Consider the following 55,967-nt stretch of genomic DNA (forward strand, 5'->3'; position numbering starts at 1 on the left):
CCGCGCAGGAACCGGCGGACCTGGTTCTGTGGGCAGTCCGTGAGCACCACGGACTCCGCCTGCAGGATGCCCTGTTCAGTGTGGATGACCCACTTCTGCTGCCGGTCCCGACTCAGTTTGCTGGCCATCGTGCTGGGACGGACGTCCAAGCGGTGGCTGGTGGCATAGCCACGGAGCAGCCGCAGCAGTTCCGAGCGTTCCGTCAGCGAGACCGAGTCCGTCATGACACTCCGGCGCTTGCCGGCCGTGCCCATGCCCTCCAGCACAATGGAGGCGACACCGTGCCTGCTCAATTCACTGGCCACGGCGAGGCCGGGCAGGCCGGCACCGATGACGACGGTGGTGGTGGATTCGATCGGTACGTCTGCGGGGCACACAGCACTCACCGTACAGCCTCCTCGAACGGGTAGGAGAGTGCCACGGCGGCGGGATCCGCATCGGGCACAGGTCACAGGCCGAGGGAGAGCTCGACAGCGATTTCTCGAAGCCTATCCAAATTTGCCCTCCCTGAGAAGAGGCTTCTCTGCGAGTAAGCTGGGAGTAGATGGCAACGGAGCAGTTGCCCATTCGAGGGAGGCGGGAGCAATGACAAACGCAACACCCGGTAATGCCAGCCGCGGCGGAACGCCCCGCGGAATCGTGGTTGGTGTGGACGGTTCGGACCAGAGCCACTGCGCGCTGGTATGGGCAGCCCAGGAGGCACAAAAACGCCGGACCCCGCTGCATGTCATCACCGCCTATACCGTTCCCGTCTTCGCCGCTTCGAGCATGGATGCCGGCTACGCCACTTTGGATGATGCGGTGATCCGCGAGGGCGCGGAAGCCGTACTTGAGCAGGCCGTGGAGAAGCTGGACGGCTACGGCGTCGAGGTTCATGCCACGGTCGAAACCGGGGACGCCGCCGGGGTGCTCCTGGAGCTGTCGGAAGAGGCGGAGCTGGTAGTCGTCGGTACGCGTGGACGCGGCGGCTTCATGGGCCGGCTGCTGGGTTCTGTCAGCAGCGCCGTCCCGGCGCACGCCCATTGCCCCTCGGTGACCATCCCGCTGGCGTGCGCTCCGCGGCTCGAAGGCATCGATTTCGAACTGCCCAAGGGCAAGGACGTCCCGGTCAAGCCCGACGACGTGGAAAAAGTTGTCCTGGTCGGCGTCGATGGCTCGGAGCAGGCACGCATGGCGACGCTCGTCGCTGCCGAGCAGGCCGCGCGCTGGGGTCGCCCGCTGCGCGTCATCTGCGCTCTGCCGCCCTTCACTGGTTCATTGGCCTGGGTGCCCGCGCCGCTGGACCGGGAGGCGCTGTACGCGGACCTCAGGACACAGCTGGACGCCGGCGTGGCCTGGTTGCGCAGCCACTTCCCCGGCCTGCAGATCAGCGGCGAGGTCCAGGACGGATCTCCCGTGGAGCTGCTCATCGAAGCCACGCGCACGGCGGAACTGCTGGTCATGGGTACGCGCGGACGCGGTGGGTTTGCCGGCATGCTGCTCGGTTCCACCAGCCAGGGAGTCCTCCATCACGCCAAGGGCCCCGTCATGGTGGTACCGGACGCCTATGATCCACGGCTCGAGGACCGCAAGAAGTTCGGCCCTATGCCGGAGGAATGATCGGATCCTGCCCGCAACTTCCCGTTTTAGGTCCAGCGGGCTCCATAGCCGTGCAGTTTGCCGTACATGTAGCCGATGGGTGTGACGCGCAGGCCGTCGTTCGGGTTCATGGCGTGAACCACCTGGCCGCCGCCGATGTAGAGCGCGACATGCCAGAAGTTTCCTTCGGTGCCCCAGAACACCAGATCTCCGGGCTGCAGATTGCCCAGCGAAACCTTGTGCGGTGCCTGGTCGTACTGTGCCGCGGCGGTGCGCGGAATCCACTTGCCCGCCGTGCCGAACGCCTGCTGCGTCAGGCCGGAGCAGTCGAAACCCCAAGGTCCGTTGCCGGCCCATTCGTAGTAGGACTTTTTGTTTGAGGCCTTGGCGGTCGCGTAGTTGATCGCCGTCTGTGCCATGGAGTAATTCGGTGCGGGTGCGGGAGCCGGCTCCTGCTTCGGCGGAGCGGGTTTCGGCGAAGGCTTGGGTGCCGGCGCGGGGGCCGGGGGTGGTGCAGGTGCAGGGGCCGGTGCGCGTTCGGGCTCGGGTGCAGGTTGCGGTGCCCGGTCCGGTGCGGGTGCCGGAGCGGCAGCAGGTGGGGCCGGGGGAGCCACCGGTGCGGAAGGCGCCGACGGGGTGCTGGGGGTGGCCGGAGCCGGAGAAGCCGGGGCCGGCGTGATGCCGTCCGCGGCCGGAACGACCATCGCAGATGCCCCCGCCGGGCTTCCGTTATTGCCGGAGGCAGGTTGGTTGGTGGCGCCTGCGGCCGGCTGTGCGGCTGCCTGGCGTTCGGACGCAGCCACCAGAGCCTCGAACTGGCGTTGCTGCTCGGCTTCTTCCAGTGCGGAGATCCGCTGGTTCTCCTCGGCGACGCTGGTGCCGCGGAGTTCGGCCAGATGGTCCAGCAGGACCTGGCGCTGTTCTTCCTGCTTGCTGACGAGCTGCTCGTGGGCGGCGCTGGCGGCCTTGGCGTTCGACTCCGCGGCCTTGGCCGCGGCAGCCGCGTCCTGGGCGGCTTCTTCGGCTTCCGAAACGTGGAGTTCCCAGGCTGCCCATAGCTGGGCTGCCTGCTGGGCAGAGGTCAGGGTTTGGAACCGGTTGTCGGACAGTGCGTCCAGGGTGGACGCCTTGTAGAGCACTTCGTCCGCATCGGCGCTGGCCAGCAGGGAGCTCAAACCCGGGTTGACGCCACCATTGCGGTACAGCTCACCCGCCAGCTGGCCCACCTGGTCCTGAACCGCTTCGAAGTATTCACCGGCCTTCTTCGCCTTGCCGCGAGCGTCCTCCAGCTCGGACGTGCGGTCCTGCTGGATGAGCAGGGCGGTGCTGTAGTTGTTCTGCGACTGCATCGTCTCGTAGCGGGCGCTTTCCAGCTCCCCGCTGGCCGCGCGCAGCTGCTCTTCGATCCGTTCGACGAGCGCCTTCGTCGCCTCGGCGTCCCCCTTGGCCGCGTCAATGTCCTTGTCAGACAGGGCGGGACTGGCGGGAATCTGCACTGTGGACACTGAAACCTGCGGCAGTTCGCCCGTGGGTGCCGCGACGGCCGGTGGCAGGCCGGCTGTGGTGAGCAAAGCGACAGTGGCAGCCGCGAGCGAAATGGTGCGCACCGGCGTCGTGCGTTTTGAACGGGCAGAGCGCCCTTCAGGCATCCCCATGTGTACGGTCCCCCAGCTGCAAGTGAGCAGTGAATGCGCACGTTCAGGAACGGCCGATCACGGGATCGAGGCGGTCTCAGGCCCACTAAGAAGGCCGAACGGGAGACCGGGCTGCATTCACAACTCCTTGAGAATATGCATCCCTAGTCACTTTGGCAACATTTGTCCCATTGGAAACATTAGTAACAACAGTGTAGTTCTGTCGCTATTGTGCAGGGCGTGTCGCAGAAACGGACGTGACTTTGCCAGGGCGATCCGCAGTGGATGGGGTGGGCGGAAACGTCAGTCGTGGTGACGGGTTTCGTGATCGGCGTGGGACACCGGCTCGATCTGGAAGGTGCAGTGTTCGGTATCGAAATGGCTGCCCAGGCACCCGGAAAGCCGGTCCAGCACGCGGTCGATGCCCTCGGCATTAAGGGTCTCGTCGGCCACCACTACATGCGCCGAGAACACCGGGACGCCGGACGTAATGGTCCAGATGTGGATGTCGTGGACGTCCACCACGCCGTCGGCGCTCATGATGTGTTCGCGGATGCTGGCCACGTCCACGTTCTTGGGTGTCGCCTCGAGCAGTACATTGACGACGTCGCGCAGCAGGCTCCAGGCGCGCGGCAGGATCATCACGGCAATCAGGATGGAGGCGAACGTGTCCGCCTGGACGAAGCCTGTCACGGCAATAACGACGGCGGCGACAATCACCGCCACCGAGCCCAGCAGGTCCCCGAGCACCTCCAGATAGGCGCCGCGGACGTTGAGGCTTTCCTTGTGCCCGCCGTGAAGGATCAGCAGGCAGACGAAATTTGCGACGGCGCCGAGCACGGCCGTCAGGAGCATCGCGCCGGTATGGATCTCCGGCGTCTGCCCGAACCGGCGCAGCGCCTCCAGGAAAATGATGACCGCAATGACGATCAGCACCATGGCATTGGCCAGTGCCGCCAGGACTTCGGCGCGCTGGTAGCCGTAGGTGCGTTTGTCCGAGGGTGGCCGTGTGGCAATCCACGCGGCCAGCAGGGCAATCGAGACACCTGCCGCGTCAGACAGCATGTGGCCGGCGTCGGCCAGCAGGGCAAGGGAGCCGGAGATGAAGGCGCCGATAATCTGGATGACCACCACGGCAAGCGTGATGGCGACCACCCAGATGAGCTTCTTGCGGTGTTTGGCGGCCGCGGTGCCGGAAGCGGGCAGTCCGTGGCTGTGTCCGTGGCCCATGCTCAGCCCCACCCCAATTCGTGCAACCGGTCATCGGCGATGCCGAAGTGGTGTGCCACCTCGTGGATCACGGTGACCAGGACCTCGTGGATGACCTCATCCCGGCTCTCGCACATCCGCAGGATCGGTCCGCGGAACACGGTGATCCGGTCCGGAAGCGAGCCTGCGTCCCACCATTGGTCCCGCTCCGTCAGGGGTGTCCCTTCATAGAGGCCGAGCAGTTCCGTTTCGGGATCCTCCCATGGCTGCGGGGCGTATTCCTCCTCGACAAAGATGCCCACGTTGCTCATCTCGCGGGCGATCTTGTCCGGAATTTGATCGATCGCGTCATTGACCGCGTCCTCGAAATCCGGCAGGGACATTTCCATCGGCACGTATCGACTCTACCCGGGCCAAAAACCCGTTTTGGAAAATCCGGATCTAGGCTCTATAGTTTTATGAGTCCACAGCGGGTGACAATCCGAAGTGGTCCTAAGGCCCCCATCGTCTAGCGGCCTAGGACACCGCCCTTTCACGGCGGCGGCACGGGTTCGAATCCCGTTGGGGGTACTCAGTAAGCTGATTTCCAGTCAGCCGGACGTGGTCAAGGCCGCTCCAAAAGACTGGTAAGATGAATGCTGGCAAAAAAGCAAGGCCCTGTAGCGCAGTTGGTTAGCGCGCCGCCCTGTCACGGCGGAGGTCGCGGGTTCGAGTCCCGTCAGGGTCGCTCTGGTTTTCTAGAGTGATTTAGAAAGTCAAACGGTGATCATCGTCAGATGTTCCCAGGCTCTGTAGCTCAGTTGGTAGAGCGTTCGACTGAAAATCGAAAGGTCACCGGATCGACGCCGGTCGGAGCCACCACTAGATCCCCGCCTTCATGGAAGCGCGGGGTTCTTTCATTTAACGCAGCCCTCGCCGAATCCGGCACCTGGATTAGCGGGCATTGTCCGCCCGGCACGGCTGAAACGTTCCCATGGTCTTCACAGAGTGGCCCGATACCCTGCTTGCGTGGGTACGGCGCTATTTTCATTCGGGAGGACAGGACTGTTCCTGGCGAAGCTCGCGGTCATTTTCACGGCCGCGATAGTGGGACTGACTTCCTGCACACCCTTCCCGCAGTCCACGTCCGAGGCTTCGGCCAAATTGACGTCGCCCGGGGTGATCGAACCGGACCCACCGATTGAAACGGAAGCCGGACAGCCGCCGTCGTCCGCTCCCGGCTCCGGAACATTCAGCGATGGGGAAGCCGGGATCCCGGTCGACGAAATGCCCTTGGAGAGCCCGGACGGCGCCAGCAGCAGTTTCGAAGATTCGGCGGCGTCCTCGGACCCCGCCAAGTGGGGAAGTTACGGCACCAGGACCGGAGCCTGCACGGCCGTGGCGGCCAAAGTCGCCGTCCTGATGCTGGCGCCGCTGAGCTTTATTGCGGGCGTGGATGAAGCGCGGCTGGATGAGCTGCAGGCCGAGGTTGAGGATCTGCGGGATAAGGCGCCAGCTGAGCTGTACGACGAGCTGGACGAGGTTGAAGCGGAGCTGACAAAGCACGAGGACCGCACCGATTTTGACGACGAATCATTCCGGGAAGCGGTAGAGCCCATTCAGGAGTGGCTGAGGTCCAACTGCACCTTTTAACCGGGCGCTCCCGCCGCCGTCCATACGCGTTAGGCTTGCTTCAAGAGAAAGCACGGCGATGGGAGAACAGGTGGAGAACCAGAATTCGGCAGGTCAACCGCCGGCGTACCAGCCCGCCGTCCCCGACCCTGCCCTCCAGGAACCGGCTTTGCACAACGCAGGTCCGGAGGCGCCCGGCCGGACAACGATCTCGGATACCGCGGTAGCCAAGGTCGCCGCGGTGGCGGCGCGCAGCGTCAGCGGGGTTTATGCCTTGGGCTCGGGCACGGCGCGTGCACTGAGCGCGCTCCGCGATGCCGTGGGCGGCAGCGATCTCGGCCAGGGCGTCCGCGTGGAGGTGGGGCAGACCCAGGTGGCCGTGGATATTAATCTGGTGGCCCAGTACGGTGTGCCGCTGCAGCAACTCGCGCAGAAGGTCCGTGCGGCGGTCTACAGTGCCGTGGAGCAGTTCGTCGGGCTGGATGTTATCGAAGTCAATGTGGAAATCAACGACGTACACGTGCCCGGCCTCAATGACGCGAAAACAACGGCGGAGAAATCCGCCCGGCAGCCGGCACCGTGAAGGCCGGAGAACCTGGAGGCAGGCCAAAAATGAGCAACACCGTAGTCGGCATGGCCGTGGGCGCGGCCCTGGCGTGGGCGGCACTGGTATTCGAATTCTGGGGCTTCCTGCTGATGGCCGTGTTCCTGGCCGTCGGCGCCCTGATCGGCCGTGCCGCGGACGGCAAACTCGATCTGCGCGGTGTCCGCGACGCGCTGACCGGACGCCGCTCCTCTTCATGACTGCCGCTGATGCCGCGGTTCCGGCCCGCGGAGCAGAGCGCCGGCTCGCCGGGCATAACCGCGTCAGCACGCAGGCCCTGACCAGTACGGCCCAAGGCGTGGCCGGGGAGGTACTTGGCGTTTCCCCCACGCTCATCCGGGCAAGTTGGCGGGATGACCAGGGCTATCTGGCGCTCTCGCTGGCCCTGCCGATAGGCATTCCCTCGCTGACCCGGGTCCTGCAGGATCCGCAGCTGGTGGCCGGCTTCGGCGGCTCGATCTGGGAGCGGGTCCACGCGGCCAAAGGGGAAATCCTGGACCGGGTCACCCGCATCAGCGGATCCACCCTGAGCCGGGTGGACATCCGCGTGACCGGAATCCGGATCCAGGGCGGAGGCCGCGTTCGATGAGCGGCACCGACTACCAAAAGCAGTATGACGGCCAGGCCGGGGACCGCTTCAACGACCGGCTGGCCGTGCGCGAAACCCGCAGTTCCCGTGCCCCGGCAGCGATCATCGCCGCGGTCCTGGTTTCGCTTATCTGTCTCTACGTCCTGCTCGAAGCTGCGCTTAAAGCCATCGGCCAACCAGCCTGGCTGCTTGAACCCCGCGATTTCGCTGCCTGGCTGAACCAACTGCCCCAGAACGTGCCGCCGCTGATCCTGGGCACCAGCGGCGTTCTGATCCTCTTCGCCGGCCTGTTCTTCTTCCTGCAGGGTGTCCTGCCCGGCCATCTGCACCGCCACGTCCTCCCCAGCCGGCGCGGAATCGCCGTCGTGGACGACGAAGTTCTGGCCTCTTCGCTGGCGCGCCGTGCGCGGACCCGGGCGAATGTCACTGAGGACCAGGTGCTCGTGACGGTTTCACGCACGCTTGTGGAGGTCCAGCTGCGTCCTACTTCCGGCATTCCGGTGGAGGAATCCGCCATCCAGTCGGTTGTGGAGGACGAGCTCCTGCGCTCGCATATCGATCCCATGCCCGAGGTCCGGGTCAGAGTCTCGACGTCGGGAGTGGTAGGCCAATGAACGAGACTCCGCGGGCACTCAACCGCGTGCTGCTGACCCTGATCGGACTGCTGCTCGCCGCCGTCGGCGCCACGGCCGTGGCGCTCGCCGCCGCTCCGGCACTCGCCGGCACCTGGCATGCGGTGACGCGGCGGGCCGGGGCAGGTGTGGAAAACGTGCTGGCCGCGACCACCTTGCCCGGCCAGCGCGACAGCTGGCTGTGGATTGTGCTGGCGCTGGTGATGCTGGTGCTGATCGTGCTGATGATCGCGTGGGTTGCGCAGCAAGGCAAGGGCCGGGCCAGTACGTTGGCGGCCGATTACAACGACGACGGCGGCCCAGGCACCGTTGAGCTGGGCGCTGCAGTTGCGGAGCAGGCGCTGAAGGCTGCCCTGCTGGAGCACGAGGAAATCCTGCACGCCACAGTGGCCACCTACGAGTTCCGGGGCACGCCGGGCCTGCGCATCAGGGTGCTGCCGCGCAAGGGCGTGCCGCCGTACCTCGTGGCCGAGCAGGTCTCGGATCTGGTGGAAGCGCTGGACCTGGTGATCGGCCGGGAGACACCGGTGGTCATCAGCATCGGTACCAGCGCGCGCGCCCGGCTGGGGCGCACCGAACGCGTCCACTAGCTCTCCCTAGGCGGTCCTGCCTGGTTCCACGAAGGCGTGGGGTCGGCGGCTCCGTGGCTTGCATCACAATTCAGCATCAAAGGCTACCGGTCGGTAAAACGTTCTTGTCATGCGCAGCGTAAGCGTTTACGTTTCAGATACCCGATCCACACCTGGTGGCTTACTGCTGCTTTGTCCAGTTCACTCGCGGCCACCTGACAAAGGAGTCACAACATGGGATTTGTCCGCTCGAAAAAGGCAGTTCTGCCGTTGGCAACACTCAGTGCGCTGGCCCTCACCCTCTCCGCCTGCGGCCCAAGCGGCCCGGAAGAGGGAGGAGGAGGCTCGGAGGCGGCCGCGGACTGCAGCACCTACGAGACCTACGGAACGTTCGACGGCGCCGAGGTAAGCGTCTACTCAACCATCACCGACCTCGAAGGGGAGCGCCTCGAGAACTCCTGGGTGGACTTCGAAGAGTGCACCGGGATCGATGTAGTGTACGAAGGCTCCAACGAGTTCGAGACCCAGATCGGGGTGCGCGCCCAGGCCGGAAATCCGCCGGATGTTGCCATCATTCCGCAGCCCGGCCTGCTGGCCGCCCATGCCAAGGCAGGCTACCTGAAGCCGGCTCCGGCGGAAGTCGAAGCACTCGTGGATAAAAACTGGTCCGAGGACTGGAAGGGCTACGGAACCGTAGACGGCACGTTCTACGCCGCTCCAATGCTGGCCAGCGTCAAGGGCTACGTCTGGTACGTGCCGTCCACCTTCGAGGAGAAGGGCTGGGAAGTCCCGCAGACCTGGGACGAAATGATGACCCTGTCCCAGACCATCGCGGACGAGGGCACCATGAAGCCCTGGTGCGCCGGTTTCGAAGCCGGCGAGGCCACCGGCTGGCCGGGCACGGACTGGGTCGAGGACGCCGTGCTGCGCCAGGCCGGTCCGGAGGTCTACGACCAGTGGATCAGCCACGAAATCCCGTTCAACGACCCGCAGATCGCCGACGCGTTCAACGCTGTGGGCGACATCGTCAAGAACCCGGACTACGTCAACGGCGGCTTCGGCGACGTCCGCTCCATCCTTTCCACCACCGTCGAAGAGGGCGGCCAGCCGGTGCTGGACGGCAACTGCGCCATGCACCACCAGGCCACCTTCCAGGCAGCCAACTGGCCGGAGGGCACCACCGTGGCCGAAGACGGCGACGTCTGGGCCTTCATCACCCCGGGTGAGGAAGCCGGCGCCGGTGCCATCACCGGTGGCGGCGAATTCGTCGCCGCGTACACGGACCGCGAAGAAGTATCGGCGTTCCAGCAGTACATGGCCTCGGCGGAGTTTGCCAACAACCGTGTGCAGCAGGGAGCAGCCATCAGCGCCAACAAGGGCCTGGACCCGTCGCTGGCGCAGAACCCGCTGGACCGGCAGTCCATCGAGCTGCTGCAGGATGAAAACACGGTGTTCCGCTTCGATGCCTCGGACCTGATGCCCGGAGCGGTCGGAGCCAACTCCTTCTGGAGCGGCATCGTCGAGTGGATCAACGGCAAGTCCACCGAGGAAGTGCTGGATTCGATCGAATCCAGCTGGCCCAGTGAGTAACTGAGTCCACAGGCCCGGCCGGACCGCCTGAACAGTGCACCGGCCGGGCCTCAATCGCTTCATTCCCAGCATCAAGGAGGCTGCGCCATGGAAGATCTTGGCGAGAAGTTTTTCCAGGTGGTGATTGCCCTCGCCATCTTCGCCGCGATCATCGGCCTGATCATGTTGCTGGTCGACAGGGCGCCAAAGTCGTTCCGGGACAAGGCCACGATTATCGGCTTCCTTGCCCCGGCAGCCGTTCTGCTGGCCGTCGGACTGGTCGGCCCTGCCGTACTGACGGCCCTCCTGGCCTTCACGGACCGGAATGGCGACCCCAACGGACTGGACAATTTCGTCTGGATGTTCACGCAGCCCGAAGCTCTGGTCACGCTGCGCAATACGGTGCTCTGGGTCATCCTGGTGCCGCTGCTCTCGACCGGTATCGGACTCGCCTATGCGGTCTTCATCGATAAGGCCAGGGGCGAAAAAGGCCTGAAGGCGCTGGTCTTCATGCCGATGGCCATCTCGATGGTCGGTGCGGGCGTGATCTGGCGCTTCATGTACGCCTACCGCGGTGCGGAGCAGGAACAGATCGGCTTGCTCAACCAGATCCTGGTGTGGTTCGGCAGCGAGCCCAAACAGTTCCTGCTGGACGCCCCCGAAAACACGTTCTTCCTGATCGCGGTAATGATCTGGATCCAGACCGGCTTTGCCATGGTCATCCTGTCCGCGGCGATCAAAGGCATTCCGAACGAGATTGTGGAAGCGGCCCGGCTGGACGGTGCCAGCGCCTGGCAGCAGTTCCGCAACATCACCATTCCGTCCATCCGCGGCGCGCTCATCGTCGTGATCACTACCATCACGATCGGCACATTGAAAGTATTCGATATTGTCCGGACCATGACCGCCGGCAACTTCGAAACCTCGGTCATCGCCAACGAGATGTACACTCAGGCGTTCCGCGCCAACGAGCCCGGCCGCGGTGCCGCGCTTGCGCTGGTGCTGTTCCTGATGGTCCTGCCGATCGTCGTGTACAACGCACGGCAGCTGAAGATGCAGAGGGAGATCCGATGAGCGCCATACCAGCAGATGCGTCCGCGGCGACGGCGGTGGCGACCGAAGATGTCATCGAGTCCCGCCGGCCGGAACCAATGGCCCGACGGGTCCGGCAGCGGCTGACTTCCCGCGGCGCCACGGCGGCCGCGATCATCATCGCCACCATCTGGACCATCCCGACCTTCGGGCTGTTCATCTCCTCCTTCAGGCCCGAAGACAGCATCCAGAACAGCGGCTGGTGGAACTTCCTGGGCGACTTCCAGTTCACGCTGGAGAACTACGGCGACGTGCTGGCCTCCGGCAGAAGCTCTTCGCCCAATCTGGGCCAGTATTTCCTGAACTCCCTGGCCATCGTCATCCCGGGAACCATCTTCCCGCTGGTGCTCGCGTCCATGGCAGCCTATATTTTCGCGTGGGGCAGGTTCAGGGGCAAAGATACACTGTTCATCTTCGTCTTCGCCCTGCAGATCGTTCCGCTGCAGATGGCCCTGATTCCGCTGCTGTCCCTGTTCATCAACCTGAAAATCGGCGAATTCCAGCTGCTGCCCGCGGGCACTTACGCGCAGCTGTGGATAGCGCACACCATCTTCGCCCTGCCGCTGGCCATCTTCCTGCTGCATAACTTCATCTCCGAGATCCCGGGCGAGATGATCGAAGCGGCACGCGTGGACGGCGCGGGCCACGCCACCATCTTCTGGCGGATCATTCTGCCGCTCTCCGTGCCGGCGATCGCCTCCTTCGGCATCTTCCAGTTCCTGTGGGTGTGGAACGATCTCCTGGTGGCGCTCGTCTTCTCCGGCGGCACCGCGGATGTCGCCCCGATTACGCAGCGGCTGGCCGAGCTGACCGGCACCCGGGGCAACGAATGGCACCGGCTCACCGCTGGAGCCTTCGTCTCCATGATCGTTCCGCTGGCGGTGTTCTTCGGCCTGCAGCGCTACTTTGTCCGCGGCCTGCTCGCAGGTGGCCTCAAGGGGTGAGGCTGCCATGACCGGGATCGACGACGTCGCCCGGGCACTGGGCGTATCGACGGCCACGGTGTCCCGTGCGCTGCGCGGATTGCCCGGGGTGTCGGCAGCCACGCGCGGCAAGGTGCTGGCGAAGGCGGAGGAGCTGGGCTATGTGGCCTCCTCTTCGGCCGCGCACCTGGCCTCCGGACGCACCATGGCCATGGGCGTGCTGCTTCCGCTGATTGACCGCTGGTATTTTTCCTCCGCGCTGGAGGGCGTTGACCGGGCACTGCGGGCCGCCGGCTATGACATGGTGGTCTTCAGCCTCGGCGGCACCGGCCTGAACCGGGACCGGGTTTTCCACCGCTCCATGCTGCGCAAGCGGATCGATGCACTGCTGGTGATGTGCATGGAGCTCACCCCCGAGGAACTGGCGGCGCTGCAGCAACTGGACTATCCCAACGTCACCATCGGCGGATACGTGGACGGGCTACGCAACGTCAGCATCGACGACGGCGGGGCGGCCACGGATGCCATGGAGTACCTGATCGGCCTGGGCCACACCCGGATCGCCCATGTACGCGGAGGCGGTGAGTACGGCATCGAGTTCGCCGTCCCGCAGCAACGCGAGGAAGCTTACCGGGCAGCGCTGGAACGCCATGGGCTGGAGGCCAGGCCCCAGTGGCTGATCACCGGAGAATTCAGGTTCCTGGAGTCCAAGTTGGCAGCCGCCCGGCTTTTCGACCAGCCGGGGGAGCGCCCCACCGCCGTCTTCGCATCCTCAGACGAGATGGCCTTCGGCGTGCTGGTGGCCGCCCAGGAGCGCGGGATCCGCGTCCCCGAGGAACTCTCCGTGATCGGAATCGACGACCACGAGTTTGCCGAGCCCATAGGGCTGACAACGGTGCGCCAAAGCCCGGAGGACCAGGGCAGCTACGCGGCGGAACTCCTGCTCGGCGAATTGCAGGGGGCGCCGCGGCTGGCCACGCCGCCCTTCCAGCCGCATGAGCTGATCATCCGCCGCTCCACGGCACCGCCGCCGTCGTCGTAATCATAGGCAGGCCGGGGCAAAGAGACGGCGATGCAAAGAGGGAAAGAAATTTTCGGACCGGTGTCGATTCCCACGTGTCCGGTTCGACGCAATAGTAGAAGGACGCGCACGGCGCCTTCATCCAGACCAGGAGAGAACCATGAAATACATGTTCATCATGCGCAGCACCGCCGAAGCTCTTGACGCCGCCAAGGAGATCCCTTTCGAGGCGATGATCAACAAGATGGGCGCCTACAACGAATCGCTCATCAAGGCCGGAGTCATGCTCGGCGGGGACGGTCTGGCCGACGTGTCCGAGGACGCGAACTTTGTTGTCGACTTCTCGGGTGAGCCGCCCGTTGTCACGGACGGCCCCTACGGCGAGACCCATGAGCTGTTCAACGGGTTCTGGATCATCGAGGTCTCGTCCAAGGAAGAGGCCGTCGAGTGGGCGAGCCGCTGCCCGCTGGGGCCCGGTTCCAAGCTCGAAGTCCGCCGGGTCACCGAGGAGGCAGATTTCGCCGATTTTGCGGACAACGAATACATCCAGAAGGAATCCGAATGGCGCAAGCAGGAAGCGGACCTGAACAGCGAGAACGGCTAGGACCAGCCGCGCGGCGGGAACCTGTCATGACCGGGCGGAGGCAGCGGACAAGCTCCGGCGCCGGATCGATGCGCTGTGGCGGATCGAAGGCGCTCGGATCGTCGCGGTCCTGGCGCGGGCGACCGGGGATGTCGGGCGCGCGGAGGATCTGGCCCAGGAGGCGGTGGCCGATGCCCTGGCCCAGTGGCCGGAATCCGGCATTCCGCGCAACCCCGGCGCCTGGCTCACCACGGTGGCCAAACGCAAGGCCATCGACGGATGGCGCCGGGCCGAGCGGCTCGACGAGCGCTACCGCGATATCGCCCGCGGGCTGCAGGACGAAGACGCGGTGGCTTGGGAACCGCTGGACGACGACGTGCTGCGGCTGGTGTTCGTAACTAGTGTCATTTCTTATGGATTTTTATCCACAAATAATGTCTCACCTTCCTGCTAGCGTAACCGTTATGAAACTGTCGCAGTACTCGACGAAGGCCGGAATGGGCTCTATCGTGCTGCGTGGGGCCGGTACAAAGCCTGGCACATTCCCGGTGCGTGGCAGGACGGGCGCGGCACCATCCACGTGCCCGGGTTCGGGTCGCTCATGGCATCCAGGGCCGCCGTTTTGCGCCCGGGTTTCCTCCGCGCCCAAAAAGGCGGACTGGGAGGGTCAGTGCCCGGCGCATGGCCGGCTACGGCGGCGCGGGGCCTCAGGTCGTGTCAGTGACCCGAGAAGCGGCCGGTGGCGTCCACGATGAACGCCCGAAGCTGATGAAGCTGCTCCGTTCGGAGGACCGGGGCACACCCGTCGGCAAACACTGTGCCCGGCTCGCCCGCGCCGGGCACACCCGCTTCGAAGTGTTCCTCGCCCTGGAAGGGCTCCGCGTCGAGGGGGCGGACGTTGCGCAGCCTTCGGATCAGGTCGATGGCTACTTGTTGCTGATTTACTCGTTCACCGCGGGCTTGTATGGGCTGCGCGGCTCAAGACGCCGGAGCAAGAAGCTCATCGCTGCCTTTGAAGACGAAGCCGCCGGAAAATGACGGCGACCGGGGCAGCGCAGAAGCAGGCCATCAAGGTTCGGGCGTACCCGCTGCCCACTTTCGCGAACGAGGGCAAACTCGCCCGGGTCCATGCACTGCTGGGTCCGTGGCGCGACGCCCTGGGCGGAATGCAGGCCCAGCTGCACCGGCAAATCCTCGACGGCCAGCCCCTCATGAAGCGCATGCCAACCAAAATAACGGACCTGACGTTCACCACCGAATTGTCCGCCCGGCAGGTCAAGTCCGTTTACAACCAGACGTTCCAAGCACTGAACGCATGGACCGGTTCGGTCAGGAACGCCGTCCGGGAGCTTATCAGCGGCTCCAGCCTGGACGATGAGACCCGGACCGTCCTCTACCGGGTGAACGCACGGAAGGCGTGGTACGCCAAGGAACTGGTACTCCCGATAAAGGTCAATACGGCAACCGGCGAGGTCCGGCATAGCGACGGCAAACCCGGCAAGGGCTGGGCCAAGGACGAGGTACCGGTATCCGCGGAACTGTTGAAGCTCTCGCGGCGCATGGCCAAACAGGTAGGCAAGCATGCCGTTTCGCTGCCCGACCTGTCCCGGGCGAACACCATGCTCATGGACGGCACCATCGCACAGGTCGAACCCTCGAAGAACAGCTCCTTCGACTACTGGGTACGCGTCTCCACACTGACCAAGGGCGCCGTGGCATGGATCCCGCTGAAGGCACACCGGTTCTTCGCCAATGCTCCGGGCGAGGTCTCCGGCTTCGTGCAACTCAATGTGCTCAAGGATGGCAGCCTGCAGTTCGTCCTCCAGAAAAAGTCCCCAATCGCCCGACCGCGCCCCGAGGGTGATTACCTTGGCCTGGACTGGGGGATGAAGTCCCTTTTCGCGACCAGCGACGGCCGCCTCTTCGGCGTCGGCGCGATGCCGCACCTGACGGAGCTGGACCGGCAGGCGCAGGACCTCGCCAAGAGCCTGCAACGGCAGGGCATCCGCCTCAAGACCAACCGACGCTACCGCAACTTCCAGCGCCGCATGCGCGAATACATCGTTAACGAGGTCAACCGCATCCTGAACAAGCTCTCGACCGAAGACATCCAGGGCCTTGTCGTCGAGAAGGTCGATGCCAGGGGCGGCGGGATGAGCCGGGACATGCACCGTCTGGTCACCCGCTTCGGCCGAGCGGCCATCAAGAAAAAGCTGGCATCCCTGCAAGAAGACACCGGCCTCGACGTGATCGAGGTCAACGCTGCCTACACCTCCAGGGAATGCTCATCCTGCGGCCTCGTCCATGACGGGAACCGCAAGGGACTCAAGTTTTCCTGCCGCTTCTGCGGCAGGAAAACCCACGCCGACATCAACGGTGCACGGGTCGTTCTGTCAAGACGTTCTTGGCATACCCAAGGCGACTCGAAAACCAAGTCACAGCGTGGGACAGTCCGCCGACGGCTGGACGATGTGTTCAAGGCTCGCTGGGGCTGCGCACCGCCTACCCGAGGCTCGATAGGGATCCGGAAACCAGGCTCCCGACGCCGCCCAGCAGTGCGGCTAGTCACGGCCCCTCACAGGGGCTAATGCGAATACGTGAAGGCATGGTGAAACTTCCATGAATTCACAAACTGTTCACCGCCTGCCACCCCGTCCTCTCGCGCGAGGCCCAGATGGCCCTGACACTGCGGATCGTCGGGAGCCTGACCACGGAGGAGGTCGCGCGGCTGTTCCTGGTGCCCGTCGCCACTATCCAGCTGCGGATTGTGCGGGCCAAGAAGACCCTCGCGGCCGCCGGCGTGCCCTTCGAGGTCCTGGAACCGAATGAGTGGGGCGAGCGGCTCGGTGCGGTCCTCGGCGTCGTGTACCTCATGTTTACCGAGGGGTATGAGGCGACGTCGGGCGACCGCTGGATCCGGCCGCACCACGCGAACGAGGCGCTGCGGATTGGCCGGATCCTTGCCGGGCTGGTGCCGCATGAGCCCGAGGCCCATGCGCTCGTGGCGCTCATGGAGTTCCAGACCTCCCGTTTCGCCGCCTGAAACCGGCCGGACGGAACACCGGTCCTGCTGGCAGACCAGGACCGGAGCCGGTGGGACCGGGCCCCAGATCCGGCGGGGCGAAGCCGCCTTGGCGTGGGCCGACGCGTTGGGCCGGGGGAGGAACAGTTATGCGCTGCAGACCGCGATAGCCCAAAGCCACGCCCTTGCGGCGAACTGCTGGCCCGGCTCGGCCGGCGGGAGGAGGCCCGCGCGGAGTTTACCGTGGCAGAGGCACTCGCCAGGAACGACCGTGAACGGGCGGTTCTCGAAGGCAAGGCCGCCGAGGCCTGAAGACCCGGAAGGCTCAGGAGGCGCGTGCCAGCTGCCGGATCTTGATCCAGCGGGTGGCCAGGCGCCGGTAGGCGGCAGCGGCCCCGGTCATATCGCCCTCGGCCAGCGATTCGATGCCGGCCTGGACATCGGAGGGCGAATCGTCCGGGTAGACCATGTCCGCTACGCGCCCGTAATCCAGTTCCAGCATGCCCGTCAGCGTGAACGTCTCCATCCACTCGGTGATCTCCGTGAGTTCGTCGAGCAGGTCAAGCCCCGGCGCCGCCACCGCGAGGCTGGCCGCTGCGTAACGGGCGCGGTCGATGCACTGCATCAGCGGCGCGCTCAGCCGCACGGTCTCCACGCCGTGGCGGCCTTCGATCACCTCGGCATGGTCGTCTTCACGGAAGAGGACGAACCAGCCGAACGGGATGCCCCAGGTGGAACTTCTGGTGTGCAGCTTGGCCAGCGAATCCGCGAAGGTGTCCGGATCCAGCCGCTGCTGCTGTGCATCGCGGGCCGCTTCCGGCAGGAGCAGTCCCAGCAGCGGGTTGTGCAGGCTGTGCGAAATGGACTCGGCCGCCAGGGTGCTGCGGACGGCCAGCTGGTTGGGGCAGTAGTACGGCGTGGTCAGGCCCTCCGGCGACGGGTAATGCAGCACCCGCACCAGATCCTCGCTGTCGTGCGGGAACGGGTCGGAGACCGTCCGCGTGATGCGGCGCAGCGACTCCCCGCGGTCCAGCTCCTCGGTGATCCGGCGGTCCCGGCTGCGCTGTTCCATGATGAGCAGCTGCTCGTCATCGGAGAAGGCATCCAGGGGCTCGAAGACCCGAAGGTAGGAAACGTACGGGAAGCTGGTCATCATTAGTCCAGTTCCACAATCACGGGCGCGTGGTCGGAGGCGCCCTTGCCCTTGCGTTCCTCTCGGTCAATGATCGCGTCCGTCACCCGCGAAGCAAGCGCCGGCGAGGCCAGCACAAAGTCGATCCGCATGCCTTCCTTTTTGGGGAAGCGCAGCTGGGTGTAGTCCCAGTACGTATAGGTGCCCGGGCCGGGGTGGATCGGACGGACGACGTCGATATAGCCGGCTTCCTCGAAGGCGCGGAAGGCGGCGCGCTCGGGTTCGCTGACGTGCGTCAGTTCCTCGCGCTGGAACTTTTCGATGTCCCAGACGTCCTCGTCCCGCGGGGCGATGTTCCAGTCCCCGGTCAGGGCGATCTGCGCCTGCGGGTCCGCCTGCAGCCACTCGGTGGCGTGTTTCTTGAGCACGTCGAGCCACTGCAGTTTGTATGCCATGTGCGGGTCATTCCGCGCCCGGCCGTTCGGTACGTAAAGGCTCCAGATCCTAACGCCGTTGCAGGTCGCAGCGATGGCACGGGCCTCGGCGTGGACGGCGTCATCGGTCTTGCCGAAGTGCGGCTGGTCCATAAACGTGCGCTCCACGTCGTCGAGCCCCACCCGGGAGGCGATGGCGACGCCGTTCCACTGGTTCAGCCCGAAGTGGGCCACCTCGTAGCCGTTATTTTCGAACAGCTCCCACGGAAAGTTCTCATCGGTGGCTTTGGTTTCCTGGATGGCCACCACATCCACGTCGGAGCGCAGCAACCATGCCTCGATACGGTCGGCGCGGGCACGGATCGAGTTAACATTCCACGTAGCAATCTTCACGCTCACTACGTTACCGAACTGGCAGCCCGGTTGTTCATCGGGTGCCGCGACCGGCCGTGCTGAACGATTCGACCAGCAGGGCGCGGTAGCCCGCCAGCTCGGAGCCTAGTTCCGCCACCAGTCGTCCGACGGGGTCACCGGGACCGTGCGCTTGTGCCGGCTGACCAGGTACCGGTGCTCGATTGCCTCGGCCACCGCCTCCAGCACCTCGCGGCCCTCGAGGTAGTCGTCAATGTGGTCGTAGGAGAGGCCGAGCTCGTCCTCGTCCGTGCGGCCGGGCTGGTCATCGAGCAGGTCCGCCGTCGGCGCCTTCTTGTACAGCCGTTCCTCGGCGCCGAGGTGTTCCAGGAGCTGGCGGTTCTGCCGCTTGTTCAGCCCGTACAGCGGGAGGATGTCCGCCCCGCCGTCGCCGAATTTGGTGAAGAAGCCGGTGACGGATTCCGCGCCGTGGTCGGTGCCGATGACCAGGTAGTTATGCTGTCCCGCCAGGGCGTACTGGGCGATCATCCGGGTCCGGGCCTTGATGTTGCCCTTGTTGAAGTCGGTGATCTTTTCGCCGGTGGTGGTGGTGAATTCGGTTTCGAAACCGTCCACGGCCGGAGCCACATTGAAGGTCCACGACGTCTTGGGGTCGATGAACTTCAGCGCCGCCAGGGCGTCTTCCTCGTCATGCTGCACGTTGTAGGGCAGGCGGACCGCCACGAAGTTGGCCTCCACGCCTTCGGCTTCGAGCTCGTCGACGGCCAGCTGGGCCAGCTTGCCGGCCACGGTGGAATCCAGTCCGCCGCTGATGCCCAGGACAAAGCCCTTCGTGTGGCTGGCCTTCAGATAGTCCTTCAGGAAAGTGACCCGCCGGCGGGTTTCCTCAGCGGGATCAATGACGGGCCGCACGCCCATTTCTGCAATGATTTTCACCTGGAGTTCACGCATGGAGCCAGCCTACCTGCACTCTGTTTCCGGCGCGTTGCCCGCGCCGACATTCAGACCGTGCTGGTTACTGTTTGAAGGCCGAGTCGAAGGAAGCCTCGGGCCGGGTGAAGTCGAACTGCTTCAGGAACGCCAGCGCTTCCGGGGCGCCGCGCAGCCGGTCCATCCCGGCGTCCTCCCATTCCACGCTGATCGGGCCGTCGTAGCCGATGGCGTTCAGCGCCCGGAAGCTGGCTTCCCACGGCACATCGCCCCGACCGGCCGAGACGAAGTCCCAGCCGCGGCGCGGATCGCCCCACGGCAGGTGCGAGCCCAGCCGGGTGTTGCGGCCGGTGATCCGCAGCTTCGTGTCCTTGCAGTCCACATGGTAGATCCGGTCCTTGAAGTCCCAGATCAGGGACACCGGGTCGATGTCCTGCCACATCATGTGGCTGGGGTCCCAGTTGATCCCGAACGCCTCGCGGTGGCCGATCGCCTCCAGGGCCTGCACCGTGGACCAGTAGTCGTACGCGATTTCGGACGGGTGGATCTCGTGCGCGAACCGGACCCCGCACTCGTCGAACACGTCCAGGATCGGGTTCCAGCGGTCCGCGAAGTCCCGGTAGCCGGCGTCGATCACCTCGGCCGGCACCGGCGGGAACATCGCCACGTACTGCCAGATGGACGAGCCGGTGAACCCCACCACGGTCTTGACCCCCAGCCGCTGCGCCAGCCGGGCGGTGAGCTTCATTTCCTCCGCGGCGCGCTCGCGGACGCCCTGCGGATCGCCGTCGCCCCATACCCGCGGGCCGACGATGTCCCGGTGCCGGAAGTCGATCGGGTCATCGCACACCGCCTGCCCCTTCAGATGGTTGGAGATGGCCCAGACCTGCAGTCCGTTGCGCGCCAGGATGTCCAGCCGGTCCTGGATGTAATCGTCGTCGTCCCAACGCCACGCGTCCAGGTGGTCCCCGGACACCGCGATCTCCAGGCCGTCGTAACCCCAGCCGGCGGCCAGCTCGGCAACCTTTTCGAAGGGCAGGTCCGCCCACTGGCCGGTGAAGAGCGTGTAGTTGCGTGCCATTGCTGCTCGCTTTCTGTCTGGACTCATGGATCAAATAACGACGGCGGTGCTCGCCTGGGCGGCGCTGCGTTCCATCGCGTCGAGCACCCGCTGCACGGCCAGGCCGTCCTCGAAGGAGGCCGCTGGCGGGGTGCCGGTCCGGATGGCGGTCAGGAAGTCCGCCGCCTGCGAGGTGAAGGCGTGGTCCCAGCCGAGGATGTGTCCGGGCGGCCACCAGGCGTCCAGGTAGGGGTGCTCCGCGTCGGTGACCAGAATCCGTGCCGAACCCTGCAGCGTTGCCGGCGCCCCGGCGTCGTAATAATGCAGTTCGTTCAGGTTCTCCAGGTCGAAGCGCAGGTGACCGCCCGAGCCGTAGACCTCGATCTCCAATGCGTTGCGCCGGCCGGTGGCGAACCTGCTGACCTCCACGCTGGCCACGGCGCCCGAGGGCATCCGCAGCGTAGCCCAGGCGGCATCGTCCACCGTCACCGGCTCCGGCCCGTCGGGACCGGTGCGCTGCGGAACAAAGGTGTTGATGGTGGCGGAGACGCTGGCCGCGCGCTCGCCGAGCAGGAACTGCACCTGGTCCACCGCGTGCGAGGCGAGGTCCCCCATGGCGCCGGAACCGGCGGTTTCCTTGCGCAGCCGCCAGGTCATCGGCGCGGTTTCATCGGCGAGCCAGTCCTGCAGGTAAGCGATGCGCACCTGCCGGATCTGCCCCAGCTTCCCGTCCGCGATCAGCTGCCGCGCCAGCACCAGGGCCGGAATCCGCCGGTAGGTGAAACCGGTCATCGCGATGATGCCCCGGGTAGCGGCCTCGCGGGCGGCGGCGGCCATCTTTTCGGCCTCGGCCACCGAGTTGGCCAGCGGCTTTTCCACCAGCACATGCTTGCCCGCTTGCAGCGCGGCGATGGCCTGCTCCGCGTGCAGGTGACCCGGCGTGCAGATGTCCACAATCTGCACGTCGTCCCGCGCCAGCACCGCGCGCCAGTCGGTGCTGGTTTCCGCCCAGCCGTAGCGATGCGCGGCCGTACTCAGCTGGTCCTGGTCCCGTCCCACCAGCACCTGCCGGGCCACCGGGGGAGTGTCGTAGAACGCGCCCACGTTGCGCCAGGCGTTCGAGTGCGCCTTGCCCATGAACGAATACCCCAGTACGGCTACCCCCAACGGAGCCGCCGGGGTGGCCGCGGCAGGGGCGGCCGCGGCAGGGGAGCGCGCCGGAGCGGGATCCGGAACGGTTGCGGTCATCTTTTTCCTCTTCTCACGTGCGCGTCACAGCCCGCGCAGAAAGGCCAGGCCGTCCGCGGCCAGCCGGTCCTGGCTGGGCGCCAGCGGCCGCCAGATGGACGCGGCGGTGGCGATGGCGGCGTTGTCCGCGGTAAAACTCTCGATATTCAGCGGGCCGGTGTACCCGACGTCGTCCAGCGCCTTCACCAGTTCCGGCCAGTTGGTCTGGTCCCCGCCCGGTGCCCCGCGGTCATTGCCGCAGACCTGCAGGTGCACCAAGTGCCCGCCGGCCGCGTGGATGGCTGCAGCGCTGGAACGTTCCTCGATGTTCAGGTGGTAGCTGTCCAGCGCCAGCCCCACGCCGTGGCCCAGCAGCGGCTCCAGCGCGTCCAGCGCCTGCTCCACGGTATTGACCAGCGAGGTCTCGTACCGGTTGAGCGGTTCAATACCAATAACGACGCCGGCGTCCGCCGCCTGGGCGGCGAGCGGCGCCAGATTGCGGCGCAGCTCGCGGTACGCCCCGGCCCGCTCGGCCGCGGTGAGCCGCCAAACTCTCCCCGTGGCGGAGTAGAACGGTCCGCACACAGCCGGCGCCCCGACGTCGTACGCCATCTTGATGCAGGCGGCGAGGTAGTCCTGTGTTGCGGCAACGGTTGCGGCGTCGGCCGCGACGAGGTCCCGCCCCGGCGCCATCGCCCCCACAATGAAGGGCTTCAGGCCGGTCGCCGCGAGAGCCTGACGGGCCGCTGCGGCGGTGAAGTCGCCCGCGTTTTCCAGCGGCAGTTCCACCGCGTCGAAGCCCAGCGCCGCGATCTTCGCCAGCAAAGGAGGCAGGTTGGCGTCGGTCAGCGGGGACTCCCACACCCACGTGTTCACTCCGATGAGCCGGTCCGCCATGTCCTGCCTCCTTTGCTGTGCTGGATGGTGCTGGTTTGGTGCAGTGCCGGCGTGTGCCGGCGGCCTGTCCGGGGACGGTCAGGGCATCTGGCGTTCCTGCCAGACCTCCGGGTAGCCGGGCAGGTCCTCGCCGCCGAACTTGGCGTAGTGGCCGTCCGGCATGCCCTCGTTGAGCTCCAGCCACTGGTCGAGTTCATCCGCGGGGATGGGCTCCTGCGGCAGCACCCACTCGGCCGGGACTTCCTCGCCCTTGAAGATCTTCTCCAGCGCCAGCAGCGGGGTGCGCCACTGGAAGTTGGAGTAGACAGGGGCCAACGCGTCGATTCCGGTTTCCTTCCACTTGCGCAGGAAGCTCATCTCGTCCTCGCCGGTCATCACCGGCAGGTCCTTGCCCGCGTCCTCAAAGGCTTCGATCGCGGCCACGGCGCCGTCGCCGGCGTCCATCCAGATACCCTGGACGTCCCCGGTGGCCAGTTCGTCCGAGATGATCTTCTTGATTTCGGTGGGATCGGCGCCGGTGAAGTAGTCCGTGGCCTCGATCCCGTTTTCGGTGAAGATCTTCTCCGCGGCGGCCCAGCGGTGTTCCAGCACGTCCACGCCGGGCAGGATGCGCAGGGCCACTACCTTGTCGCCCTCCTGCAGCCGCTCGGAGAGGAACGTCGCGCTGTCGATGCCCCAGGCGAAGCCGCCGATCGGGTGGATGAAGGTGGTGGCGCAGTCCGTTTCCACACCGCGGTCGAAGACAACCACGGGCTTGCCGGTGTCACAGGCACGCTCCACGGCGGGCGTCAGGGCCGCGGTGGAGTTGGGCGAGATGATGAACGCGTCGCAGTTGCCTTCCTTGATGAAGTAGTCGATGTCCGCGATCTGCGTGTTGTCGTTGTCCTTCGCGTCGCGGGTCTCCATCTCGGAGATCACGCCGGAGTCCTGCAGCACCTTGAGCTGCTGGTTCATGGTGATCCAGCCGGTCTGCCGCCACGGGTTGGAGATGGAGGCGTTGGCGAAGCAGACCTTCTGCGCGCCCTCCACGGCGAGGTCCGAGGTGTCCTTCATCTCGCCGGCGATGTACTGCAGGTACGGCTTCTCCGGATCCCCCACGAAGTCCGCCGTACGCTGTTCGAACTGTTCGTCGTAGAGCGCCTGGTCAAACCACTCCTGCTCGGTGGCTTCCGGCGACGCCGCCGCACTGCCGGCCGGGTCCTCGGTCACGGATGGATCGGTAGTGCAGGCGGCCAGCGCCAGCAACGATGTTGCCGCTGCGAGCGTAACCGCGGTACGGATACTTTGATTGCGCATCAGTATCTGTTTCCTCCCTGTTCGGTGCCCTCAGCGGGCGGTGGTGCCGTTGTGATGTTCGGATTGTTCGGCCTTGTTCGGTGGCTGCACTTCCTGCGCGGGCGCTGCCGTGCCCTTGCGTTTGCGCTGCCAGGTCTTGGCGGCGGCGGCCACGGCGACGATGATGATGGCGCCCTGCACGCTGTCCCGCCACGTCGACTGCACGCCGACGAAATTCAGCAGCGTGAACAGCGACTCCAGCGCAAACGCGCCGGCCGCTGCGGAGAGTACCCAGCCGCGTCCGCCGCCGAGGACAACACCACCAAGTACGACGGCGGTGATCGCCGTAAACTCGTAACCCCGCCCTACGGACGGGTGGACGCCGGCATAGCCGACCAGCAGGATGCCGGAAACGGTAGCGGCCAGCGAGGAGAGCATGAAGGCGCGGGTCTTGATCCACCACACCGGGGCTCCAGTCAGCGCCGCCGCCGTCGGGTTGTCCCCGGCGGCAATCAGCGTGCGGCCGTAGGGCCGGCGCATCAGCCAGAAGGCCAGCGCGGCCACCGCGGCCAGGATGATCACCGGATAGGGGATGACCTCCAGCACCGGCACTCCCTCGATGCCGCCGCGGCCGATCTGCCGGAAGCTGTCCGCCGGGTTGCCCTGTGCGGCGCCGCCGGTCCAGAACAGCACCAGCCCCAGCAGGGCCAGCATCATGCCCAGGGTGACGATGAAGCTCGGCACCCGCAGCAGCGTGGTGACCAGGCCGTTGACCAGCCCGATGAAAGCCCCCAGCACGAACATGAGCAGCAGAACCGGGATGACTTTGGCGTCATCGTCGCCAATGAGGTTGCCGGCGGTGATCACCTGCATTGTCACCACGGACCCCATGGACAGATCGAACTCGCCGGAAACGATGACGAAGTACTGTCCGATCGCGGCAATGGCGATGGGCGCGGTGCGGCCGATGAAGCGGATGAAGGAATTTGGTTCCCCGAAGGACGGATTGACCGCGATGATCGCCGCGAGGAGGGCAACCAGCAGGACGAAGACGGCGCCGCCGGGGGTGCGCAGCGCCCGCAGGAAGCGTTCGCCGCGGCCGGCCCGGTTCTGCTGCAGCACGGCGCTGCGGTCGCTGGGGGTCAGGGTCCGGCTCATGCCCGCACCTCCCGGGCTTCCTCGGTGCCGGGCATTTCCTGCCGGCTGTGTCCGTCGTGCCCGAACCGCAGCGGCCGGTTCACAATCCTGCGCCGCGCATAAACCGCCACGGCCACCACGATCACGATCCCGCGGACCACGTCCTTGAGGAACGGATTGACCTGCATGACCGACATGATGTTGTCCATCATGGCGAAGATCAGGACGCCGCCAAGGGTGCCGGTGATGCTGCCCTTGCCGCCGGCCAGCAGCGTGCCGCCGAGCACTACCGCGGCGATGGACAGCAGGTCGTAGCCGCCTTGGGAGCCGACGGTGGGGCTGCCGACGCCGAGCCTGCTGGCCAGCAGCAGCCCCGCCATGCCGGCCATGACCGAGCAGATGACGTGGGCGGTGATGACCGGGGTCTGGATGCGGATGCCGGACATCCTCGCGACGTTGGGATTCCCGCCGACGGCGTAGATCTGGTGGCCTACGCGGGTGCGGTGCAGCAGCAGCATGGCCAGGCCGGCGCAGGCGAGCATAATCAGCGTGGAGATCGGCACCGGGCCCAGTCCGGTGGCACCGACCAGCCGGAACGAAAACGGTGTCTGGCCGAAACTGCCCTTGAAGTTGGTGGCCAGGTAGCCGCTGATGATCAGTCCCATACCGAGGGTGGCGATGAAGCCATGGACCTTCAGGCCGGAAACGATGAGCCCGTTGAACAGGCCGATCAGCGCCGAAACGCCCAGCGCCAGCAGTACGCCCGCGAGCACGTTGGCGCTGTTGTTCGCCATGACTCCCGCGGCGATCAGGCTCGCCAGACTGGTGACGTACGGGACGGACAGGTCAAGACTGCCGATCAGGATGACCAGGGTCTGCCCGATCGCGATGAAGCCCAGCACGCTGGTGCCGGTGAGGATGCTGGAGATGTTGCCCGGGCTGAAGAAGCTGCGTCCCGCGGTGGCCACCAGGACGGATCCGACGGCGAGGGTCAGCAGCGCGACCAGATAGACGATGTGGGTGGAGGACAGCCGGCTGAAGATGCTGCCGTCGCCGCGGGTCTTGTTCATGCGTTCTCCCCGGTTCCGTTGCTTTCCTCGGGACGGACACTTCCATTGGTCCCGCCGGCGCCGTCGTCGTTATTTGTGCTGTTGGTGGCTGGCCGCGCGCCGGTGCCGAGCTGGAGGATCTGTTCTTCGGTGGCGCCGGCGGGCAGTTCCCCGGCGATGCGGCCGTCCCGCATGACGATGATGCGGTCCGACATGCCGATGACTTCGGGCAGTTCGCTGGAGACCATGAGGACGGCCTTGTCCTCGGCCGCGAGCTGGCGCATCAGCCGGTAGACCGCGATCTTGGCGCCGACGTCGATGCCGCGGGTGGGCTCGTCCAGCAGGACCACGCGGGGGCTGATGGCGAGCCACTTGGCCAGCACGACCTTCTGCTGGTTGCCGCCGGAGAGGTACTGAACCTCCTGGTCCAGGTCCCGGGCGATGACTTCCAGCGCGGAGAAGACGCCGGGAATGTCCTGTTTGACCGCGCCGGTGCTGCGCGGGAAGACGGAGCGGATCACGCCCAGCGCGTTGTCCAGGATGGACTGGTTCAGGCTCAGGCCCTCTGCCTTGCGGTCCTCGGTGATCAGCGCGATCCGGGCCCGGATGGCCTGCCGTGGCGACTTGGGCAGCAGCTCGGTGCCGTCCAGCCGCATGGTGCCACGGGTGAACGGGGCCGCGCCGAAGATGCCCTGGACCAGCTCGGTCCGGCCCGAGCCCTGGAGCCCGGCTACGCCGACGATCTCGCCGGGCGCGATGCTCAGGCTGATGCCGTCCAGCTGCTCGTTGCCGGCGTTGTCCAGTGCCAGCAGCGGGGTCTCGGTCAGCGGCTCGTCGGCCTCGTCGCGCGGGAGTTTGTCGGGGAAGTAGGCGGAAATCGGGCGCCCCACCATCAAGCGGACGAGGGCGGCGTCGTCGAGCTCCGCCGCGGGCCGGGTATCCACAATGCGCCCGTCCTTGAGCACCGTGATGGTGTCGCACAGATCGAAAATCTCGCGCAGCCGGTGGGAGACGTAGAGGATGGCGGTTCCGCGTTCCTGCAGCCGGCGCACAATCTGGTAGAGCAGTTCCACTTCCGGTCCGGCCAGCGCGGCGGTCGGCTCATCCATGGAGATGATGCGCGCGTCGTAACTGATGGCCTTGGCGATTTCCACGATCTGCTGCTCGGCCACGGAAAGGGAACGCACCGCCGTCGTCGGTTTGATGCTGGTGATGCCCAGAGACTCGAGCAGCTCGGCGGTGGTGGCGTTCATTCTGGCCTTGTTGACCAGCAGGCCTTTGCGCGGCTCGCGGCCGAGGTAGATGTTTTCGGCCACGGTGCGGTCCGGCAGCAGGTTGAACTCCTGGAAGACCGTGGAGAGGCCGGCTTCGTGCGCCTGGGTGGGGTGGCTGAAGTGGACCTCTTTGCCGTCCAGCAGGACGGTGCCGGCGTCGCGCTGGTAGACGCCGGCGAGGACTTTCATCAGGGTGGACTTGCCGGCGCCGTTTTCGCCGACCAGCCCGTGGACTTCCCCGGCGTGGAGTTTCAGCGCGGCGTCCTCGAGCACTGGAATGCCGAAGAAGCTCTTGGTCAGTCCGCGGACTTCCAGAACGGGGCCGGCTCCCGGCCTGACGGAACCGGTTTCTGTCGGCGAAGACAGGGCCCCGAGTCCGGCATGTTTGCTGATGATTTCACCCACGCTCCAAGAGTGGCATGTCTCACACACTTCTGTCGATAGTCTGACAAAAGTTGTGCGGAAAACATTTATTAGTCGAGTAGAGACGAACGCAAGTACTGCATGCTTTACTGAAAGTGTGTCGAACTCCCAGGTGGCTTCTCCGCCGCGAAACGCAGCCCTTCCGGCGCCCGGCGCCAGCGATGTTTTCCAGTTGCTGCGCGACGGACAGCCGCGGACCCGGGCCGAGCTGGCGCAGCTGACCGGTCTGGCCCGGTCCACCGTGGCCCTGCGGGTGGACACCTTGATGAAGCTTGGCTTTATCGCGCCGTACGGCGGGGCGGTCTCCACCGGCGGCAGGCCGCCGTCGTTGTTTGCCTTGAATTCCGGCGCGCGGGTGGTGGTCGGCGCGGACCTGGGTGCCACGCATGCCTTGGTCATCCTCACCGATCTGGCGGGCACCGTTCTGGCTGAGGAACGTGCCGCGCTGAACATCGCTGCCGGGCCGGACGAGGTGCTCGGGTGGCTTGCCGCGGCGGTGGGCCGCTTGCTTGAGGCAGCCGGACGCCAGGCGCGGGAACTGGGCGCGATCGGCATCGGGCTACCCGGACCGGTGGAGCACGACACCGGCAGGCCCATCAATCCGCCGATCATGCCCGGCTGGGACCGCGTTGATGTGCCGGGGCTGATGCAGCGGCATTTCGACGTGCCCGTGCTGGTGGACAACGATGTGAACATCATGGCGCTCGGCGAGCAGGCGACCGCCTGGGCCGAGGTGCCGGAGCTGATGTTCATCAAAGTGGCCACGGGCATCGGCGCCGGGATCATCTCCAACGGGCAGTTGCAGCGCGGCGCGCAGGGAACGGCCGGGGACCTCGGGCACGTCAGGGTGCCGCGGGGTGAAGACGTGCAGTGCCGCTGCGGCAACACCGGCTGCCTCGAAGCGCTCGCCGGCGGCCCCGCGCTCGCCGCAGTGCTGTCCAAAGAGGGGCGGACGGCGGCGACCAGCCAGGATGTGATCGACCTGGTCAGGGCCGGGGACCTGCAGGCGATCCAGGTGGTGCGGCAGGCCGGGCGGGACATCGGCGACGTGCTGGCGACCTGCGTGAACCTGATCAACCCGTCCGTGATCGTGATCGGCGGTAGCCTGGCCCAGGCCGGTGAGCACCTGCTGGCCGGAATCCGCGAGGTGGTCTACCGGCGCTCGCTGCCGCTGGCTACCGAGCATCTGCGGATCGCGCCCTCCGTTGCCGGCCAGCGTGCCGGTGTGGTGGGGGCGGCCTCGCTCGCGATCAGCCACGTGCTTTCGCCGGAGGCCATCGAGGCCGCCGCCCGCTGAGCGTCGTTCACGCCGCTGGGCTTCCCGGGGCGCCTGACTTCCCTCCCGCCAGGGCGATTCCCGGCTTCGAGCCCATGTTCAGGCGTAACTGTCCATGTTTAGCTGCCGAAATCCGCGGAACCATGCGGGTGTGGAAAACGAAACATGGGCTCGAAAGCGTAGGCGCAGTGGCCCACGTCTCTCAAACCCACCCCCGCGCGCCCGCCCACTACACTGGTGCCCATGACCCAGACTTCCGCGGATGACCGCGCCCGCCTGCTCGAACTGATCAAAGAACTCGCCGTCGTCCGTGGAAAGGTGACCCTCTCCAGCGGCGCCGAGGCGGACTACTACATTGATCTGCGCCGCGTCACCCTGCACCACGAAGCCTCCCGGCTGGTCGGCAAGGTCATGCTCGGCATGCTGGATGAAGCCGGCATCGAGTTCGAAACCGCAGGCGGACTGACCATGGGCGCCGACCCTGTCGGTACCGCGGTCATGCACGCAGCGGCGGACGCGGGCCGCGCCGTCGACGCGTTTGTGGTCCGCAAGGCGCAGAAGTCCTACGGCATGGGCCGCCAGGTTGAAGGGCCGGGTGTTTCAGGCCGCGGCGTCGTCGTGCTGGAAGACACCTCGACCACCGGCGGTTCCGCGCTGACCGCGGTGGAAGGCGTACGCAACGCCGGTGGTGATGTCAGGGCGGTTGCCGTCATCGTGGACCGGGACACCGGCGCCAAGGAACGGATCGAAAAGGAAGCCGGCGTCCCGTACCTGTTCGTCTTCGGCAAGGACGAGCTGGGCCTGGACTAGGCCCGGGAGGCCCGGCACTTTGGCCGGGCCAGCGGCACGATGAACATCCATGACAGCGAGCACGCCCACCAGCTGAGACTGGCCGCCGGAATGCATCGTGTCTCCCGGCGTTCCTTCCTCATCAGCGCCGCCTTCGGTTTGGCCACCGCGGCCGATCTGACGGTCACGCGGGCGATCCAGGAGCAGCGCGAACTGCCGCAGATCCTCACGCTCCCGGACGAATACGCCGAAACGCGCTTCCCAAAGACCAGTTGGGTCCTGTTCCCTGGGTACAAGACCAGCTGGGAAGAAGGCCTGTTCATCCTGAACTCGCTGCGCCCGGCCCTGACCCAGCGCGGCCAGATGGCGATGGCGGGATATTCCAACCGCGGGTTGGATCTGCAGCATCTGGCCGAGGTGCTGGAACAGCACGTCGCAGAGCACGGGCTGGAGAAGCTCTACTTCTACGGGCACAGCTTCGGCGGGATGGTGGCGGTGGAGATGACCGCGCGCATGCTGGCCAAGGGCATCCCGGTTGAACTGATCATGATGGACTGCACCCCGTACAGCCGGTTCGATGTGCTGGACCGCGCCATGTTCGAGAGCGTGGTGTTCTTCTACGAGGCGGGTTACCGCGTGCCCAGCTACCTGCGCGGCACCTACGAACTGGGCGAGCGGATTGTGCACAAGGACGAGCGCAGCTGGCGCCAGATCATGGACCAGACCATGGAGCAGCTCTCCCCGCTGGCCGTCTCCAGCACCCTGATCCAGTCCCAGTCCTCGTACATTTACCACTTCGATGCCAAGCGTTTCCAGAACAGCATCGGGGACACCATGGTGTCCTGGATGGGCAACCCGGACGACGGCACCGTGGACTACAACACCGCCCGCCGCAGCTGGAGCGTGAACTACTCCTCGTGCCTGCTCACCGCCGATCTGGTGACCGCGGGGGCCCGGCCGGCGCATGCCTCGCCGCAGTGGAACCCGGGCGTCTACCAGCCGCTGATCCTGAAGGTGGAGAAGGAGTACTTCCCGCTGCCGGCCGGCGGCGGACGGCGGATGGTCTTCTGAGTTTCTACAGCTGGGGGAGCAGGTCCGCCACGGACTTGAGCGTCTGGTTGGGCCGGAACGGGAACGCGGAGACGTCCTCCGGCCGGGTAATGCCGGTATAGACCAGAACCGTGTGCAGGCCTGCCTCCATGCCCGCGATGATGTCGGTGTCCATCCGGTCCCCGATCATGGCGGTGGTCTCCGAGTGGGCCTCGATCTGGTTCATCGCGGAACGGAACATCATCGGATTCGGCTTGCCCACCACATACGGGGCGCGGCCGGTGGCCTTGCTGATCAGGGCAGCGACGGCGCCAGTCGCCGGCATGAGCCCTTCCCTCGACGGACCGGTGGCATCGGGGTTCGTGGCGATGAACCGCGCCCCGTCCACGATCAGCCGGATGGCCTTGGTGATGGCCTCGAACGAATACGTCCGGGTTTCGCCCAGCAGCACGTAGTCGGGGTCCTGATCGGTGAGGATGAATCCCGCGCCGTGAAGCGCCGTCGTCAACCCCGCCTCGCCGATGACATAGACGCGCGCGCCGGGCATCTGGTCCTTGACGAACTCCGCGGTGGCCAGCGCCGAGGTCCAGATGTTCTCCTCGGGCACCTCCAGGCCGGACTGGTGCAGCCGCGCCGCCAGGTCACGGGGTGTGTAGATGGAGTTGTTGGTCAGCACGAGGAAGCGCCGCGAGGTGTCCACCCAGCGCTGGATCAGCTCGGCGGCACCCGGAATGGCCGAGTTCTCGTGCACCAGCACGCCGTCCATATCCGTCAGCCAGCACTCGATGTCGGCAGGCTTCCGGCTCTCCGCTTTGGCCATAGATGCAGGACTCCTTGGTGTTCGCTGGGACTGGATAATGTTCAGTTGGTGGTCGGTAGGAGCGGTGCGTGCCCGGTGCCCGGTACGCGCTTTGCGGCTGGCCTTAGTCTGTCACCTACCCTTGAGAGGTGGAAGAGACGAACAACCAGCTCACCGTGGCCGCACCAGCCGCGGAGTCCGAGAATGACTCCGGGAATGTTGCCGCCGCGGCCGTTGAAACCGGGCCGGATGTCCCGACGGTAGGTGTCGGCCCGTGGGAAGGTCCCCTGCCGGAGGGTGAGCACTGGGATCCGGAGCTGCTGGCCCACGGGGACACCCGCAACGTGGTGGACGAGTACCGCTACTGGAAGCACGAGGCGATCGTGGCGGAGCTGGATTCCCGCCGGCACAACTTCCACGTGGCCATCGAGAACTGGCAGCATGACCTGAACATCGGATCCGTGGTGCGCTGCGCCAACGCCTTCCTCGCCAAGGAAGTGCACATCATCGGACGACGGCGGTGGAACCGCCGGGGTGCCATGGTCACCGACCGCTACCAGCACGTCCGCCACCACCCAACGGTTGAGGACTTCGTCTCCTGGGCGCAGGAGGAGGGGCTGCGGGTGATCGGGATCGATAACTTCCCCGACTCGGTGCCGCTGGAAACCTACGACCTGCCGGAAAACTGCGTGCTGGTGTTCGGCCAGGAAGGTCCCGGCCTGACACCGGAGGTCCACGAGGTGGCCGATGCCACGCTCTCCATTGCGCAGTTCGGCTCCACCCGGTCCATCAACGCCTCGGCCGCGGCGGCTATTGCCATGCATGCCTGGGTCCGCCGCCACGTCTTCGCGCAGCACATCTAGGGCTTGGCCCAGCACGAAAAGAGCACTTACCAGGGCGCTTTATGTCGCTTTGGGACCTTGTATGACGGGCCGATAGGGGCCCGCCGCCCGCTCTGCTAACTTCCGATAGTTGGCTCAATGAGGGGATGTGCGGGTGAAGCTGGTCAGACGCCATGTCCGCACGCTGCATTCCCTCGGTCCGGCCAGCAACGATCATCTGGCGGCATTCCGCGTGGCGGTCAGCGTGGCCGTGCCGTCGCTCGCCCTGCTGATCCTGGGACGGCCTGACCTGATCATCTACGCCGTCTTCGGCGCGCTGACGGGGATGTACGGCCGGAATGAGTCCCACCAGCTCCGGCTCAAACACCAGACGCAGGCGGCCTTGTTCCTCCTGTCCGGCGTGACCGTCGGGGTCCTGCTCTCGGTCGCCCACATCCATTCGTGGGGGCTGGTGCTCGTTGAAGCCCTGCTCGCGGGAGTCGGGTCCATGGTGGCCGACAGGCTGCGGCTCCGGCCCAACGGGCCCTTCTTCGGCATCCTGGCCTTGGGTGCCTGCGCCTCGGTCCCCACCACCATTCCGATGCTGGCGGCCGTACTGATTTGCGCCGGATCCGCCGCGTTCTCCCTCGCGGTCGGTTTCGGCGGCTGGATCAGGCAGCGCGCCTGGAACCCGGCAGCCATGCGCGCTGCCGCACCCCTCGGCCGGCAGAAGACCATGGTGCACGCCGCACGTTACATACTGGCCGTCGGCGCCGCCGGAGCAATCGGGGTCCTCAGCGGAAGCGGGCATCCGCACTGGGCCATGGCCGCGGCCGCCGTACCGTTGGCCGGGGCCGACCTGCCCAGCAGCGTCCATCGCGGACTTCACCGGATTGTCGGCACGTTCCTCGGGCTGGCGATTGTCGCCGTCGTACTTTTTCCTGGCCCTGCCTCACCGCTGCAGTTCTTTCCCGGCCAGGAAGCCGCGGTCCTGGCCATCCTCGTGATCATTTTCCAATTCACCACCGAACTGTTCATGACCCGGCATTACGGACTGGCCATGGTCTCCTTCACCCCGGTCATTCTGCTGATGACACAGCTTGCGTTCCCGGAGGACCCGCTGCTGCTGGTGACGGAGCGCGGTGTGGAGACGTTGGTGGGAGCGGCGATGGGCATCCTCGTGGTGGTCGCCGTCCGCGCGCGGCGGGCTGCTGTGGCGCCGGGTCCGGGGGAATCGCGCGACCGGCAGGACCTCACGGTGGCTTCATAGACTAGCTTCATAGACCTATCCGTTTGGCCCGGTGCGCGGGCCGACTGGATAGGATGGAGACAGAGGCCACCTCCCTCGAGAACTCACTTATCTATCAAGGAGTCCGCATGCCTATTGCAACCCCTGAGATCTATACCGAGATGATTGACCGCGCCAAGAGCGGCGGCTTCGCCTACCCCGCCATCAACGTCACCTCTTCCCAGACGCTGAACGCCGCGCTGCAGGGCTTCGCGGACGCGGGCTCGGACGGCATCATCCAGGTGTCCACCGGCGGCGCCGCCTACTGGTCCGGCGCAGGGGTCAAGGACATGGTCGCCGGTTCCCTCGGCTTTGCCGCGTTTGCCCGCGAGGTCGCCAAGAAGTACCCGATCAACGTTGCGCTGCACACGGACCACTGCCCCAAGGACAAGCTGGACAGCTTTGTGCTGCCGCTGCTCGCCGAATCCGAAGCCGCCGTCAAGCGCGGCGAGGACCCGATCTTCAACTCCCACATGTGGGACGGTTCGGCCGAGACCCTGGAAGACAACCTCCGTATCGCCGAGGAACTGCTGGCCCGCACCGCCGCGGCGAAGATGATCCTCGAGGTCGAGATCGGCACCGTCGGCGGCGAGGAAGACGGCGTCGAGAACGAGATCAACGAGAAGCTCTACACCACGGTCGACGACGGACTGAAGACCATCGAGGCGCTCGGCGCCGGTGAGAAGGGCCGCTACATCACCGCCCTGACCTTCGGCAACGTGCACGGCGTCTACAAGCCGGGCGGCGTGAAGCTGCGCCCCGAGCTGCTCAAGCAGATCCAGGACGAGGTCGGCGGGAAGATCGGCAAGGAGAAGCCGTTCGACCTGGTCTTCCACGGCGGCTCCGGCTCCTCCGAGCAGGAAATCGCGGACGCTGTTTCCTACGGCGTTATCAAGATGAACGTGGACACCGACACTCAGTACGCGTTCACCCGCCCGGTGGCTGGCCACATGTTTGCTAATTACGACGGCGTCCTCAAAGTGGACGGCGACGTCGGCAACAAGAAGACCTATGACCCGCGCGTCTGGGGTGCCGCTGCCGAGAAGAGCATGGCAGCCCGCGTGGTCGAGGCCGCCCAGCGGCTGGGTTCGGCCGGAAAGTCCGTGAAGTAGATGGCCGAGTTTCGCAAGAACCTGCTGGGCCCGGACGCTACCGAGCTGCCCGAGGAAACCGAAGTCCTGGCGCGGCTGGACGCCGGCGACGAGGCCCTTGACCTCGCTGCCAAGCACCCGACGTCGTCGTTGGTTTGGGCCATCCTGGCCGACGAGGCTTACGGCGAGGGCCGGACCATCGAGTCCTACGCCTTCGCCCGCGTGGGTTACCACCGCGGCCTGGACGCGTTGCGCCGGGCCGGCTGGAAGGGCGCCGGACCCATCCCGTGGGAGCACGAGCCGAACCGCGGCTTCCTGCGCGCCCTGTATGCGTTGGGCCGCGCTGCCGCGGCCATCGGCGAGGACGAGGAAGTAGCCCGGATCGACAAGTTCCTGAACGAATCGGACCCCGAGGCGAAGGCTGCCATCGAGGCTTCCTGAGGCCTGCCGGTTGCGGCAGAGGGCTGTCCTGAGCCTCCTGACGCAGCAGCCTGACGGACAACTGGAGAAAAGGCGGGAGCAGCGGCGTGCGTAGCGCCCCTGTTCCCGCCACTCGTTTAACAGAGGCCGCAGCGGGAAAAACGTTCCGACTGGCGCATATGCCCCGGATCACTTATATTTCTGCTTAGGTCCGGATGAAGCCGGCCGCAGGGCGCGGAATTCATCGGATTGGCGCGAGTGCTGCCCTGCCTGCACAGCCAAGTTGGGGACAGGACATCCACGTGACATCACGACTACGCTCAGCGCTGCTCACCGGCGCCGTTGCCGCCACACTCGCCCTCAGTGCCGCACCGGCTCAGGCCGACAACCAGCAGGATCAGGCTGCACTTCCGGCAGCGGAACAAACCGCCCCCGCGACCAATGTGGACCCTGCGACCAACCTGGACGCTGCGCTTTCCACCGACGCCGCTCCGACTACCGAAATTGTGCCGGCCGAACCCGTACCTGCTCCGGTGCAGGCGGAAGAGCTGCTGGCCGATGCGGTGATTCCCGTGCTGGTGGAGGAAACCGAAACCAACGACGACGACGGGACGTCCGCCGGGGCCGTCGAGGAATCGTCTGAGGATGTTGACGGTGGCGACGGCGGAGTCGCCGACCCGCCGGAAGACGGCGCGGTCGACGCACCGGACATCGGCTCGGGGGAGGGGCAGGCTCCGGCCATCGACCCAACCGGCCCTGCTTCCGAACTGGCGTCCAGTACCGGATCTGACCAGGAGCCCGCTGCCGGAAGTGAGTCTGCCCGGGTTGTCGAACCAGGCACCACGGCCGCACCCTCGCCCTCTGCTCCTCCGGCCCCGGTTCCTGCCGGCTTCGAGTCCATCGTTGTCGGCGGCCGCACCCTGACCCATGCCGACTTCAACATCCCCGATGACATCGCCGCCAGCGACGAGGAGACCATCGCCCTCTGGATGGAGGAGAACATGGACCTCGTGCTTGAGTCCGAGGGCATGATCTACCTGGTTGATCTCATGATTGGCTACCTCGAAGCGGGAGACCGGGAAGGTTTGGAAGCTCTGATCCGCGAACTGGGCGCCTCCGATCCGGCTGCCGCGGAAGACATCATTCGAGAGCTGGACGGATGGTTCCTATGGTTCGAAGAATGGCCGATGGACGAACCCTTCCCCGCTGCGCCGGCCACCGAACCTGCACCGGCAGTCTCCCCGGCAAGCGTCGAGGTAGCCCCGGCCGCACTGGTGCCGGCCCAGAAGCCAGCCGAAACGGCCACCGCTGCCGTGGCTGCTCCGGCGGGCGAACTGGCAGAGACCGGAGCCGCAGGCACCATTTGGTTGGCCACGGGAGGAGCAGGATTGCTGCTCCTCGGCGTCGCCCTGGTCGCCTTGCGCCGCCGGATGGCCTGAACGTCGCCAGACCGAACCTGAGCCCCAGCGGCGCCGGAGCGCTTGAGCCCCGACGCCGCTGGAACTCTTGAGCCAGGGCTGAACCGGACCGTCATTGCGGATCAGTAGAATCGACTGCTGGACCGCTTTGAAAGGTACGATTTTGGCCAAACTCTATTTCCGGTACGGCGCGATGAATTCCGGAAAGTCCACCGGGCTGCTCCAGGTTGCCTTCAACTACGAGGAGCGCGGGCAGCGCGTGCTGCTGGCCAAACCTCATCTCGACACCAAGGGCGACACCGCGATCGTCTCCCGAATGGGCATGACCCGGGAGGTGGACTTCCTGATCCGCCCGGGCGACAACGTCCGGGAACTGTTCGCCAAGGTCGCCTCCGGGGACGACCCGGACGCCCTGCTGGAGCATGTGGAGGTCAAGCCGGTGGCCTGCCTGCTGGTGGACGAGGCGCAGTTCCTGACACCTGGCCAGGTGGATGATCTGTTCCGCATCGCGGTGCTGGACGGCGTGCCGGTGATCGCGTACGGCATCCGCACCGACTTCCGCACGGTTGCCTTCCCCGGGGCCGCGCGGCTACTCGAACTTGCACACTCGCTCGAGGAGCTGAAGACCATCTGCCGGTGCGGGCGCAAGGCCGTCTTCAACACCCGGCGGATCGGTAGCGAGTTTGTTTTCGACGGCGAGCAGGTAGCCATCGATGGCCAGGACATCGCTTACGAATCGCTGTGCGGGAACTGCTACCTGGAGGCATCCGGCGGCCGGCTCGGCAGCTGAGAGTCGGCCAGCCGCTTCGCCAGGCCCATCGCGTCGTAGGGGGCGCGGACCTTCACGTCGTTGTCGAAGTACAGGTAGGCGTCCCGACCCATTCCGTCAGGGCAGCCGCTGCCGTCCAGCCAGCCGCGGACCGTGTCCGCCCAGTGGTCCAGGTCCGCGTCGCCGTAGCCGCTGACGTAAAGCTCGTCCTTGCCGTGCAGCCGGACGTAGGCGAAGTCCGCGGTGATCTCGTGCAGCATCGGCCAGGTCCCGGCGCTGTCGGCCATCACCAGGGCAATGTTGTGCCGGCGCAGCTGCGTGTAGAAGTCCTCGGTGACGAAGGTGGAACTGCGTACCTCCATGGCATGGCGCAGCGGCCGGTCCTCGGCAACGTCGAACCAGGTCCTGTCCCGCATCAAATCCGTATGCTCGGACGCAAGGCGGGCCGCCGCCGTCGTTGTTCGAGGGAGCAGCGCCAGGAACTCCTCGACGACGTCCGGGTCGTATTTGAGGTTCTCCGGCAGCTGCCACAGGAAGGGTCCGAGCTTGCCGCCGAGCGCCAGCACGCCCGAGGCGAAGAAGTTCGCCAGTGCCCCGCGGGCATCCCGGAGGCGGCGCATGTGCGTGATGAAGCGGCCGCCCTTGACCGCGAAGATGAAGTCCTCCGGTGTGGCATCGCGCCACTGGATCCAGCTGGACGGGCGCTGCAGGGAGTAGAAGGAGCCGTTGATTTCCAGCGAGTCCAGGTGGGTCGCGGCGTATTCGAGTTCCCGCCGCTGGGGGAGCCCCTTGGGATAGAACGTCCCGCGCCACGGTGCGTAACGCCACCCGGAGATGCCGACCCGCGCAACTGGCTTCAAAGTCCCCACGCTCCGCACGCTACTCCGATCAGGCGCGTCCGGCCAGAGTATCCGGGCGCATCCGGCCCGCGCGACGCGGCCAGAGGCGGCCTGGCGCACATTGCGACGTCTCGTGCCGCAGGAATCCGCGGTTAATCGGGGCATCGGCTAAACTTGGCAGGTAAGAGCCCCAGAACTCCATCCGGAGTCGGGGCGTTCTCATGCGCGGCAGATGCTTCCTGCCTCTCCCCTTGGCAGGGTTTCCGCCGCATCGAATGGGGGAGGATCCCATGCCAGCAATTGTGATCGTCGGAGCCCAGTGGGGCGACGAAGGTAAAGGCAAGGCAACGGACTTGCTTGGCGGCCGCGTGGACTACGTGGTTAAGCCGAACGGCGGCAACAACGCCGGCCATACCGTCGTCGTCGGTGGTGAGAAGTATGAGCTCAAGCTCCTTCCCGCCGGCATTCTCAGCCCCAATGCCATTCCGATTATCGGCAACGGCTGCGTGGTGAATCTGGAAGCCTTGTTCGAGGAGATCGACGGGCTGGAGGCACGCGGCGCGGACACGTCCAAGCTCCGCGTCTCCGCCAACGCCCACCTGGTGGCGCCGTTCCACCAGACCATGGACAAGGTGACGGAGCGTTTCCTCGGCAAGCGTGCCATCGGCACCACCGGCCGCGGCATCGGCCCCGCCTACATGGACAAGGTGGCCCGGCTGGGTATCCGCGTGCAGGACGTGTTCGACGAGTCCATCCTGCGCCAGAAGGTGGAAGGCTCGCTGCACCAGAAGAACGAGCTGCTGGTCAAGGTCTACAACCGGCGCGACGTCGACGTCGAAGAGATCGTCGAATACTTCCTGTCCTTCGCCGAGCGGCTGCGGCCCATGATGATCGACTCCACCTTCGTGCTGAACGAGGCGCTCGACGACGGCAAGGTGGTGCTGATGGAGGGCGGCCAGGCCACGTTCCTGGACGTGGACCACGGCACCTACCCGTTTGTCACCTCCTCCAACCCGACGGCGGGCGGCGCGTCCGTGGGCTCGGGCATCGGCCCCACCCGGATCAACCGTGCCGTGGGCATCATCAAGGCCTACACCACGCGCGTGGGTGCCGGCCCGTTCCCCACCGAGCTCTTCGACGAGATGGGCGAGTACCTGCAGAAGACCGGCGGCGAGTTCGGCGTGAACACCGGCCGCCCGCGCCGCTGCGGCTGGTACGACGCCGTGCTGGCGCGCCATGCCTCGCGCGTCAACGGCTTCACGGACTACTTCGTGACCAAACTGGACGTGCTGACCGGGATAGAGCGGATTCCGGTGTGCGTGGCGTACGACGTCGACGGCGTCCGGCATGACGAGATGCCGATGACCCAGACCGAGTTCCACCACGCCAAGCCCATCTTCGAGTACTTCGACGGCTGGACCGAGGACATCACCGGGGCCCGCAGCATTACGGATCTGCCGCCGAACGCCCAGCTCTACGTGAAGGCGCTCGAGGACATCTCCGGCACGCGGATCTCCGCCATCGGGGTGGGCCCGGACCGGGACCAGACCATTGTGGTGCGGGACCTCATCGCCGAATAGCGGTACGCTGTCCGGCCTCCGGTTTTGGGCGTAGCATGCAGGAATGGCGGATGACTATGGCATCCTGCGGCGCACTGCCGAGCTGGCCACCGAGTACCTGCGCTCGCTGCCGGAGCGCCCGGTCAAGAGCGGCATGGCCGCGGCGGACCTGCGCCGCGAACTGATCACGGCACTGCCCGAGACGGGCGATGAACCGCAGGCCGTGATCGAGCATCTGGCCGCGGTGGGCGGCCGTGCCGCGGTGGCCATGGCGGGACCGCGCTACTTCGGCTTTGTCATCGGCGGGGCCCTGCCACCGGCTTTGGCCGCGGACTGGCTGACCTCCACTTGGGACCAGAATGCCGGACTCTACGCGGCCGGACCGGCGGCCTCGGTGGTGGAGGAAGCCGTGGGCGCCTGGCTGCTGGAGCTGTTCGGCCTGCCGCCGGCCAGCGGGTTCGGCCTGGTGACCGGCTGCCAGATGGCGCACTTCACCTGCCTGGCCGCGGCGCGGACCGCAGTGCTGGAGCGGGCGGGCTGGGACGTTACCGGCCGCGGGCTTTTCGGCGCGCCGGAGGTGGAAGTGGTGGTCGGCGACGAGGCGCACAGCACGGTCCTGTCCGCCCTGCAGTACCTGGGGCTCGGCCGCGACCGGGTGCACACCGTGGCCACGGATGGCCAGGGCAGGATCCGGTTGCGGGAGCTCGAGAAAGTCCTCGCGCAGATTCCGCAGCGGGCGCCGTTGATCGTGAACCTGCAGGCCGGCAACGTGAACACCGGCTCCTTCGATCCGATCCGCGCCGCCATTGACCTGGTCCGCCGGCGGGAGGGTGGCTGGGTCCACCTGGACGGGGCCTTCGGGCTCTGGGCCGCCGTGAGCCCGGAACTGCGGCCCCTGCTCGGCGGGCTGGAACTGGCCGATTCCTGGGCCACGGACGCGCACAAGTGGCTCAACGTCCCCTACGATTCCGGGCTGGCGTTTGTCGCCGACGCCGATGCCCACGTCAAGGCGATGGCACCGCCGCACGCCTCGTATCTCGAATACGGGCAGGAGCGCGATGAAGTCTCCTGGGTGCCGGAGTATTCCCGCCGCGCCAGGGGCTTCCCCATCTACGCAGCGCTGCGCACCCTTGGGCGCGACGGGGTGCGGGAGATGGTTGAAAATTGCTGCGCGCTGGCCCGGCACATGGCGGCCCAGCTTGGCCAGGTTGACGGCGTCGAAATCCTCAACGACGTGGTGCTCAACCAGGTGCTGGTCCGCTTTATCCCGTGCGGTGATGGAAACATTAGCGGCGCCGGCGGGGACGACTTTACCCACGACGTCGTACGCCGTGTGCAGGAGGACGGCACGCTCTGGCTCTCCGGCACCACCTGGCACGGCATGGCCGCGATGCGGATCAGCGTCAGCAACTGGTCCACCACGCTGGAGGACGCGGACCGCTCCGTGGAGGCGATCCTGCGCTGCGCCGGACGCTGAAAACCCTTTAGAGATTCCGCGCCGCGGGTTGGGTAGTCTGGAATGACAACGCCGCCAGCGAGACGGGAGCGCATCATGAAGGTCAGTGTGGGGCAATTCGATCCTTCCGGGGACGTCAACGAAAACCTCAGCGTCATGCGTGCACAGGCCGAAGAGGCCAAGGCCGCGGGCGCCGAGCTGATCCTGTTCCCGGAAGAGTCCATGTTCACCGTCGGCAAGGTCGAAGGGAGCCTGATCTCCGCCGTCAACGAGCATTGGAGCGCCTTCGTCCAGAAGCTCTCTTTCATCGCCGCGGAGACCGGGGTCGCCCTGATCGCCGGCGGCTACGAGGCCAGCGGGGAAGAGCGCCCTTACAACACGCTGGTGATCGTTGACGCCGACGGCCGCATTGTGGATACGTACCGGAAGCTGCATCTGTACGACGCGTTCTCCTACCAGGAGTCCACGAAGATCAAGCCGGGCGACGGCGGCCTGAAGCTCGTGGAGATCGGCGGACTGCGGGTGGGCGTGATGACCTGCTACGACGTGCGCTTCCCGGAGATGGCCCGCGGCCTCGCGGACCAGGGCGCGGACCTGATCTGCGTGGCGGCGGCCTGGTTCAAGGGCGACCACAAGATCGAGCACTGGGAGACGCTGCTCAAGGCCCGCGCCATCGAGAACACCTGCTGGGTGGCCGCCGCCGGCACCTCCAGCAGCCATACCGTGGGGCATTCCGCCATCCTGGATCCCATGGGCATTGTGCAGGACTACCTCAACGACGAGCCGCGCGGCGTTGTCACCGTGGACGTGACCCGCCGCCGCATCGACGAGGTCCGCGAGTTCCTCCCGGTCCTGCGGAACCGGCGCCTGGCCAGCACGGTGGAAGTGGTTGAAGCCCACTAAAGGCAGGCACCGGGACGGCCGGGAAAAAGTTTTTCGAAAGTTTTTTGAAACCGCGTAACTTTTCCTCAAGCCGGTTCGATTACTTATATGTAGAGGCCGCGCCAGAGCTTCCCCCCCAACGAGCTGTGGCGCGGCTTTCACATCTTCTGGATGGGCCCCGGCCGAATGTCGGGTGCTGCATCCAGCGCGGAGCGAGTGGCGCGGCTATGATAAGGGACGCCGGGCCAGTCGCTACTTAAAGGAAAAACCGTGGATGGATTGCTGACAGATGAGGATCTGTTGTCAGCTGTTTCCGGAGACGGTCGTTCCGCCGAGAAAATTTACCGTTCGTTGTCACCTAAAGTCATGGGGTACCTGCAGGCCAGGGGCGTTGAGGACACCGAAGCCGTCGCCCAGGACGTCTTCCTGACGGTTTTCCAGAAACTCGACAATGTCACCGGGGGTGTTGCAGGTTTGAAGACGTTCACGTTCTCGGTAGCCCACGCCAGAGTGGTGGACGCCGCCCGCGCCCGTGCGCGTCACCCCCGCCTCGCCGAGTACGACCCGGATTTCGACACCCGGACCGTCTCCTCGGCAGAGCAGGTTGTGGTGGACCGCTCCGGCGGCGACGTCGTCCAACTGATGCAGACCCTGAACCCGGACCAGCGTGAAGTCCTTTCGCTGCGCATCGTGGCGGACCTGCCCATCGACCAGGTGGCCCAGGTCATGGGCAAGTCGGAGGGATCGGTCAAACAGCTCCAGCGCAGGGCACTTGCGAAACTCAAAGACATGGTCGTCGGCAGCAAGGTAGGAGGGGCATCATGACCCAGCAACGTCCCGGCAGCGCGCCGGACGCGGATCTGCTCGCCGACGCGGGCGACTATCCCGAACTGCACACCCTGCTGGCAGAGCTCCGCGACCTCGGCCAGGGCCCCGCGCCCGAACCGTCCCCGGAACTTGCCGCCTTCTTCAAGCCCAAGGTTGTCCCGCTGCGCCGCAAGCGCCGGGGCGCCGTCATCGGCGTCGTCGTCGCCGCCTCCATGAGCCTGGGCGTGGGCACCGTGGCGGCCAACGAGGAGGTCCGCGAGAACCTTTACGCCGCCGTGGACACCGCGGTGGACCTGGTGCAGCCGGATGAGCAGGACCAGCTGACTAACCAAGCTAACGACGGCGGTGCCTCCGACAGCGCGCTGCCGGTACTTCCGCCGGTGGTCGCCATGCCGGGCGGAGCTGACATCGCCGCCGGAGCCGGGCAACGCGTAGAACGTTCGGGCGGCCCGGTGATAGTTGCCGCCAAGGAGCCCGGCAGGCAGGGCGGCAGGGAACCGGGCACCCAGCGCGGCAACGGTGCCGGCCCTGCAGCACCCGCTGCACCGGGTCCGGCAGCGAAGGCTTCGCCCGGCCAGGGCCAGCAAGCCGGCCAAGCCAACGAAAAGGCCAAGGCCAGGGCCAAGGCGAATAACAAGGCCCAGGACAAGCCCAAGGCGAACAAGCCCAACAAGCCCGCCGGCGAGGCGGTCCGGAACGCTGTGCCGAACGCCGGGAAGGCGCAGCAGCCCGTGAAGCGGCTCGTGCGGCGCGCCGTCGAAGGTGCCCCGCTCGTCAACGGGGGCCAGGATAAGCAGGCGCCCGGACAGGCCGAGGAAAAGGGCCGCGGCGCAGCGGAAAAGCAATCCGGCCCGGTCGAAAAGATCGTGGAGAAGGGCGTGGACCCAACCGTGGAGAGGTTGGGCAGAACCCTGGGCAAAGCAGTGGACCGGGACTGAGCCTCAGAAATCACTCGCCGCAGAACGCAGGCAAAAAGCCAGGCCCCGGTTTCCCGGGGCCTGGATTTTAGCTGGCCGGTTCGGCTCAGAACAGGATGCTCATGGCATTCCAGCCGCTGTTGCCGATGACCTGCCGTGGCGTGAACCCGCCGGTGCCGGTGCCCGGGTAGAGCAGCAGCCGTCCGTCACCGTCGCGCGAAACCACGTCCGGGTTGTCATCGCCGGTGAGGTCACCGGGGCTGAAGATGGCGCTCATGGAGTTCCACCCCGTCCCGATCTGGCCCCGCCGCTCCAGCCGGCCGGTGCCGGTGCCCGGGTACATCCACAGCCGCCCGTCCGTGGTCCGTGCCACCACGTCCGAGTTACCGTCCCCGTCGAAGTCGCCGGGGCTGTGCAGGCTGGTGATGGAGTTCCACCCGCTGGTGCCCATCAGCTCGCGCGGCTCGAAGCGGCCCGCGCCGTTGCCCGGGTAGAACCAGAGCCGGCCCGAGGTGTCACGGGTGATGAGGTCCGTGTCGCCGTCGTTGTCCGTATCGCCTCCGCTGAAGACCGCGTTGATCGAGTCCCAGCCGCTGGAGCCGATGAGGATCCGGGACCGGAGCCGGCCCTCGCCGTCGCCGGGGTAGAGCCAGAGCCGGCCGGAACCGACGCTGTCCTTGGCGATGATGTCCGCCTTGTCGTCCCCGTCGAAGTCGCCGGGGCTGGCGATGGCGTTCATGACGTTCCAGCCGCTGGAGCCGAGCACGGAGCGGGACTGCAAAGCGCCCTTGCCGTCGCTACGGTACAGCCACAGCCGGCCGTTGCCGTCGCGCGCCACCAGGTCGGCGAATCCGTCGCTGGTGAAGTCGACGTTCTTGACCGTGGCAGGCTTGCCGGCCTCCGTGGTGAAGCTCCAGGTGGCCGAAGCCACCGGGTTGTTGAAGGCGTCCCGGATGGCCGTGGCGCCGCCGGTCACCGTCACCTGGTACCGGGTGTTGGCGGCCAGGTCGGCAACCGGATCGAGTACCGCCGTCATGTTCTCCTTTGTGTAGGTCACGGTGGCTTCAACGATTGCGTTGGTGGCGGCGTTGCGCAGCACCATGCTGGTGTTGCTGACGTCGGTCACGTGTTCGCTGAAGGTCACCGTGGGATTGGCGCCGATCAGGATCCCTGTCGCCGCATCCGCCGGGGTCTTGGCGGTGACCGTCGGAGCTACCGTCTCCACCGGCTCGACGGCGTTCGACGCAGCCGAGAAGGCTCCCGTGCCAACCGCGTTGACCGCGGCCACCAGGAACCGCAATCGGCTGCCGGCCGGCAGGTCGGTGACCACCATGCTCGTGGCGGTGGCTCCGGCGTTCCGGAGTTCACCCACCTGCGCATTGGCGGCGTCGATAACCTTGACCGTGTAGCCCGTGACTGCCGAACCGCCGTTGCTTGCCGGAGCACTCCAGCTGACGGTGGCCTGCCGGTCGCCGGCGGTGGCGGTGCCGATGGCCGGGGCAGCGGGGGCAACCGGAGCCGGGGTCACCGGCGCACTCGGAGCGGAGTAGGCGCCGGCGCCTGCTTCGTTGACCGCGCGGATCTGGAACCGGTATGCCGTTCCGTTGGTCAGGCTGTCCACCAGCAGCGACGTCGTTGTGGCATCGACCCGCCGAAGCGCGCCGACCTGGGCGCCGCTGGCATCCATGACCTTGACGTCGAAACCGGTGATGGAGGAACCTGCCGGTGCAAACCAGCCGACGTTCGCCGAAGCGTTGCCGCCCGTGGCCGTGACGCCGGTCGGAGCCGCGGGTACCTGCGTATCGGCGAACACCAGGCGCTCGATGTTGCGCAGAGTGTCGATGCCGTCGCCGGTCAGGGCGGCGTCATCTCCGTCAGCCGCGTTGTGCGTGACGGTAGTGATGCTGCCCGCCGCGCCCGGCTGGGCACCGGCCGGGGTGGTGGTGATGGTGTAGTTGCTGCGGATATCGCTGAACACCGCGACGTCAGCGTTGCCCGGGCTGGCGCTGTCGACGATTTCACGAACGACGACGACGTTGCCCGGATCCACCTTGCCGGCGAAGATTGCCTGCTGCAGTGTCTCCGTGCTGCCGGCCAGGTAGGGCTTGGCCAGCGCCGTTGCCGATCCGATCTCGGTGGCTGCGTCGGAAGCGTTGGTCCGGACGCTGAGCCGGACCCGCAGTTCCTTGTCGCCGTCGAGGATGTCGTCGGCGCCGCGTCCCTCGACGGTGTCGTTGCCGCCGCCGCCGAGGATGATGTTGCCTTCGCCCCAGACCGCGTCGCCGGAGGTTGCGCCGGCAGGCAGCAGGGCTTCCAGGCCGCGGATGCGTGCCACGCCGTTCGCGTCCAGCCAGTTGCTTCCGGAGAAGCCCTCGGCTACGGCGGTCCGGGGCACTACGCTGTCGCCGCGCAGGATGTCGTTCCTGCTGCCGCCCGAAAGTGCCTCGACTTCCGCATGGCGGTCGCGCAGGACGTCCACCGGAAGCGGGACACCCAGCAGCTTCAGCTCCAGGTCCGCATCCGCGGGCAGCTCGTCGAACTCGTAGCTGGACCAGTCGAAACCGGCCGCTCCGGCGTTGCGTTCGATGCCGGGACCGGCGAGCAGAATGTCGTCCCCGCCTTCGGCGTCGTAATCATCGTCGCCGTTCTGGCCGTTGATGACATCGTGGCCCGGCTTGTTGGGATCGTCGAAGAAGGGAGCGCCGGAATCGCCCTGCAGCAGGTCGGCCCCGTCACCGCCTTCGACCCAGTCATCGCCGGAGTCCGCGAACACCGTGTCCGCGCCGCCGCCGGCAATGATGAAGTCATCGCCCGGCCCGCCGAAGTGCTCGTTGGTGTTGGCCCCGCCGTTGAGCAGGTCCTTGCCGTCGCCGCCCAGCAGGATGTCCAGACCGGGTCCGGCATCGATGGCGTCATTGCCCGGACCGCCCTTGGGAACGTCGTCCCCGGCAGCATCGGTGATGATGTCGTTGCCCTCGCCGCCCAAGGCGGTGTCGGCGCCGTCGTTGCCTTCGATGCGGTCATTGCCCGGGCCGCCCCAGAACGTGTCATTATCGACGCCGCCCCAGACCAGGTCCCTGCTGTCGGTCCCGTTGAAGACGCTCTGGCCGTTGATGCCCGGAGGATCTATCGAGTTCATCGTGCGGTAGCGGATGGTTCCGTCCGGCATCCGGATGAGCAGCTCGGTTTCGTTGCATTCCGACGCCGGGTCATCCGCGATGTTGGTGCCGGTGCCGCCCAGGTTGGCCAGCTGGAACTTGCAGTCAGCGGTGGAGAAGACGTCGGCCGTGATGGAGTGCGCGTTGGTGTTGCGCATGATCATCTCGCCGAAGGAGTTGCCTTCCAGCTGCGAGAACAGGTTCATGCCCGGTGTGCGCACCAGGTAGTAGAACCGGTCGCCGTTCTGCAGGTCCAGCATCTGCTTCTCGAACACGTAGTTGAAGGTCGAGCCCAGCAGGCCGCCGAACAGGTTGGTCCGTTCGGCCAGGCCGCCCATCCAGAGGTCCACGGTGTCCAGGCCGGTCGGCTTGTCCGCCCAGGTCCCCGTGGCGCCCATAAAGTCGCCCGCGTCGGCAGGAATGGTTTCCGGCGCGGTGTCGAACGGCGGATCCACGATCAGCCGGGCGGCCTCCCGCTTCTCCGCCAGCGTGGTCTTGGACGTGATGGTTTCGTGCGTGCCGTAGGCGGCAACGAAGTTCACCAGCGACTCGGGATGCTTGATGTTCAGGCCGAAGTCGATCCAGTTCTTGTACGGCATGAGCTGGCTGTCGTTGGTCTTGGCGTGCAGTTCCTTGCGCAGGTTGTTCAGTGACGGCAGGCCCGTCTCCCGGGCCCGGGCGATGTTGATGGCGGGAAGGTCCAGCGGCAGGCCCAGCAGGTTGCTGCGCAGCGTGTCGGTCACGAACTCGTCGAGCTCGTTGCCCACCTGGTTGGACATGCCCATGGCGATGCTGCCGGCCGCGGACTTGGAGTCCAGGACGCCGGCCGAACCGCCGTCGGTGTAGGCCACCGGGTTGAGGAAGCCGTTCAACAGCGGAGTATCGTTCGACGAGCCGTCCTCGTTGGTGCGCGCGATGGTGTCGGTGAGCATCGAGTGGCCGAACCGGTACACGGCATGCGCGAACTCGGCGCTGATCGCGGAGTTCACGTCGTCGTGGTAGCCGGAGAACGGTTCGATGAGCGGCTGGACCTTGCGGGCGAACTCCTCGAAGGCCAGGTGCTGGTATTCCATCTCGGTGATGAACCGTGCAGCCTGGAAGATCCGCTCCCCGTTCCAGCCTTCCGCACCGGCCGCGAGCTGCCATTCCTTCAGGGCAGCATCCCCCCGGGCATTTCCTGTGTCCTCGGTGAGGACCCGCTGAATGTCATCCACCAGGCGGTTGTGCTCGGAATGGAAGATCTGGTGGATCGAGGTCAGGCCGATGTTCTCGTTGACGCGGCCGTCACCGGCGACGAAGTGCCGGTCCAGCATCTCGTTGTCGTACGTGCCGGCGGCCTGGCGCGCGGTGGCCGGGGTGATGGCGGTATCGGTGTCCGCGATCAGTCCCGGAGCGGGAACCGCGTTGTGCGCGATGTCCTCGATGAAGGCCTCGCTGACCCGGTCAACGTTGGCGGGTGCGGGCACGGGGGCGGCAAGGTTGCCTTCCACGGTTCCGGTCGGCGTCACATACTGCGGGAGGCCGTTGGGGCCCGGAACGAACTTGCCGTACGGATCGGTGAGGATCACCGGGATGTTCAGTGCATCGGCGTCCACCAGCTTCAGGCCGAGCAGCTCGGCCGCCTGCTTCTTCAGCAGCTGCCAGGTGCCCATGCCGCCGTCGGCGGAGGTCATCAGCTCGCCGGTGGAGACGGGTTTGCCGGCGGTGTTCTTCACATAGGTGCGCAGGAACACCTGGTGCGCCGGGTGGGAAGCGTAGGTCTGGGACTGGTCCACGTAGGGATTGGTCCGGTTGGTGGCTTCCTGGATATCGTCGTCGGTGCCCATCAGGCCGTCGGGGCCGGGCTGGTTGGTTGCCCGGGTTACTGCCATGAACCGCAGGTGCGGCGGCAGGTCATCGGCCGTGTTCAGCTCCCCGTCGCGTCCGGGGATCAGCGGATCATCGTCCTTCAGCGGGACGTAGACCGTGCCGCCGGACTTGCTGACCAGGTCGAGGCCGTGGTCGAAGAACTGTCCGAAGAGCGTGAACAGGCCGTTGTAGGGCGGCGAGAGTCCGACGTCGGTGGTGACATTCGGGATGAACAGTGTTTCCCCTGACGGAACACAGTCCTCGGGAATGCCCGCCGTCGTCGGTGTTGGATCCGTAGTGCAGGGGACAACGCCGTCGGTGCCCTGGCTGCGCAAGGGAAAGCCCGCCGCCTTGACGGCTGCGGGGTTGGTGGACGTCTGGTCCACGATCAGGTTGCTGATGACGCGCGGCTGCGAGTCCCAGACGTCCTTCTTGGACGCGTACCCGGGGTCGGCCGTGGCGGCCACCCGGGGGGACTGGCTGTCTTCGGCCGGCCGGAAGTCCGGCGTGGTGAACCGCGGGAACTTCTCCTGCGCCGCGCCGAACTTTTCGCGGTCTTCCTGCAGGTTGTTGCAAGAACCGTCCACCGTGCGCAGGCCGTAGGAGACCAGCGGGCCCGGCACCTGGTTGGGGCCGTCGCCGAGCAGCGCTCCGCAGGGGCCGGTGGCGGACGTAGTGTTGGCCACGTGGGCCTCGGAAATCTTGATCTGCTTGAGAATGAACGCCAGATCCGCTGGCGTAACGGTAAATCCCTGGCCCACCACCCCAGCGTGGGCCGGACCTGCAAGGGCTGGAAGGCCCAGCGACGTTGTCAGTACAAGTGCGAGCATGCCGGCGACGCCGCGCCGCCGGTACCCAGTTTGTTTCGTGGCCGGTTGCCCGGCACCAGCTTGACGGGAGGAAGATTTGCGCCCCCGCGCATCCTCCCGTTTATTCCCCATAACCCGGTGAGTGAACATCTAAGACCCCTCGGTCTCGAGTGATCGGCTCATCAGTCGACGCGGACTTCATCGATTGTTAATGGGCCGGGGTTAATCGTCTAGGCCCGACCTTGGTAAAAACCTAGAGATTGGGGGTCTCCGGCATCCCCTAAATGAGGGGACCGGTACGCTTTGCGTTGGATTGTAGGGAAAAACAGAGGGGCAAGCGGTTGCCATAGGCACCGCTTGCCCCCTCCAGATGGGTGGATCAGGCTGTCAGCTGGCGTTTCGAGGAGATGACCCCGGTATCAAACCCGGCTAGGTGCAGGCCGCCGTGGAAGCGCGCATGCTCGATCTTGACGCAGCGGTCCATGACCACGTTGAGCCCGGCCGCCTCCGCCTTGGCCGCGACTTCCTCGTGCCAGGAGCCGAGCTGGAGCCAGATGGTCTTCGCGCCGACGGCGAGGGACTCATCCAGCACGCCGGGGAGGTCATCGTGCTTGCGGAAAACCTCAACCAGATCCGGCACCTCGGGCAGGTCCGCCAGCGAGGCGTAGACCGGCTGGCCCAGGATCTCCTTGGCTACCGGGTTGACGAAGTAGACCTTGTACTTGCTCGAGGAGAGCAGGTAGGTGGCCACGAAGTAGCTGGCCCGGCTCGGCTTGTCCGAGGCGCCGACAATGGCGATGGTCTTGGTGTTGCGCAGGATGTTCAGGCGTTCCGGTGCGGACGGCCCTACCCAGGTGCGCTCTTCAACGGCGGTGCTCATGCCCGTGCTCCAATCTCGCAAGCTGCGGCTTCGGAATCGAATTCGCCGAGGTCCAGGTCGCCCGCTTCGGCGGCGGCCACCGCGGCGGTCAGGGCCTGATCCAGGTCCCAGATGATGTCGTCGACGTCTTCGAGGCCCACGGAAATGCGGATCAGGTCCTCGGGCACGCCGGCGGCCTGCAGCTGCTCGGCGGAGAGCTGCTGGTGCGTGGTGGAGCCGGGGTGCAGGACCAGGGTCCGTGAGTCACCGATGTTGGCCAGGTGCGAGGCGAGCTGCAGGGACTCGATGAACTTCTGTCCCGCGGTGCGGCCGCCCTTGACACCGAACGCGAACACGGAGCCGACGCCCAGCGGCAGGTACTTGCGCCCGCGCTCGTAATCCGGGTGCGAGGGCAGGCCGGCGTAGTTGACCCACGAAACGCGCTCGTCGGCCTCAAGCCACTCGGCGACGCGCTTGGCGTTCGTGAGGTGCTCGTCCATGCGCTGCGGCAGCGTCTCCACGCCCTGCAGCAGCTGGAAGGCGGACTGCGCCGACAGGGACGGACCGATGTCGCGCAACTGCTCCGAGCGGAGCTTGGTCAGGAAGCCGTACTCCCCGAAGTTGCCCCACCAGGAAACGTTGCCGTAGGAAGCCACCGGCTCGGTCATCGCCGGGAACTTGCCGTTGCCCCAGTTGAACCGGCCGGATTCGACGACGACGCCGCCGAGCGTGGTGCCGTGGCCGCCGAGGAACTTGGTGGCGGAGTGGATCACGATATCAGCACCGTAGTCGATCGGTCGGATAAGGTAAGGCGTGCTCAAGGTGGCGTCCACGACAAGGGGGACGCCGGCGTCGTGCGCTACCTTGGCCAGGCCCTCAAGATCGGCAATGTCGCCGGAAGGGTTGGCCACAATCTCGGTGTAGACGGCCTTGGTGTTCTCGCCAATGGCCGCCGCGAAGTCCGCCGGGTCCGTCGAATCGACGAACGTGGTCTCCACGCCGAAGCGGCGCAGCGTGACATCGAGCTGCGTGATGGTGCCGCCGTAGAGCTTGGACGAGGCCACGATGTGGTCGCCCGCACCGGCCAGCGCGGCGAAGGTAATGAACTCCGCGGCCATGCCGGACGCGGTCGCCACGGCCCCGATGCCGCCCTCGAGCGAAGCGATGCGCTCCTCGAAGGCCGCTACGGTCGGGTTGCCGATGCGCGAGTAGATGTTGCCGTACTTCTGCAGCGCAAAGAGGTTGGCGGCGTCGTCGGTGTCTTTAAAGACGAAGGACGTGCTCTGGTAGATCGGCACGGCGCGGGCGCCATGCTCGGCGTCGGGGGTTCCGCCGGCGTGCAGGGCGCGGGTGCGGAAGCCAAATGTGCGGTCAGCCATCAGGCGGATGCTCCTTCAAAGTTGGTGGCGGGCAGCAGCGAAGTGTTCAGTTCGGTGCCGTTGGCGCGGGCCAGGTCCGCCTCGAGTTCGCGGACGATCGGCAGCACGTTGCGGCCGAACGCTTCCACTTCCTCCTGGAAATGCAGGTAGCAGGTCAGCATGAGGTTCACGCCGATCTTCTTGAAGTCCACGATACGTTGGGCAATCTGCTCCGGGGTACCTATAAGTCCTGTCTTGAAGCCGTCGTTGTACTGGACCAGGTCCTCGTAGCTCGAATCGGCCCACATGCCCTTGCCGTCCTTGGTGGAGGCACCGGCTTCCTGGACTGCGGCGCGGAAACCTTCGACGGCGGGGCGGTGCGCCTTGGCCACGATCTCGCGCAGGAGGTCCTTGGCTTCGGCCTCGGTCTCACGGGCGATGACGAAGCCGTTCAGGCCGAACTTCGGGGTGCGGCCGACGGCGGCTGCGGCGGCCGTGACGCCGGAGATATTGTCCTCGAAACCGGCCAGGTCCTTGCCGTTGGAGAAGTACCAGTCGGCGGTGCGGCCGGCGGCGGCCTGGGCAGCGGTGGAGTTGCCGCCGAAGAAGATCTCCGGGTGCGCCCGGCCCGGGACGTCCAGCGGGGCCGGGTTCAGGGTGAAGTTGTTGATGTTGTAGTACTTGCCGGACTGCGAGTACTCCTGCTCGGTCCACAGGCCGCGCAGGACGCGGATGAATTCCTCGGTGCGGAGGTAACGCTCGTCGTGTTCCAGCCACTCGAGGCCGAAGTTCACGAACTCGTCCTTGAGCCAGCCGGAGACAACGTTGACGGCAGCGCGGCCGCCGGAGATGTGGTCCGCGGTGATGATGAACTTGGCCAGTACGCCCGGATGCCACATGCCCGGGTGCACAGCGGAAATGACCTTGAGCTTTTCGGTGGCGCCGAGCAAGGCCAGCGAGAAGCTGGTAGCTTCGTGCTGCTTGTCTGCGCCGTAGCTGGCGGCGTAGCGGGTCTGGGTCAGGGCGTATTCGAAGCCGGAGTTCTCGGCGATCCGGGCCAGCTTCTTGTTGTAGTCGAAGTCCCAGCTGGTGCGCTGTTCAATGGTGGAAACCACCAGGCCGCCCGAAACGTTCGGGACCCAATAGGCGAATTTCAGCGGGGTTTCGAGATCAGCGATCTGGCTGACCGAGGTGTTGGTGCTCATGGCGAATTCCTTCAAAGTCTGCGCCGCGGCGCGATGTGCGGGAATCCCGGGCAATGACGATCCATCGGGCGCCAGGCCGGACAGCCTTGCGCCATCCGGATCAAAGATTGCTTGCGCTCTCTCCATCGCTTCTGGCGGTAGCACCTCTCCGGTGGAGTCCGGATGGTTGCTGCGGCGTCAAAGAGCCAGATCTCTCGGCCGCTCGGGATGGTCGCGTCTATTCTCGCAACTGTTACGGGGTGCTACCAAGAATGTTTAGCCGCATTGCGTTCTCCCGTGAGTTTGCCGAGTGCGCTGGATATCGACAATGTTTTCCACAGCTGCGAAGAGACTCTGGCCGTGGAACTGCATGTCCGGACATCCTCTTGACTATGCAGAACGTGGATCCCATCGCAGAGTATGTGGCACGGTACGGGGGTACGCTCCAAGCCGCGGACTTGGCCAAGGCGGGCTTCGGGTCTTACCGCATCAGGGCAGCCATCGCGCAGGGGGACATCGTTGTGCTTAGGAGGGGACTCGTCGGAACGCCGGATGCCGACCCGGTTCTCCGGGCTGCGCTGATGCCGGGCGGGTTGCTCACTTGTGTCTCAGCCGCCAAAGAGCTCGGCTTATGGACCATTAAGGATCCGGGCCAAGTGCATGTGTGGACACACAACGGCCGGCACACCGGCCCGTTCGTCAAGCACCGCGGGCAGCTGTTGGGCAAGCGAGGCCCGGGCAATTACGTCGCAGTCCTCGACTGTGTCCTTCATGCCATCCGTTGCCGTCCCCGGCTGGAAGCACTGGTGATTGCAGAGTCGGCAGTGCGACGGAAAGCAGTATCCCGAGATCAACTGTTGGAACTCTTGCCGGGTAAACGGAACGGTGTCCGCCGGGCAGTGGTTTACGGCATCGGGAACGATGCCGATTCACCGCTTGAAGTCATTGCCCGGGATCTGTTCCGCACGGCAGGACTTCATGTAGAAACGCAGGTGCGGATCCGAGGCCTTGGACGCGTGGACATGATTGTCGAGCGATGCCTCATCGTCGAGCTGGACGGCTTCGACTTTCACTGGGACCGGGCATCCTTTCGAAACGACCGGAAGCGGAACAACGCCGGGGTCCTGAGCGGCTATCCTACTTTGCGCTATCTGTACGAGGACCTGGTATTTACGCCGGAGAAAGTCGTGGCAGAGGTAAAAACGGCAGTTCGTCGAGTGGCCTGAGGCGAGTTATGCGCGAACGATGGATGCTCGAGCCCAAGTTCAAGCCTAACGGTCCATGTTTTGGAACCTGCTGGAGCTGTGACTAGGCATGATGCAGATACCTCCTTCAAAACATGGGCTCGAGCGGGGCCCTGGGCCGGGGGTGGGGGTGGGGGCCGGCTGCGGCGCGGGCCCCCAATCCTGGGCCGGGGCTATCGCGCATCGCAGATCTCCTTGATGTCCGCGATGCAGGGCTCGTTCTGCAGGCTCGTGGTGTCGCCCAACGTGCTCCCCTCGAACAGCTGGGTCAGCAGGCGGCGCATGATCTTGCCGGACCGCGTTTTGGGTACGTCCGGAACAAACACGATCTCGCGCGGTTTGGCGATCGGCCCGATCTGCGTCGCCACGTGCCCTCGCAGTTCGGCAACGGCCGCAGCCTGCTCCGCCGTCGGTTCGGCGGCCGTGGAGGCGACGATCAGCGACTTGTTGGCCGGCACCACAAACGCGGTGGCGGCGTGGCCGGTCTTCGCGTCATACGTGGGGCAGACACCGGCCTCCACCACCGCCGGGTGCGAGACCAGGGCGGACTCGATCTCGATGGTGGACAAGCGGTGGCCGGAAATGTTGATCACGTCATCCGTGCGGCCGAGGATCCAGGTGTCGCCGTCGTCGTCGAAACGGGCACCGTCGCCCGCGAGGAACCAGCCCTTGTCCGCGTACTTCTCCCAGTAGGACGTGAAGTAGCGCTCCGGGTTGCCCCACACCGTCCGCGCCATCGAGGGGCCGGTCTTGGTGACCACGATGTTGCCCTGCACGTTCGCGCCCACCCGGGCACCGGCGTCGTCGACAATGTCGGTGGCCGCACCGGGCAGCGCGCGGGTGGCGCAGCCGGGCTTGAAGGACGCATCCGTCTGCCGCGGGGAGAGGATGGTCGCGCCGGTTTCGGACTGCCACCACGTATCCACCATGGGAACGCCCGATGCCGGATCCGCGGTCAGCGAATCGCGGCCTACCTGCGTGCGCAGCCAGCGCCATGCCTCGGGGTTCACGGCCTCGCCCACCGTGCCGCATAGGCGGATGGAGCTCAGGTCGTATTCGGCGGGGATGCCGTCCGGGAACCAGCCCATCAGGGAGCGGACCAGGGTGGGCGCGGTGTAGTAGCTGGTCACGCCATAGCGTTGGATGATCTCGAAGTGGCGGCCCGGGTGCGGCGTGTTCGGCGTGCCCTCGAAGATGACCTGCGTGACGCCGTTGGACAGCGGGCCGTAGATCTCATAGGTGTGCGCGGTGACCCAGGCCAGGTCCGCGGTGCACCAGTGGACGTCGCCGTCGCGCTTGGCCGGATCCGGGTGGCTGAACAGGTATTCGTGGCTGAAGGAGCTCTGGGTCAGGTAGCCCCCGGTGGTGTGGACCAGGCCCTTCGGCTGGCCCGTGGTACCGGAGGTGTACATGATGAACAGCGGCGTCTCGGCGTCGAAGGCCTCGGGCTCATGGACCT

At 66.1% G+C, this 55,967-nt stretch carries 51 protein-coding genes, 3 tRNA genes, 1 pseudogene and 1 riboswitch (2 of these 56 running past the window's edge); of the genes and pseudogenes, 34 read left to right on the plus strand and 21 right to left on the minus strand.

What is annotated here, in order from left to right; all coding sequences use genetic code 11:
* Positions 1-386, minus strand: the 5' portion of a protein-coding gene (locus HGO92_RS04545; RefSeq protein ID WP_346768851.1) for an FAD-dependent monooxygenase. 163 nt of this gene lie to the left of the window's left edge; 386 of the gene's 549 nt are visible here — the first part of the coding sequence; its start codon is at positions 384-386; the stop codon falls past the left edge of the window.
* Between the two features lie 199 nt (positions 387-585).
* Here HGO92_RS04545 and HGO92_RS04550 point away from each other — a divergent pair, with 199 nt between their 5' ends.
* Complete coding sequence (locus tag HGO92_RS04550; RefSeq protein WP_169992341.1) at positions 586-1,599, plus strand: universal stress protein; 1,014 nt, start codon at positions 586-588, stop codon at positions 1,597-1,599.
* A gap of 26 nt (positions 1,600-1,625) precedes the next feature.
* On the opposite strand, the gene HGO92_RS04555 is transcribed toward HGO92_RS04550, so the two are convergent.
* The 3 genes from HGO92_RS04555 to HGO92_RS04565 all read right to left on the minus strand — a co-directional run bounded on the left by HGO92_RS04555 (position 1,626) and on the right by HGO92_RS04565 (position 4,810).
* Positions 1,626-3,233 carry a C40 family peptidase gene (locus HGO92_RS04555; protein ID WP_169992343.1) on the minus strand — a complete coding sequence of 536 codons (1,608 nt, stop codon included), beginning with the start codon at positions 3,231-3,233 and terminating at the stop codon, positions 1,626-1,628.
* 282 nt (positions 3,234-3,515) lie between these two features.
* A complete protein-coding gene (locus HGO92_RS04560) occupies positions 3,516-4,442 on the minus strand; it encodes a cation diffusion facilitator family transporter (protein WP_169992345.1) in 927 nt (308 codons plus the stop codon).
* 2 nt (positions 4,443-4,444) lie between these two features.
* Complete coding sequence (locus tag HGO92_RS04565) at positions 4,445-4,810, minus strand: metallopeptidase family protein (protein ID WP_240974439.1); 366 nt, start codon at positions 4,808-4,810, stop codon at positions 4,445-4,447.
* Positions 4,811-4,918: 108 nt separating this feature from the next.
* Here HGO92_RS04565 and HGO92_RS04570 point away from each other — a divergent pair.
* The 18 genes and pseudogenes from HGO92_RS04570 to HGO92_RS24715 all read left to right on the plus strand — a co-directional run bounded on the left by HGO92_RS04570 (position 4,919) and on the right by HGO92_RS24715 (position 16,657).
* Positions 4,919-4,991, plus strand: a tRNA-Glu gene (locus HGO92_RS04570).
* An 83-nt stretch (positions 4,992-5,074) separates the two neighbouring features.
* A tRNA-Asp gene (locus tag HGO92_RS04575) sits at positions 5,075-5,148 on the plus strand.
* Between the two features lie 58 nt (positions 5,149-5,206).
* A tRNA-Phe gene (locus HGO92_RS04580) sits at positions 5,207-5,282 on the plus strand.
* 147 nt (positions 5,283-5,429) lie between these two features.
* Positions 5,430-6,053, plus strand: a complete 624-nt coding sequence (locus tag HGO92_RS04585; protein WP_169992347.1) for a hypothetical protein — start codon at positions 5,430-5,432, stop codon at positions 6,051-6,053.
* A 70-nt stretch (positions 6,054-6,123) separates the two neighbouring features.
* A complete protein-coding gene (locus HGO92_RS04590; RefSeq protein WP_346768852.1) occupies positions 6,124-6,615 on the plus strand; it encodes an Asp23/Gls24 family envelope stress response protein in 492 nt (163 codons plus the stop codon).
* A 29-nt stretch (positions 6,616-6,644) separates the two neighbouring features.
* Entirely contained in the window at positions 6,645-6,836 is a 192-nt protein-coding gene (locus tag HGO92_RS04595; RefSeq protein WP_074700154.1) for a DUF2273 domain-containing protein, read from the plus strand.
* Positions 6,833-7,225, plus strand: coding sequence for a hypothetical protein (locus tag HGO92_RS04600; protein ID WP_169992351.1), 393 nt, complete (start codon positions 6,833-6,835; stop codon positions 7,223-7,225). The genes HGO92_RS04595 and HGO92_RS04600 overlap by 4 nt, the downstream gene beginning before the upstream one ends.
* Positions 7,222-7,839, plus strand: coding sequence for an Asp23/Gls24 family envelope stress response protein (locus HGO92_RS04605; RefSeq protein ID WP_205834181.1), 618 nt, complete (start codon positions 7,222-7,224; stop codon positions 7,837-7,839). Before HGO92_RS04600 ends, HGO92_RS04605 begins: the two co-directional genes overlap by 4 nt.
* On the plus strand, positions 7,836-8,447 hold the full coding sequence (locus tag HGO92_RS04610) for a hypothetical protein (RefSeq protein WP_169992352.1): 612 nt from the start codon (positions 7,836-7,838) through the stop codon (positions 8,445-8,447). Before HGO92_RS04605 ends, HGO92_RS04610 begins: the two co-directional genes overlap by 4 nt.
* A 213-nt stretch (positions 8,448-8,660) precedes the next feature.
* On the plus strand, positions 8,661-10,016 hold the full coding sequence (locus HGO92_RS04615) for an ABC transporter substrate-binding protein (protein WP_169992354.1): 1,356 nt from the start codon (positions 8,661-8,663) through the stop codon (positions 10,014-10,016).
* Positions 10,017-10,103: 87 nt separating this feature from the next.
* Positions 10,104-11,069, plus strand: coding sequence for a carbohydrate ABC transporter permease (locus tag HGO92_RS04620; RefSeq protein ID WP_169992356.1), 966 nt, complete (start codon positions 10,104-10,106; stop codon positions 11,067-11,069).
* A complete protein-coding gene (locus tag HGO92_RS04625) occupies positions 11,066-12,031 on the plus strand; it encodes a carbohydrate ABC transporter permease (protein ID WP_169992358.1) in 966 nt (321 codons plus the stop codon). The genes HGO92_RS04620 and HGO92_RS04625 overlap by 4 nt, the downstream gene beginning before the upstream one ends.
* A 7-nt stretch (positions 12,032-12,038) precedes the next feature.
* The gene (locus HGO92_RS04630) at positions 12,039-13,052 is read left to right on the plus strand and encodes a LacI family DNA-binding transcriptional regulator (protein ID WP_169992360.1); all 1,014 of its coding nucleotides are present in this window, start codon (positions 12,039-12,041) and stop codon (positions 13,050-13,052) included.
* A 139-nt stretch (positions 13,053-13,191) separates the two neighbouring features.
* Positions 13,192-13,635, plus strand: coding sequence for a YciI family protein (locus tag HGO92_RS04635; RefSeq protein WP_169992362.1), 444 nt, complete (start codon positions 13,192-13,194; stop codon positions 13,633-13,635).
* A 64-nt stretch (positions 13,636-13,699) separates the two neighbouring features.
* Positions 13,700-14,008 (plus strand): annotated as a pseudogene (locus HGO92_RS04640) (sigma factor); the annotation flags it as partial.
* Between the two features lie 326 nt (positions 14,009-14,334).
* The gene (locus HGO92_RS04645; protein ID WP_169992364.1) at positions 14,335-14,652 is read left to right on the plus strand and encodes a recombinase family protein; all 318 of its coding nucleotides are present in this window, start codon (positions 14,335-14,337) and stop codon (positions 14,650-14,652) included.
* Positions 14,649-16,202, plus strand: coding sequence for a zinc ribbon domain-containing protein (locus tag HGO92_RS04650; protein WP_169992366.1), 1,554 nt, complete (start codon positions 14,649-14,651; stop codon positions 16,200-16,202). Before HGO92_RS04645 ends, HGO92_RS04650 begins: the two co-directional genes overlap by 4 nt.
* A gap of 86 nt (positions 16,203-16,288) precedes the next feature.
* Positions 16,289-16,657, plus strand: coding sequence for a DUF6596 domain-containing protein (locus tag HGO92_RS24715; RefSeq protein ID WP_440915757.1), 369 nt, complete (start codon positions 16,289-16,291; stop codon positions 16,655-16,657).
* A gap of 304 nt (positions 16,658-16,961) precedes the next feature.
* Here HGO92_RS24715 and HGO92_RS04660 read toward each other — a convergent pair whose 3' ends face one another.
* The 10 genes from HGO92_RS04660 to HGO92_RS04705 form a co-directional block, all read right to left on the minus strand.
* Positions 16,962-17,789, minus strand: coding sequence for a DUF8083 family protein (locus HGO92_RS04660; RefSeq protein WP_139004210.1), 828 nt, complete (start codon positions 17,787-17,789; stop codon positions 16,962-16,964).
* A 2-nt stretch (positions 17,790-17,791) separates the two neighbouring features.
* A complete protein-coding gene (locus HGO92_RS04665) occupies positions 17,792-18,595 on the minus strand; it encodes an exodeoxyribonuclease III (RefSeq protein ID WP_169992368.1) in 804 nt (267 codons plus the stop codon).
* 105 nt (positions 18,596-18,700) lie between these two features.
* The gene (gene nadE / locus HGO92_RS04670) at positions 18,701-19,525 is read right to left on the minus strand and encodes an NAD(+) synthase (RefSeq protein WP_169992370.1); all 825 of its coding nucleotides are present in this window, start codon (positions 19,523-19,525) and stop codon (positions 18,701-18,703) included.
* A gap of 64 nt (positions 19,526-19,589) precedes the next feature.
* Positions 19,590-20,585 carry a sugar phosphate isomerase/epimerase family protein gene (locus HGO92_RS04675; RefSeq protein ID WP_169992372.1) on the minus strand — a complete coding sequence of 332 codons (996 nt, stop codon included), beginning with the start codon at positions 20,583-20,585 and terminating at the stop codon, positions 19,590-19,592.
* A 30-nt stretch (positions 20,586-20,615) separates the two neighbouring features.
* The gene (locus HGO92_RS04680; RefSeq protein ID WP_169992374.1) at positions 20,616-21,812 is read right to left on the minus strand and encodes a Gfo/Idh/MocA family protein; all 1,197 of its coding nucleotides are present in this window, start codon (positions 21,810-21,812) and stop codon (positions 20,616-20,618) included.
* Positions 21,813-21,836: 24 nt separating this feature from the next.
* Positions 21,837-22,688, minus strand: coding sequence for a sugar phosphate isomerase/epimerase family protein (locus HGO92_RS04685; protein ID WP_169992376.1), 852 nt, complete (start codon positions 22,686-22,688; stop codon positions 21,837-21,839).
* A gap of 78 nt (positions 22,689-22,766) precedes the next feature.
* Positions 22,767-23,984 carry a substrate-binding domain-containing protein gene (locus HGO92_RS04690; protein ID WP_169992378.1) on the minus strand — a complete coding sequence of 406 codons (1,218 nt, stop codon included), beginning with the start codon at positions 23,982-23,984 and terminating at the stop codon, positions 22,767-22,769.
* Between the two features lie 30 nt (positions 23,985-24,014).
* Positions 24,015-25,121 (minus strand): ABC transporter permease, encoded by a 1,107-nt coding sequence (locus tag HGO92_RS04695; RefSeq protein ID WP_169992380.1) that lies wholly within the window; start codon positions 25,119-25,121, stop codon positions 24,015-24,017.
* The gene (locus tag HGO92_RS04700) at positions 25,118-26,170 is read right to left on the minus strand and encodes an ABC transporter permease (RefSeq protein ID WP_169992381.1); all 1,053 of its coding nucleotides are present in this window, start codon (positions 26,168-26,170) and stop codon (positions 25,118-25,120) included. Before HGO92_RS04700 ends, HGO92_RS04695 begins: the two co-directional genes overlap by 4 nt.
* Positions 26,167-27,828: a sugar ABC transporter ATP-binding protein gene (locus tag HGO92_RS04705; RefSeq protein WP_440915758.1), complete on the minus strand. Its 1,662-nt coding sequence runs from the start codon at positions 27,826-27,828 to the stop codon at positions 26,167-26,169. Before HGO92_RS04705 ends, HGO92_RS04700 begins: the two co-directional genes overlap by 4 nt.
* Before the next feature lie 115 nt (positions 27,829-27,943).
* On the opposite strand from HGO92_RS04705, the gene HGO92_RS04710 reads away from it, so the two are divergent.
* The 3 genes from HGO92_RS04710 (at position 27,944) to HGO92_RS04720 (ending at position 30,982) form a co-directional block, all read left to right on the plus strand.
* Positions 27,944-29,143 carry an ROK family transcriptional regulator gene (locus HGO92_RS04710; protein WP_346768853.1) on the plus strand — a complete coding sequence of 400 codons (1,200 nt, stop codon included), beginning with the start codon at positions 27,944-27,946 and terminating at the stop codon, positions 29,141-29,143.
* Between the two features lie 222 nt (positions 29,144-29,365).
* Positions 29,366-29,932, plus strand: coding sequence for an orotate phosphoribosyltransferase (pyrE, locus tag HGO92_RS04715; RefSeq protein WP_169992385.1), 567 nt, complete (start codon positions 29,366-29,368; stop codon positions 29,930-29,932).
* Positions 29,933-29,971: 39 nt separating this feature from the next.
* Complete coding sequence (locus tag HGO92_RS04720) at positions 29,972-30,982, plus strand: alpha/beta hydrolase (RefSeq protein ID WP_169992387.1); 1,011 nt, start codon at positions 29,972-29,974, stop codon at positions 30,980-30,982.
* A gap of 4 nt (positions 30,983-30,986) precedes the next feature.
* Here HGO92_RS04720 and HGO92_RS04725 read toward each other — a convergent pair whose 3' ends face one another.
* Entirely contained in the window at positions 30,987-31,781 is a 795-nt protein-coding gene (locus tag HGO92_RS04725) for an HAD-IIA family hydrolase (protein ID WP_169992389.1), read from the minus strand.
* Positions 31,782-32,047: 266 nt separating this feature from the next.
* On the opposite strand from HGO92_RS04725, the gene HGO92_RS04730 reads away from it, so the two are divergent.
* The 6 genes from HGO92_RS04730 (at position 32,048) to HGO92_RS04755 (ending at position 37,588) form a co-directional block, all read left to right on the plus strand.
* Positions 32,048-32,623 (plus strand): TrmH family RNA methyltransferase, encoded by a 576-nt coding sequence (locus HGO92_RS04730; RefSeq protein ID WP_205834226.1) that lies wholly within the window; start codon positions 32,048-32,050, stop codon positions 32,621-32,623.
* 133 nt (positions 32,624-32,756) lie between these two features.
* A complete protein-coding gene (locus HGO92_RS04735) occupies positions 32,757-33,851 on the plus strand; it encodes an FUSC family protein (protein ID WP_169992391.1) in 1,095 nt (364 codons plus the stop codon).
* Positions 33,852-33,904: 53 nt separating this feature from the next.
* A complete protein-coding gene (fbaA, locus tag HGO92_RS04740; protein ID WP_169992393.1) occupies positions 33,905-34,981 on the plus strand; it encodes a class II fructose-bisphosphate aldolase in 1,077 nt (358 codons plus the stop codon).
* A complete protein-coding gene (locus HGO92_RS04745; protein WP_169992395.1) occupies positions 34,982-35,401 on the plus strand; it encodes a DUF3151 domain-containing protein in 420 nt (139 codons plus the stop codon).
* A gap of 281 nt (positions 35,402-35,682) precedes the next feature.
* Positions 35,683-36,819 carry an LPXTG cell wall anchor domain-containing protein gene (locus HGO92_RS24495; protein WP_169992397.1) on the plus strand — a complete coding sequence of 379 codons (1,137 nt, stop codon included), beginning with the start codon at positions 35,683-35,685 and terminating at the stop codon, positions 36,817-36,819.
* Positions 36,820-36,961: 142 nt separating this feature from the next.
* Positions 36,962-37,588, plus strand: coding sequence for a thymidine kinase (locus HGO92_RS04755; protein WP_169992399.1), 627 nt, complete (start codon positions 36,962-36,964; stop codon positions 37,586-37,588).
* Here the strand turns inward: HGO92_RS04755 and HGO92_RS04760 are convergent.
* On the minus strand, positions 37,552-38,427 hold the full coding sequence (locus HGO92_RS04760) for a DUF72 domain-containing protein (protein ID WP_240974443.1): 876 nt from the start codon (positions 38,425-38,427) through the stop codon (positions 37,552-37,554). The two genes, HGO92_RS04755 and HGO92_RS04760, sit on opposite strands and share 37 nt — an antisense overlap.
* A 269-nt stretch (positions 38,428-38,696) precedes the next feature.
* Here HGO92_RS04760 and HGO92_RS04765 point away from each other — a divergent pair, with 269 nt between their 5' ends.
* The 5 genes from HGO92_RS04765 (at position 38,697) to HGO92_RS04785 (ending at position 44,069) form a co-directional block, all read left to right on the plus strand.
* Complete coding sequence (locus tag HGO92_RS04765) at positions 38,697-39,986, plus strand: adenylosuccinate synthase (RefSeq protein WP_169992403.1); 1,290 nt, start codon at positions 38,697-38,699, stop codon at positions 39,984-39,986.
* Positions 39,987-40,029: 43 nt separating this feature from the next.
* Entirely contained in the window at positions 40,030-41,442 is a 1,413-nt protein-coding gene (locus tag HGO92_RS04770) for a pyridoxal phosphate-dependent decarboxylase family protein (RefSeq protein WP_169992405.1), read from the plus strand.
* A 75-nt stretch (positions 41,443-41,517) separates the two neighbouring features.
* The gene (locus tag HGO92_RS04775) at positions 41,518-42,324 is read left to right on the plus strand and encodes a carbon-nitrogen hydrolase family protein (RefSeq protein WP_169992407.1); all 807 of its coding nucleotides are present in this window, start codon (positions 41,518-41,520) and stop codon (positions 42,322-42,324) included.
* A 249-nt stretch (positions 42,325-42,573) separates the two neighbouring features.
* Positions 42,574-43,128 (plus strand): sigma-70 family RNA polymerase sigma factor, encoded by a 555-nt coding sequence (locus HGO92_RS04780; protein WP_169992409.1) that lies wholly within the window; start codon positions 42,574-42,576, stop codon positions 43,126-43,128.
* The gene (locus tag HGO92_RS04785) at positions 43,125-44,069 is read left to right on the plus strand and encodes a hypothetical protein (protein ID WP_169992411.1); all 945 of its coding nucleotides are present in this window, start codon (positions 43,125-43,127) and stop codon (positions 44,067-44,069) included. The genes HGO92_RS04780 and HGO92_RS04785 overlap by 4 nt, the downstream gene beginning before the upstream one ends.
* Positions 44,070-44,154: 85 nt before the next feature.
* On the opposite strand, the gene HGO92_RS04790 is transcribed toward HGO92_RS04785, so the two are convergent.
* From HGO92_RS04790 to sfnG, 4 genes are all read right to left on the minus strand, one after another.
* Positions 44,155-49,884 carry a peroxidase family protein gene (locus HGO92_RS04790; RefSeq protein ID WP_169992413.1) on the minus strand — a complete coding sequence of 1,910 codons (5,730 nt, stop codon included), beginning with the start codon at positions 49,882-49,884 and terminating at the stop codon, positions 44,155-44,157.
* Between the two features lie 358 nt (positions 49,885-50,242).
* A complete protein-coding gene (locus HGO92_RS04795; protein ID WP_169992415.1) occupies positions 50,243-50,743 on the minus strand; it encodes a CoA-binding protein in 501 nt (166 codons plus the stop codon).
* Positions 50,740-52,101 carry an O-acetylhomoserine aminocarboxypropyltransferase/cysteine synthase family protein gene (locus HGO92_RS04800; protein ID WP_169992417.1) on the minus strand — a complete coding sequence of 454 codons (1,362 nt, stop codon included), beginning with the start codon at positions 52,099-52,101 and terminating at the stop codon, positions 50,740-50,742. The genes HGO92_RS04795 and HGO92_RS04800 overlap by 4 nt, the downstream gene beginning before the upstream one ends.
* Entirely contained in the window at positions 52,101-53,285 is a 1,185-nt protein-coding gene (gene sfnG / locus HGO92_RS04805; protein WP_169992419.1) for a dimethylsulfone monooxygenase SfnG, read from the minus strand. Before sfnG ends, HGO92_RS04800 begins: the two co-directional genes overlap by 1 nt.
* Positions 53,286-53,404: 119 nt before the next feature.
* A riboswitch (SAM riboswitch) is annotated at positions 53,405-53,499 on the minus strand.
* Positions 53,500-53,656: 157 nt separating this feature from the next.
* Here sfnG and HGO92_RS04810 point away from each other — a divergent pair.
* Complete coding sequence (locus HGO92_RS04810) at positions 53,657-54,490, plus strand: type IV toxin-antitoxin system AbiEi family antitoxin domain-containing protein (RefSeq protein ID WP_169992421.1); 834 nt, start codon at positions 53,657-53,659, stop codon at positions 54,488-54,490.
* Between the two features lie 191 nt (positions 54,491-54,681).
* On the opposite strand, the gene acs is transcribed toward HGO92_RS04810, so the two are convergent.
* On the minus strand, positions 54,682-55,967 hold the 3' portion of the coding sequence (acs, locus tag HGO92_RS04815; RefSeq protein ID WP_240974413.1) for an acetate--CoA ligase. The gene runs 736 nt beyond the window's last position; 1,286 of the gene's 2,022 nt are visible here — the last part of the coding sequence; the start codon falls outside the window, past its right edge — the gene reads right to left on this strand; its stop codon occupies positions 54,682-54,684.

Source organism: Crystallibacter degradans (genome assembly GCF_012952295.1).
In the GTDB taxonomy this organism is placed as follows: Bacteria; Actinomycetota; Actinomycetes; order Actinomycetales; family Micrococcaceae; genus Crystallibacter; species Crystallibacter degradans.

What these genes read in the sequence shown, in the direction of transcription:
- HGO92_RS04550 (WP_169992341.1), top strand. Translation starts at nt 586, where the DNA reads ATGACAAACGCAACACCCGGTAATGCCAGCCGCGGCGGAACGCCCCGC.
- HGO92_RS04555 (WP_169992343.1), bottom strand. Translation starts at nt 3,233, where the DNA reads ATGGGGATGCCTGAAGGGCGCTCTGCCCGTTCAAAACGCACGACGCCG.
- HGO92_RS04560 (WP_169992345.1), bottom strand. Translation starts at nt 4,442, where the DNA reads ATGGGCCACGGACACAGCCACGGACTGCCCGCTTCCGGCACCGCGGCC.
- HGO92_RS04565 (WP_240974439.1), bottom strand. Translation starts at nt 4,810, where the DNA reads ATGGAAATGTCCCTGCCGGATTTCGAGGACGCGGTCAATGACGCGATC.
- HGO92_RS04595 (WP_074700154.1), top strand. Translation starts at nt 6,645, where the DNA reads ATGAGCAACACCGTAGTCGGCATGGCCGTGGGCGCGGCCCTGGCGTGG.
- HGO92_RS04600 (WP_169992351.1), top strand. Translation starts at nt 6,833, where the DNA reads ATGACTGCCGCTGATGCCGCGGTTCCGGCCCGCGGAGCAGAGCGCCGG.
- HGO92_RS04605 (WP_205834181.1), top strand. Translation starts at nt 7,222, where the DNA reads ATGAGCGGCACCGACTACCAAAAGCAGTATGACGGCCAGGCCGGGGAC.
- HGO92_RS04610 (WP_169992352.1), top strand. Translation starts at nt 7,836, where the DNA reads ATGAACGAGACTCCGCGGGCACTCAACCGCGTGCTGCTGACCCTGATC.
- HGO92_RS04615 (WP_169992354.1), top strand. Translation starts at nt 8,661, where the DNA reads ATGGGATTTGTCCGCTCGAAAAAGGCAGTTCTGCCGTTGGCAACACTC.
- HGO92_RS04620 (WP_169992356.1), top strand. Translation starts at nt 10,104, where the DNA reads ATGGAAGATCTTGGCGAGAAGTTTTTCCAGGTGGTGATTGCCCTCGCC.
- HGO92_RS04625 (WP_169992358.1), top strand. Translation starts at nt 11,066, where the DNA reads ATGAGCGCCATACCAGCAGATGCGTCCGCGGCGACGGCGGTGGCGACC.
- HGO92_RS04630 (WP_169992360.1), top strand. Translation starts at nt 12,039, where the DNA reads ATGACCGGGATCGACGACGTCGCCCGGGCACTGGGCGTATCGACGGCC.
- HGO92_RS04635 (WP_169992362.1), top strand. Translation starts at nt 13,192, where the DNA reads ATGAAATACATGTTCATCATGCGCAGCACCGCCGAAGCTCTTGACGCC.
- HGO92_RS04650 (WP_169992366.1), top strand. Translation starts at nt 14,649, where the DNA reads ATGACGGCGACCGGGGCAGCGCAGAAGCAGGCCATCAAGGTTCGGGCG.
- HGO92_RS24715 (WP_440915757.1), top strand. Translation starts at nt 16,289, where the DNA reads ATGGCCCTGACACTGCGGATCGTCGGGAGCCTGACCACGGAGGAGGTC.
- HGO92_RS04660 (WP_139004210.1), bottom strand. Translation starts at nt 17,789, where the DNA reads ATGACCAGCTTCCCGTACGTTTCCTACCTTCGGGTCTTCGAGCCCCTG.
- nadE (WP_169992370.1), bottom strand. Translation starts at nt 19,525, where the DNA reads ATGCGTGAACTCCAGGTGAAAATCATTGCAGAAATGGGCGTGCGGCCC.
- HGO92_RS04675 (WP_169992372.1), bottom strand. Translation starts at nt 20,585, where the DNA reads ATGGCACGCAACTACACGCTCTTCACCGGCCAGTGGGCGGACCTGCCC.
- HGO92_RS04680 (WP_169992374.1), bottom strand. Translation starts at nt 21,812, where the DNA reads ATGACCGCAACCGTTCCGGATCCCGCTCCGGCGCGCTCCCCTGCCGCG.
- HGO92_RS04685 (WP_169992376.1), bottom strand. Translation starts at nt 22,688, where the DNA reads ATGGCGGACCGGCTCATCGGAGTGAACACGTGGGTGTGGGAGTCCCCG.
- HGO92_RS04690 (WP_169992378.1), bottom strand. Translation starts at nt 23,984, where the DNA reads ATGCGCAATCAAAGTATCCGTACCGCGGTTACGCTCGCAGCGGCAACA.
- HGO92_RS04695 (WP_169992380.1), bottom strand. Translation starts at nt 25,121, where the DNA reads ATGAGCCGGACCCTGACCCCCAGCGACCGCAGCGCCGTGCTGCAGCAG.
- HGO92_RS04700 (WP_169992381.1), bottom strand. Translation starts at nt 26,170, where the DNA reads ATGAACAAGACCCGCGGCGACGGCAGCATCTTCAGCCGGCTGTCCTCC.
- pyrE (WP_169992385.1), top strand. Translation starts at nt 29,366, where the DNA reads ATGACCCAGACTTCCGCGGATGACCGCGCCCGCCTGCTCGAACTGATC.
- HGO92_RS04720 (WP_169992387.1), top strand. Translation starts at nt 29,972, where the DNA reads ATGAACATCCATGACAGCGAGCACGCCCACCAGCTGAGACTGGCCGCC.
- HGO92_RS04725 (WP_169992389.1), bottom strand. Translation starts at nt 31,781, where the DNA reads ATGGCCAAAGCGGAGAGCCGGAAGCCTGCCGACATCGAGTGCTGGCTG.
- fbaA (WP_169992393.1), top strand. Translation starts at nt 33,905, where the DNA reads ATGGAGACAGAGGCCACCTCCCTCGAGAACTCACTTATCTATCAAGGA.
- HGO92_RS04745 (WP_169992395.1), top strand. Translation starts at nt 34,982, where the DNA reads ATGGCCGAGTTTCGCAAGAACCTGCTGGGCCCGGACGCTACCGAGCTG.
- HGO92_RS04765 (WP_169992403.1), top strand. Translation starts at nt 38,697, where the DNA reads ATGCCAGCAATTGTGATCGTCGGAGCCCAGTGGGGCGACGAAGGTAAA.
- HGO92_RS04770 (WP_169992405.1), top strand. Translation starts at nt 40,030, where the DNA reads ATGGCGGATGACTATGGCATCCTGCGGCGCACTGCCGAGCTGGCCACC.
- HGO92_RS04775 (WP_169992407.1), top strand. Translation starts at nt 41,518, where the DNA reads ATGAAGGTCAGTGTGGGGCAATTCGATCCTTCCGGGGACGTCAACGAA.
- HGO92_RS04785 (WP_169992411.1), top strand. Translation starts at nt 43,125, where the DNA reads ATGACCCAGCAACGTCCCGGCAGCGCGCCGGACGCGGATCTGCTCGCC.
- HGO92_RS04790 (WP_169992413.1), bottom strand. Translation starts at nt 49,884, where the DNA reads ATGCTCGCACTTGTACTGACAACGTCGCTGGGCCTTCCAGCCCTTGCA.
- HGO92_RS04795 (WP_169992415.1), bottom strand. Translation starts at nt 50,743, where the DNA reads ATGAGCACCGCCGTTGAAGAGCGCACCTGGGTAGGGCCGTCCGCACCG.
- HGO92_RS04800 (WP_169992417.1), bottom strand. Translation starts at nt 52,101, where the DNA reads ATGGCTGACCGCACATTTGGCTTCCGCACCCGCGCCCTGCACGCCGGC.
- sfnG (WP_169992419.1), bottom strand. Translation starts at nt 53,285, where the DNA reads ATGAGCACCAACACCTCGGTCAGCCAGATCGCTGATCTCGAAACCCCG.
- HGO92_RS04810 (WP_169992421.1), top strand. Translation starts at nt 53,657, where the DNA reads ATGCAGAACGTGGATCCCATCGCAGAGTATGTGGCACGGTACGGGGGT.